The following is a 57,671-nucleotide window of genomic DNA, read 5'->3' on the forward strand; positions in this document are numbered from 1 at the left end:
CTTGACTGCCTTTAAATATGCTTGTTCTGGAAATGCTTACGTATTACAAGCAAATAATTTTTCATGCGATGGTAATAGTGAATGGTAAGCGAAGTACTTAACATGACCAGAATGGTACCCAGTGCAATGCTCAATACAATTTGCCAACCTTCTGTTATAAATAAGTTTTTGTATTGAACGATAGCAACAACCACAGGGATAAAAAACAGTAATAACTCACCTAAAATAAATGCTGCTCCTGTTGCCACTTGATCAATGTTGATGAATTTTAAAAACAGGCTGAAGAGCAACAAGAACATACCTAAAATTCCCGCAGAGATTGGTATACCTAACTTTTGATGCAGGACATAACCTGCACTCCAAAATCCAGCCAGAATTAAAATTTGTTTAAACAATTGCAAAAATGAGTTTTGTGTGGATATTCCAGAAACAGCTTCGGTACGCATTTTATGAAATCAAATGGTGAACTACATAATTATTATCTTATCCAGCCAGAAGCGTGCTGATATGAATTATTCATGTTAAAATTATTCCTAAATGGAATAATAAAAAATTTGTTATGCTTTCCTTCAAATCATTACAATGCTTTGTCACCTTAGTAAAAACAAAAAGCTTTACTCGGACGGCAGAAGTGTTATGCCTCACTCAGCCAACCATTAGCAAAATTTTGCAACAGCTTGAACAACAGCTACAAGTACAACTGCTTGTAAAACCCGAGCATGGCCGTAAAAGACAACTTGAACTGACTGAAATTGGCAAACGTATCTATCAACACGCTGTAGAACTGCTGCAAGCTGAGCAAAATATTTTTCTAGAAATTGAAAATTATCAACAATTAAAAACGGGTACGCTCAAACTTGGTGTTCCGCCATTAGGTGCTCAACTCCTTACCACCGCCCTTTTTGATTATCACCAACAATGGCCTAAAATTGAACTCTCTTTTCTTGAAGTCGGCTCTAGAGCGATTGAACTCGCTTTGCATAACAATGAATTGGATGTAGGTGTATTGTTACAACCTTTCGATCCACAGATTTTTGATAGCATAGAGTTATGTAATTACCCTTTAATGGTTGTGTTACGACGAGACGCAATTTGGGCATCACGGAAAAAAATCACTTTAGAAGAGTTACGACACCAATCCTTCTTGATGTTTCCTGAAAATTTTTCCTTAAACCGTATTATTCTGGATGCATGCCAGCAGCATGGCTTTTATCCAAGTATTGCCTGCCGTACCAGCCAGTGGAATCTTCTGGCGGATATGGTGTTACAACGTATGGGAATAGCCCTACTGCCAAAATATTATACCGATATGTTGGATTCCAAGTTATTTGCAGCCATTCCGCTTGAAAAACCAAATATTCAGTGGCATTTAGCGATGGCATGGAAAAAAAGCCTTCCCATCTCACCCGCTGTTCAGGCTTGGCTTGACATCATTCGTCAGCACTTTCAAAATATTAGGCCTGAAATGAATAAAATACAGGAATAATATACGTAGAAAAAAGATAAAGCACTGCCACAAAAAAGCTACCCAATTTTGGATCAGCTCGCCTAGACTGGATAGATCTCACGATCAACTGGCACATAATAATGAATGATTCAAACTATATCCCACCCCGAATTTGGCAATGGACTGGAGAAAAAACAGATTTAAATCAGCCGACAGCAGGCAGCCGTTATCAGCATACTTTACCCATTGGGAAACATCCCCTTCAGCTCTATTCCTTGGCAACGCCTAATGGAAAAAAAGTCACGATTTTACTGGAAGAACTGCTCGCATTAGGGCATCAAGATGCCGAATACGATGCTTGGCTCATTAAGATTGGCGAAGGACAACAATTCAGCAGTGGCTTTGTCGATATCAATCCAAACTCTAAAATTCCCGCGTTGGTCGATCATAGCCAAACTCCACCTTTAAGGATTTTTGAGTCAGGTTCAATTTTGCTCTATTTGGCTGAAAAGTTTAAAGCCTTTATTCCGAACGAGATTGCAGCACGTACCGAATGTTTAAACTGGTTGTTTTGGCAAATGGGTAGCGCACCTTACATCGGTGGAGGTTTGGGGCATTTTTATGCTTATGCGCCTGTGAAAATTGAATATGCAATCAACCGCTTTGCCATGGAAACCAAACGCCTACTGGATGTTTTGGATCAACATTTAGCACAACATGAATATTTGGCTGGAAGCGAATATTCGATTGCCGATATTGCAGCTTTCCCTTGGTATGGCAGTATTGTCAAAGGCTGGGTTTATAATGCCAATGAATTCTTAGGTGTAGATCAATATCAACATGTACAACGTTGGGCAGATGCTATTCTGGCACGCCCTGCGGTACAGCGTGGACGCATGGTCAATCGCACCTTCGGCGACTTAGCAACCCAATTGCATGAACGTCATGATGCAAGTGATTTCGAGACACGGACTGAAGACAAATTAGGTTAAATCAGCATACTTAGATTTATGAGATTATTATTTGCATGATATCGAATTCAACATGCATCAGAACGGTAGCCCCAAAAAAGCCCTTGGATAACAAGGGCCTTTTAATTCTTATTGAGCAGCATTCACTCCAACAATAAACTGGCTACAATTCGAAGCTTCAGATGCATTGTCCAATTGATTATCAGCAAACTTAAATTTAGATGTAACTGAGCTATAATCTTTCTTAAGGCTTTGCCCAGTTAACTCACCTAATTGTTTGACCTGTTCTGGTTTCAAGATGTCATGTTCAACCGCTTGATTGACCATAACACAAGCTGTCGTGATCGCATCGTAACGTGCTGCTGTCTTCGAATAGCCGAGAGAACCTAGGACGCCACCAACAATTAAACCAATAATGACAGATACTGCAACATGCATTTTATTCATTTTAAAAGACCTGAAAACATAGCTAAATTTCAAAACAAAACAATTCAGTAAAGATAAAATCTATTTAGCAATTAAAACTAATATCAAAAAAGCAAACCAAACAGAAAATACGATATAAGCATGAATATTTGAAATAAATCACATTTTCATATTTGGTTTTGTGCAGAATAATCAAATTGATTTGATAGAAAAAGAAAGGACCCTTCAATTTTTCTGACAGATACCAAATCAGGAAATTCAGAAGGGTTCAACAAGGTATTCAGCTAACTCAATGACAAGCAACTGTAATTTTAAAAATTTACTTCGCTTTACGCTCTTTATTGACAAGATATTCGACCACTTTAACTACCTTATCATCTCCCCCTTGCACAATATATTTTCCATTTACAACAACAGCAGGAACACCAGTCAATTGATATTTTTGTGCCAACTGGTTTGATTCTGAAATTTTTGCGGTGATTGCAAAAGAATCATACATACTATTAAATTTTGCTTCAGGAACACCATACTTCACAAAGAATTTAGCAAAGGCATCCTTCTGCAGAACTTTTTGATTTCCTACATTATTAATATGAAATAGCGGTAAATGAGTACGCTTACGTACACCCAAAGCTTCACTCACGTAGTAGGCACGCGCTCCCTGCTCCCACATCGGATTCATTGCTGCCGGAGTACGAAGGAAATACACATCACTTGGAATTTTCTTTAGCCAGGCCTGCATATAAGGCTCTAATTTAAAACAATAAGTACACCCGTACCAAAAGAATTCCCGTACTTCAATTTGATTGGCCGGTGCTGAGGTTTTTACTGGATTTGAGACAACTTTATAATCTTTGCCTTCGACAAAATCGTTGGCCATCGTTTGTGTTGAAAATACCGCCGCTACTGCAAACACACTAGTTAAAATTAAATTCTTCATTCGTTCTCTTATCCTCACCATCATTTTGTCTCATTAAAATGATTTTTAAATATTAAAGCTGCTCCAAAGCATCTTTCCTTTGGAAAGGCAGATGCGATTTTGCTATCAATCTACAATTGGAGAAAGCTATCATTAACCAATAACCTTGCATATTCTTCATACACACACGAAAAATTCAACAATGCATCACAAAAACAAACATATATGTATAACAAATCGGCATGCTAAACAGAGGTGAATAACCAAGAAAATACTGATTTACTTCACTGAATGTAAATTGCCCATCAAAGCCGCTTCAATCTATCAAATCGCTTGAAAAGCAATATTTCTATAGGAACTGGGTGTATATTATTAGCCAGAATCAATCATTTATTTAATTTCGATATGAGCAAGACATTTTCTGACAGTGATCAAATTAAAGTAGTTTCTAGTTTTTCTGAACTGGTAAATACTCGTTTTCAAGGAGAAATGAATGCCATTTGCTGGTCTAGAAATTTGATGGGTGATTTTAAAGAAATTGTGACTAAACTTGAATTAAAAGAGAAGATTACCGAAGTTTTCATTGAGGATCTTATGGCACTGAAACTTTCCGAAAAAGGCAATCTGGCAAGAGAAATAATCTTAAGCGATATGCAACTTCTCTCTGATTTCGGGGCGTCACCTTCTCTGAATCTTCTTGAAAGTTACCAACGTGACCAAGAATTCGATTTCATCTCAACAGATGTCTATTCGTACCATATTGATCGTTCTCCTATCGCAACGGATACTTTTTTATGCACCTATTACGGAGTAGCAAGTGATATTTTGCCGAATAATCAGGTTGAACAAAAAATTCTGATTCCCGACATTAGAAACAAACTCAAAAACCTGTATGACGGGCCAGAAGCAGAGTTTGAACATTTCTTGGAAGATTATTTCTTTGATTTACATTATCAACCCAAACCTGATGCCCAACCTGTGAATTTAGGCTCAGGATATCTTTGGCGTTTGGCTGTAGACCATCCCACACAACAAGCCTTGCCCTGCGTGCATAGGGCACCTGCTGAAAAAGAGGGTGAGTATAGACTGCTGCTGATCTGCTAAATATTTACTTGGCCTATACAACGAACTTGATTGTTATAAAATTTGAGTATGAGATCTATCCCTTGATGAAATAGACGAGAGTCATGCATTCGAAATTTTAAATCATTTTCAATACTTAGTCTCATGTGTAAAATCCTCTATGCGCATAAAACACAATTTTGCTCTCATTAGCATCGTCTTTTTTTAAAGCTTATATTGATATAACTTTTTATATTCAACTGGGCTTATTCCCAAATTTCTGACAAATAATTGCCTTAACACTTGTTCATTGCTCAAACCACACTCCATGACGACTTGTTTGGTTGCCAATTGATCTTCTCTCAGTAGCTTTTTAGCATGTTCCAAACGAATATTCTCTAGCCATTTCGCGGGTGAAACCCCAAATTCCTTAGAAAAAATACGAGAGAGGTGACGTGTTGTTATTCCTAATTTTTCTGCCAATATATTCGTGTTAATCGGCTGTTTCAAATTCGCTTTAGCCCAGATACTTAAATCATTTAGCACAACTTTCCCATGTGAAGTGGGGCCATCACTATCGCTGAACTGCTGTTGAGTGCCCTGTCTTTTAAATAGGGTCACTAAATGCATTGCCGTTTTTCTAGCGAGCTCGGCACCGAGGTCTTGCTCAATCAGTGTCAATGCTAAATCCAAACCTGAAGTCACACCCGCTGAAGTAAACATATTCTTATCTTGTACGCAGAATGCCTGATGATTGACATTAAGATCAGGATACCTGACTTTTAGTTGTTCAAGAAACGCCCAATGTGTTGTTACTTCTCTCCCCGCTAATAAATTGGTTTTTGCTAATAAAAAAGTCCCAGTACAAATCGATCCAAACCGCCTCGAACTGCTACATACCTCCGTTAAACGTTTTATGAGCATTTGATTCGTTTGTATACCGACCATAAATGGAGAACCAGCAATCAAGAACGTATCTATGCGAGGTAAGTTACTGTGAATGGTGTAATCAGGCAACAATCTCAAGCCACAGCATGTTTGCAGTGGTTCATCTGTCGATGTAATTAAAATTGTTTTATAGACATCTTTGCCGATTTGGCGATTCGCCTCAGAAAAAACATCCATCGGCCCTGCAATATCAAGTAGTTGGACCTCAGGTAATGCAAAAATTGCAATCGTTTTCTGATTCATTCTAGATTCACAATTCACCGAAAATGTCTTAATTATACTCTTTTTATTTATTAAAGACATTGATGTTTTTTATTATGCTAAATACTCACCAACATAATAGAGAATTGCTATGTCAAGCCTACATCAGCTTCATATTCCAGATAGTCAAGTCACGAAAGAAGTTCAGGAACTGATACGTGATACCGAATCGGAACTGCTATTTCATCACTCAAGTCGGGTTTATCACTGGGGAGCTTTAGCTGCCAAACAACGGAAAATTCAAGTTGATCATGAATTACTTTATATTGCCTGTATGTTCCATGACATAGGACTAACTGAACAATACTGCAGTTGTGATAAACGATTTGAAGTAGATGGAGCCAATGCAGCTGTCGACTTTATGAAAAATCATGGCTTTTCACAAGCAGATATGGATAAGGTATGGACTGGTATAGCGTTACATACTACACCAGGCATTCCCGAGTTTATGGCACCTGAGATTGCACTTGTCAGCGCTGGGGTCGAAATGGATGTTTTAGGTCTAAACTATAATTCTTATTCTGAGGAAGAACGTGATGCAATTATTGCTTCACACCCTCGTGAAAATGGATTCAAAGAGAAAATCATTCAAGCTTTTTACAATGGGATAAAAAATAAGCCTAACTCCACTTTTGGAAATGTAAAAGCAGAGGTGATCGCGGATAAAGAATCTAACTTCCAAGCAATTAATTTCTGCTCAATGATCAGAAATTCTAAATGGCCATCATAACGCCCGCAACACAGCTCTCGAGTCTAGCTGCTGCCTTGTTCTTCTGAATAAGGCAGTCTTAACACCGAATATCAGATGCTGTCATAGGCTGCTGTGATGCATCCCTAAAATTTAAATTGGCTGGATTGAAAAGTTTTTTGACTCAAACAAGCAAGTTAATTGCACTAAGGTCGATATAATAAGAAGAATCATTATCATTTATGGTCAATCTCATGTACATCAAGAACATTGAAACATTTCCGATTATTACCCTTAGCTATAAAAGTAAGGATCAACAATCTCTAGATGAACTGTTTGAGTCATTTACGGCCCTGCTGGCTAAAAATGAAAAGTTTGTTTTCATTAGCGAAGGTGCATTTGATGAGGCAGAACAAAACAATGACCATGAATCTCGAAAACGCATTGCTGCGTGGGTAAAAGCTAAACGAGAAACATTGTCTCGCTTTGTTTTAGGCTTAGTCCATATTGAACCCGATCTTGAACAAAGAACCAAAGCCGAACAGTTTGCAAAAGTATATTTACAGTTTTCAGGTTATCCAATGTATGTCGTATCAAGTAAAGAAGAATCAGATCAACTTGTCTATCAACTTTTGCATCCATAATGGAGATCAATAAGCTACAGGACATTCATGCTTTGAACCGTACCGGGTTTGTCGGAGAGTCAATATTCTGAGAGACTATCCCGATGACAAAACCAAACTATACCCCCGAAATTAGAGAAAGAGCGGTTCAATTACTAATTGAATCTGAAAAAGATTATCCTTCTACTTGGGCAGCAATCACAGCTATTGCTCCTAAAATCGGTTGTACTCCTGAAACATTGCGTGTTTGGTATTTAAAGCATCTGGATCAACTAAATCCTGCCAAAGTACAACAGATATCTGACCAAGAAAAAATGAAGCAAATGGAACGTGAAATTAAAGAATTAAAACGTGCCAATGAAATTCTACGTAAAGCAGCCGCTTTTTTCGCCCAGGCGGAGCTCGACCGCCCACACAAATAATGGTGGATTTTATCCATAACAATAAAGATCGATATGGTGTTGAAGCGATTTGTAGAATTTTACCGATTGCACCTTCAACCTATTACCGAACTTTAGATCTCACTGACAATCCAGAACATCGAGCGAAACGAGATCTACATGATGAGTATCATGCTGAACAAATTAAACGAATTTGGAAAGAAAGTTCAGGTCGATATGGTGTACGTAAAGTTTGGCAAAAATTGAAACGTGAGGGTTATGTTATTGCACGTTGTACAGTTGCTCGATTGATGCAAAAGCTAGGTATACAAGGTGTTTGGCGTGGTAAGAATAAACAAACCACCCGTAACCGAGATGACCAAAAACGGGCAGATGATTTAGTGAAACGTAATTTTAATGCTGATCATCCAAACCAACTATGGGTGGGTGACTTTACGTATATTCAAACTCATTCAGGCTGGGTATATACCGCATTTGTTATTGATGTGTTCTCACGAGCAATTGTTGGATGGAAAGTATCTACACGGATGAATACAGATATGGTGCTTGATGCATTAGAGCAAGCATTGCATGATCGAGGCATGCCAAAGAATGTGATTCATCATTCCGACAGAGGTGTGCAATATCTTTCCATTCGCTATACCAATCGTTTAGAAGCAGCAAATTTACGAGCATCAGTCGGTACAACGGGTGATTCATACGATAATGCTCTGGCTGAAACGGTGAATGGCTTATACAAAACAGAGGTGATTGAATATTTAAAAGCAGATTGGCAAGGTTTAGCAGATGTACAACTTGCGACACTAAACTGGGTAGATTGGTTCAATAAAAAGCGTGTACACAGTGCACTGGGTTATGTATCGCCTTTTGAGTTTGAAGCAATGTACTATGATAAGATTAACCCGTTAGGTCAGGTGGCTTAACTTAAATAAAAAAGTCTCCGACAAACCCGGTACGGTTCACTTCCACTCTGATGAATGATCCAGTCACCGTACTCAAAGTTACTGCTGATGTACCAGATTGGGAATTAGGCTTACATCAGCACGACTATGGCCAATTGATGGCAACTCAATCAGGCTTAATTACGATCTCTACAGTTACAGGGATATGGGTGGTGCCTCCCAAAACAGCCATCTGGATTCCGCCCAATATTTCTCATTCATCAACGGGTATTGGTCTTTCAAGCTGTTTTATGGTGTTTACTCAAAAGAACCTTTTCGATCATAGCGAATGCCACGTTATTCAAGTCAGTGATTTTTTAAATAGCCTCTTTCTAAGAACCGAGGAAATTAAACCTAACTTCACTTCCCATAGTGCCGAAGCACGACTAATGCAGGTTTTAGTAGACGAAATTATCAGTGCACCTCAGCAATCGCAATATTTACCACTTCCGTCGGATAAGCGACTGAAGATGATTACAGACTCACTCCTCCACCAACCCGAACAAAAAACCAGCTTGGCTCAATGGGCAAAACAATGTGGTATGAGTGAAAGAAGTCTCACGCGTACTTTTAAGAGAGAAATGAAACTTTCTTTAAATCATTGGCGTAGACGACTGCATATTACTTTAGCTCTTCAGAAGTTAAATGATGGGCGAAGCATTACTTATATTGCCAATGAGTTAGGTTATGTTTCGGATAGTTCATTCATCACCATGTTTAAAAAAGCAATGAAATCCTCTCCTAAAAAATTTTATTCCGAGCGACAAATCAAACTGGACGATCCGACATGAAACCATCAAACCATGATCCTCAAGAAATGGAAAAGTTTGAAGCGATATCCAATCGCTGGTGGGATTTAAAGGGTGAATTTGCACCTCTACACACCATTAATCCTTTACGTTTGGGATGGATAAAGTCGATTGCAAACGGTATTCAAGATAAAAAGATTCTTGATGTTGGTTGTGGTGGCGGAATTCTAGCTGAAAGTATGGCCCGGCATGGTGCAGATGTGCTTGGAATCGACCTCGGGGAGCAAAGTATTCAGGTTGCCCGTAATCACGCGATTATGGAGAATATTCATAACCTTGAGTATCGCACTGTTGCTGTAGAGGAATTGGCAAAAATAAGCCCACAACAATACGATATTATTACCTGTATGGAACTTCTAGAACATGTTCCTAACCCTGCTGCAATTATCCAGTCTTGTGCACAATTATTAAAACCTCATGGATTAGTATTTTTTTCAACGATCAACAGAAACCCAAAATCTTTTTTATACACAATTGTTGGTGGTGAATATCTTTTTAAATTAATGCCCAAAGGCACGCATAACTTTAATAAATATATTAAACCGAATGAGCTTAGAAGCCTTTCAGAACTTGCAGGTTTAACGCAGATGAATACGATTGGTTTACATTATAGTCCAATCGGCAAATATTTCTGGTTAGCGCCAGACATCACCGTAAACTATATGACCAGTTGTATAAAAACTAGTACATCTTAACAGCTAAGTGTTGTTGGCTTGATATTTTTAATATGCACCCAATGATGAATTCTGTTTCGAAGAATACTACCTACTACCTTCTGTATCCTTTTTGGCACGCTGGAGATGGTTTTCTAGCCTTCTCTCATCTCCTTTGAAATCATGGATATTCGTTCGCAACAGCATATGGCTAAAATCATCAAAGTAGAATTTTTTCCATAAAAAAAGCCACATCTGGAGAATGTGGCTAAAAGTATTGCTTTGCTTGCTACGGTTATTACCGTATTGTTAGGTTAAGACTAATTTCTTAATTCAAACTGAATTTTGGTCATCTTTTTTAGAGCTTATTCCAACCGAATATCCCCCACCCAATTCAAATTTTTATCTGAAAAAACACAGACAAGAAAAAAGCCCTTGTTTTCACAAGGGCTTTTTGAATTTGGCGGAAGCGGTGTCCGTCTAACACCAATCCTAAGAAGTCCAATCCAATATTATAAATTAATATTTTTCAATTAATTACAATTACACCCATCCAACTCAGTCTTGTCTAATCCGACTATTTCCAGTATTTTATGAGGGGTAATTTGAGGGGTAGACAATAACATGCCAAAGAAAGCTAAAGAGCTATCTGCGCTTAGTGTAGCAAAAATTAAAGAGACTGGTCGATATCACGTAGGTGGTGTTGATGGTCTTTGTTTAAACGTCGAAGGAACTTCCCGTGTCTGGATTTTACGTGCGGTGGTGGGAAAACATCTGGATAAAGATGGAAAATTAAAACCTCATCGACGTGATATTGGTATTGGTCCATACCCTGAAGTTTCTTTAGCTGAAGCTCGTGCTAAAGCCACTGAATTAAAATTACAAATACGAAGTGGTATTGATCCAATTGTCCATCAACAGGAACAGCTTGCAAAGCTTCATGTTCAGCAACTACGGAACAAAACATTCATGGAATGTGCAAAAGTTGTTATTGCCAATAAAACCCGTGAACTCAAAAATGAAAAACATATTGGACAATGGTCATCAACACTAGAAACTTATATTTACCCAACTTTGGGCAATCTTACTATTAGTAACATTACCAAAGCCGATATTGCTGAAGTTTTAAGACCTATTTGGGTTGAGAAAAACGAAACAGCCAAACGTATCCGTGGTCGTATAGAAACCATTTTTGATTATGCCAAAGCAATGGGATATTTTGAGGGTGACAACCCTGCCGAATGGAAAGGCAATCTTGAACCTATATTAGGTAATTTAAAGCAGGAATCACGCCCTCACCCATCCCTGCCCTATGAACAGGTTGCTGAGTTTATCCAACACTTAAGACAGAAAAAAGGAATTTCACCAAAAGCTCTGGAATTTGCAATTTTAACCGCCTGTCGCTCTGGTGAGATTTTTGGGGCGAAATGGCAGGAAATTGATTTTAAGAATAAAGTCTGGATTATTCCTAAAGAACGTATGAAAGCAGAAAAGGAACATCATGTGCCTTTGTCGAAAGAAGCGATAAGTTTGCTTGAATCAATTCAAAATCATACTCTAATTCAAGATTTCATCTTCCCTGCGCCACGGAGTGGTGAGATGCTTTCTGATATGTCTTTGACGACCCTAATCAAACGACTGCATGAGCAAAAGCTTAAAGAAAATGGCTTAGGCTATATTGATCCCAAACAAAACCGAGTCATTACAACGCATGGCTTTCGGTCTACTTTCCGTGATTGGTCGGCAGACAAAACAGATTACCGTAGAGAAGTGTGTGAACATGTTCTCGCACACAAACTTCCAGATAAGGTTGAAGCTTCTTATTTACGTGGAGGCTATTTAGAAAAACGTAAAGGCTTAATGGCTGATTGGGCAACATATATCATGCACAAATAGCCTGAAGCCATGTGGTACAGCTCAAAAAAGTACAATCCCAATTACAAAAACACTTAATATAAAAATAAGAGATAAAGGAATTTTATCTCTTATAAATCTGAATTTTAATTGCTCATCCATCCAACTAATTTGATGTTCCCAAAAGAATTTGTAATGAGCATACCAATTACTAAAAAGGATCTGCTTACTTATCCCACACTCGCTTTAAGTAAGCGAATCCGAAATAGAGAAACGCTGGCGTAACACTATAAGTAGCTAAATAAAAAAACAATATAGAAAATCTAACTCCACCCATGAGAGGTGGAGTTAGCTTGATTTATTTCAGTGAATGTATTGATTATTCTTGATTGTCTAAATACTTTTCAGCATCCAATGCTGCCATACAACCCGAACCAGCCGAGGTAATCGCTTGACGATAAATACTGTCTGCCACATCACCCGCAGCAAATACACCCTCGATAGATGTAGCTGTTGCATTACCCGTAGTTCCACTTTGGACTTGGATATAGCCATCACGTAGGTTCAATTGACTTTCAAACATTCCTGTATTGGGTTTATGTCCAATCGCAACAAACAAGCCTTGCACTTGAACATCTTGGATACTTGCATCTTGAGTGGATTTAATACGTACCGCCGTTACACCTGTGTTGTCACCTAAAACCTCATCAACTTGATGGTTCCAAATAATGCTGATTTTGCCCTCTTTTTCTTTGGCAAAAAGATGGTCTTGCAAAATCTTTTCAGAACGCAGACTGTCACGACGGTGTACCAGTGTCACATGTGCAGCGATATTTGACAGATATAAAGCTTCCTCAACCGCAGTGTTACCACCACCAACCACCATGACATTTTGGTTTTTATAGAAGAAACCATCACAGGTTGCACAGGCACTCACACCCTGCCCCATGAAAGCTGCCTCTGACTCAAGACCTAGATATTGAGCCGTTGCACCTGTTGCAATAATCAGTGCATCACAAGTATATTCACCCATGTCACCTTTGAGTACGAATGGGCGAGTTTTGAGATCCACCTCATTGATGTGATCATAGACCATTTCTGTACCAAAGCGTTCTGCATGCGCCTGCATACGCTCCATGAGTACAGGACCAGTTAAGCCCTCAGCATCGCCAACCCAATTATCAACTTCAGTCGTTGTTGTTAATTGCCCGCCTAATTGTAGTCCAGCAATCAATGTTGGTTTGAGGTTGGCACGAGCTGCATATACGGCTGCACTATAACCCGCAGGTCCCGAACCTAAAATAATTAAACGAGAATGTTGATTTTGCATTTAATTTTCTCCAGCATTCTACAAACTTCGCTGATTAACACGTTTTGATAATTCTTCAGCAGATTCTTTACGCTCAGAATAACGATCAGTTAAATACTGACTTTGCCCCCGTGTCAGCAAGGTGAATTTATACAGCTCTTCCATCACATCCACGATACGGTCGTAATACGATGATGCTTTCATTCGCCCATCTTCTTCAAACTCTAAAAATGCTTTTGGAATTGAAGACTGATTCGGAATCGTGATCATCCGCATCCAACGCCCTAAAATACGCATTTGATTGACACTATTGAAAGATTGCGAACCACCACTGACTTGCATTAGTGCCAGTGTTTTTCCTTGAGTGGCACGAATCGCACCACCTGCCAATGGAATCCAATCTATCTGTGACTTAAAGATCGAACTCATTGAACCGTGACGTTCAGGCGAACACCACACCATGCCCTCTGACCATGCCAAAAGCTCATGTAGTTCTTTTGCTTTTGGGTGTTCCATATCCGCATCTTCTGGCAAAGGTAGCCCTTTCGGATGAAAAATTTTAACCTCAGCACCAAACTGTTCCAAGATTCGACCTGCTTCCATCACGGCTAAACGACTATACGAACGCTCACGGTTAGAACCATATAACAACAAAATACGTGGCGCATGATCTAACGATTTAGCTTGAACTTTTTCCAAAGTTGGCTGTTCAAGTAGCTCCATATCAACATTAGGAAGATTCATTACAATTACACCGATTTAAAATACTTTTTTCTGAGCCATAGAGACACACTCACTAAAGCGATCAATACAGGTACTTCAACTAAAGGACCAATCACGGTGGTAAATGCCACAGGTGAAGCCAAACCAAAGGTTGCAATCGCTACAGCCAAAGCCAACTCAAAGTTATTACCAGCAGCCGTGAAAGAAATTGCTGTGGTTTTAGGATAGTCATTGCCCATCCATTTACTCATAAAGAAGCTGATGAAAAACATCACAATAAAATAAATCGTGAGTGGGATTGCGATACGCAGAACATCCAATGGTAAGCTCACTACATCACCACCTTTTAGGCTAAACATTGCCACGATGGTAAAAAGAAGTGCCAATAAACTGAGTGGGCTGATCTTGGGTAAAAAGACATTTTGATACCAATCTAAGCCTTTGGCTTTGACCAAAACCAAACGAGTCAAGAAACCAAGAAGAAATGGAATCCCCAAGTAAACCAACACCGCATGGGTAATCGTCCAGAAATCAACATTGATCACTTGCCCTGCAATACAGAAATAGGGTGGCAAGAATGTGAGGAACAGCCAAGCATAGGTACTAAAAAACAGAATCTGGAAAATACTATTGAATGCCACCAACGCTGCTACATATTGGTTATCACCACAGGCTAAACCATTCCACACCAAGACCATTGCAATACAGCGAGCCAAACCGATCAGGATCAAGCCTGTCATGTACTCTGGATAGCTATGTAAAAAAATAATTGCTAATGCAAACATTAATACAGGCGCAATCACCCAGTTCTGCACCAAAGACAAAGTTAAGGTTTTCTTGTCTTTAAACACTTGTGGCAAAGTAGCATAGTCCACTTTGGCTAAAGGTGGATACATCATCAGAATCAAACCAATCGCAATTGGAATATTGACGGAATCCACACTCATTTTGTCTAAAGTAACGGAAGCTTGCGGAAAGAACACACCTATCGCAATCCCCAATGCCATGGCGATAAAAATCCATAGAGTGAGGTTACGATCTAGAAAAGATAATCTTTGTTGAGCCATGATGTTCTCATTCAATATGCGAAATTTGATTGATTGCTGCAATCAAATCTGGGCGAGACATATGAGTTGTATCTAGTGCCAATAAAGCGTCTAAGCGGCGGTTGATATGATCAACAGTAACTTGGAATGCTTTTAATTTTTCTTCTTTCGGCAAATCTAAATGTGAAGGATCAGCCAAGCCCCAATGTGCCTTAATCGCTCCACCTAAATAAAGTGGACACGCTTCTTGAGCTGCTGAATCGCAAACAGTAATCACGACGTCAGGTTGATATTGTTCGCAGTCATCAATGGTTTTACTCCACAAACCATCTGTTGAGAGACCAAGATTTTCTAAAGTTTCTATAGTCAATGGATGTACTTGCCCTGATGGCTTACTACCTGCACTGTATGCTTTCCATCCTTCAGGCGCACGACTGTTAAAAAGGACTTCTGAGAGGATGCTACGGCAACTATTTCCAGTACACAAAAAAAGAAATTTCATATTCTATTACTCACAATAGCTATTTATTTGGATATTTTGGGAATCTTTATTTACTATGGTTTGACTGCTTACCAAAAGATTCAGAACGTCATGGCACCACATTGGTAATTGCGGATTAATGCTGTAATACACCCATTGGCTTTGTCTCCTGTCCTGTAAGAGACCAGAAGAACGCAATAACGCTAAATGCCTAGAAATCTTTGGCTGACTCAGTTGCAACTTTTCAGTCAAATCACAAACACATAATTCTTTATTCTCAGCGACTAAAGTCACGATATTTAGTCGAGTTTCATCTGATAAGCATTTAAAAAAATTAACTTGGTCCATTCTTAACTCCCATTCACTTATTTGGATATGCGGATAATCACATACAAAAAGTAAAATTTTTAATTCACTCGTTGACCATTTTCATCAATCACTTTTTCACCATCCTCTTTCGTAAAGGCACCCTTCTGAGGTAATGGTAGAATATCTAAGACAACTTCAGAAGGACGGCTTAAGCGAGTGCCTAATTCAGTAACAACAAATGGTCGATTAATCAATATTGGATGATCAAGCATAAAACTAAGTAACTGCTCATCACTCAAATCACTACGATCAAGGTCTAAATCCCGATAAGGATCTACATTCTGGCGAATGGCCTCTCTTACTGTTAATTTTGCATCCTGAATCAATTTAACTAATTCGTCATGACTAGGTGGTGTAATGAGATATTCAATCACAGTTGGCTCAATCCCTGTATTACGGATCAAAGCCAAAGTGTTGCGAGATGTCCCACAAGCTGGGTTGTGATAAATCGTCACAGTTGATGAAGTTGTCATCGAATTGAGCTCTTTTGATAATTTATAATATCTTTATATTCGAATTACCATATATATGCAATACCATATGTTTTGTTTTTTATTAGAGAATAAGGCTCTTTTGAAAAGAACCTCATTACTATCAAAATTCTATCTACTAAATCATCCTATTTTTTTAACTTAGCAGCTACGACTATGTATGTTTCTCCCTCAGCCTTTAATTCAAAATCAACTTTTTGCCCTACTGCAAGCCCATTCAATAATGCAGGATCAGCAACTTTAAAGCCCATGGTCATCGCAGGCCATTTAATCGCAGGAATTGCCTCATGATCGAGTGTCAAAATATTTTCTTTCGTATCAATAGCCGTAATCACTCCAACTGCTTGAGTTGTCGTTGCTGTAGATGATTCTTTACTCATCTGCTCCATAGGCGCTTCCGCTTTCTTTTGCTCTGACGCCTCATTTTTACTACATGCACTTAACGCAGTAACAGTGGCAACAAGAGCGACAATTTTAATAAATTTAAACATAATAAAACCTCTTTGAACGAAATAAGAAAACTATCAAGATTTTGATAGTTTTCTTTTGATTAAAAGCTGATATGCAGCGGGAATAACAAACATTGATAAAAGTGGAGCTGAAATCATGCCCCCAACCATAGGTAAAGCAATACGACTCATCAATTCAGAGCCCGTTCCAGTTCCTAAAAGGATAGGAATCAAACCCGCCAGAATGACAGCTACAGTCATCGCTTTAGGGCGAACCCGTAGTACTGCCCCTGTACGAAGGGCATCATTGAGTTGCTGCTCAGTTAAAGATGATAAATTTTGTTGAGCATGTTCTATCGCCTGCTTTAAATAAAACAACATGACCACTCCAAACTCTGCGGCAACACCGGCAAGTGCAATAAAGCCTACTGCAATGGCAATTGAGAAATTATAACCACTGAAATACATTGCCCAAATACCACCAATTAAAGCGAATGGTAGAGTCAGCATAATCAGAGCAGCATCTTGTACTTGTCTAAAAATCAGATACAGCAATAGAAAAATGATCATCAAAGTGATTGGTATTACTACCTTTAGGCGAGCATTTGCTCTTTCCATAAATTCAAATTGACCTGAATAACTAATACTCATACCCGCAGAGCGTTTCACTTGTTGGTCAATAGACTGTTTCAAATCCCGAACAACGGAGGCTAAATCACGTCCTTGTACATCAACATAGACCCAACCACTTGGACGAGCATTCTCACTTTTTAACATCGGAGGACCATCTGTGATTTGAATGTTGGCAACACTACTCAAAACAATTTGCTGACCTGATTCAGTCAGAATTGGTAAATTTCTTAATGCCTCAAGTGAATCTCGAATTTCTCGCGGATAACGTACATTAATAGGATACCTTGCTAACCCTTCAACAGTTTCACCAATATTTTCCCCACCAATTGCTGATGACACAATTTGCTGTACATCGGTGATATTGAGACCATAGCGTGCAGCTTCCATTCGATTAATATCGATATCAACATATCGCCCACCAGTGAGTCGTTCAGCTAAAGCTGAGCTAACACCGGGCACTTTTTTGGCAACCTGTTCAATTTGTTGTGCTACCCGATCAATATCTTGCAAATCATTTGCTGAAATCTTGATCCCGATTGGGCTTTTAACCCCGGTCGCCAACATATCAATTCTGTTACGAATAGGCGGCACCCAGATATTTGTTAAACCCGGTACTTGAACAGCTTTATCCAGTTCTTTTATCAACTTATCTGGTGTCATACCTGAACGCCATTCAGATCGTGGTTTAAACTGAATCGTGGTTTCAAACATTTCTAAAGGTGCAGGATCTGTAGCCGACTCTGCTCGCCCAGCTTTACCAAATACAGTGGCAACCTCTGGAACAGTTTTAATCATTCGATCAGTCTGTTGAAGTAATTCAGAAGCTTTTGCTGCGGACAATCCCGGTAAAGCTGAAGGCATATACAGTAAATCACCTTCATCCATATTAGGCAGGAACTCTCCACCTAATTGCGTTAAAGGAAAAAGACTGATAAGAAAAATGAGTAACGCACCTAATAACGTTGTCTTTGGATAAGCTAAGACTTTATCTAACATAGGACGGTATATTTTGATGAGAAAACGGTTTAATGGATTCCGTTGTTCAGATGGTAACTTCCCGCGAATCCAGTATCCCATCAAAACTGGAATCAATGTAATAGATAGCCCCGCAGCAGCAGCCATGGCATAAGTTTTAGTAAATGCCAATGGAGAGAACAATCGTCCTTCTTGTGCTTGCAAAGTAAAAATGGGAATAAAGGATAAAGTAATGATGAGTAAACAGAAAAATAAAGCAGGCCCAACCTCACTGGCAGAACGTGTAATGATGTCCCAACGCTCTTGTATTTCTAAAACTCGATCAGGATGTTCATGTTGCCAAGCTTCGATATGCTTATGTGCATTTTCGACCATAACCACAGATGCATCAACCATAGCACCAATCGCGATTGCAATCCCACCCAATGACATGATATTGGCATTTAGTCCCTGATAATACATCAATAAAAAGGCTGACAAGATTCCCAAAGGCAAAGAAACAATCGCAACCATTGCTGAACGTAAATGCCAGAGGAATAGCCCACAAACCAAAGCCACTACAATAAACTCTTCAATTAATTTATGGCTGAGATTCTCTACCGCCCGATCAATCAATTGACTGCGGTCATACACAGAAACAACTTGTACACCTTTCGGTAGACTTTGTTGTAATTCAGCAAGTTTTTCTTTTACAGCAGTAATGGTTTCACGTGCATTTTTACCAGCACGTAAAATCACAACACCTCCAACAGTTTCCCCTTGTCCATTGAGTTCAGTAATTCCACGACGCATTTCAGGACCGAGTTGAATCATTGCAACATCTCCAAGAGTGATTGGAACACCTAAATCGTTTGTACGTAACGGAATCTGCCGAAAATCTTCTAATGTTTTTAAATAACCTGAAGCTCTCACCATATATTCAGTTTCAGCCATTTCTAGGACTGAACCGCCAGTTTCCTGATTTGCCTTTTGAATTGCTTCAATTATGCTTCGCTGAGTTATACCGAATGCTGCCATTTTGGTTGGGTCTAAAACAACTTGATATTGTTTAACCATCCCCCCAATTGTGGCGACCTCAGCCACATTTGGTACTGTCTTCAGTTCATACTTCAAAAACCAATCTTGTATGCTTCGCAGTTGTGAGAGATCATGTTGCCCTGTTGGATCAACCAAAGCATATTCGTAGATCCAACCAACACCTGTAGCATCTGGTCCTAATGAAGATTTTGCATTTGCAGGCATTCTTTCTTGTATTTGATTGAGATATTCCAATACACGAGAACGTGCCCAATAAAGATCAGTATGTTCATCAAAAATGACATAAACAAACGAATCACCAAAAAAAGAATAGCCCCGAACAGCTTTAACACCGGGTACTGATAACATGGTCGTTGTTAAAGGATAAGTCACCTGATTTTCAACAATTTGTGGTGCTTGACCGGGAAAATTAGTTCGCACAATCACTTGTACATCAGACAGATCTGGCAAAGCATCAACCGGAGTATTCTTGACAGCCCAAGTTCCCCAAACGGCAAGAACTACAGCAGCTAATAAGACAAATACTCGATTTGTAATTGAAAAACGAATAATACGGGCGATCATAATGGTTCTCCCGTTTAGTTCTGCATAGATGTCATAGACATCTTGGAAATGTCAGAAATAACATAAGCATCCCCAACACGTGTAAAACGAAAACTGACCTGCTCGCCTTGCTGAATTTGGGTAAATGGTTGTACTGGTTGTTTAAAGCTCATGGTCATAGCCCCCCACCCCAATTCAGCAATTGCATGATGTGAAATGGTAATGTCTTGAGCTGTAACTTTTTCCACTTTACCAATGCCTTGGTATATTGATGCCTTAGTCACTTGAGATGATGTAATCGATTGTCCAGTGTTCAGCTTATCCAGTACACCCTGTAAATTGGCCTCAGAATCAATTAGGAATTGTCCCGAAATCACGATTTTCTGACCAGCGTTCAAACCCTGTAGAATTGCTATTTTATTTCCGTCACTCTGTCCTAACTGTACAACAACAGGTTCGAAACGCCCTTTTTCATGTGCGACAATAATAATATTACGAGTACCTGTACGTATAACAGCTTGCTCTGGCACAACTAAACTGCTTTGAGGATTGTTGGAAAATTTGACAGAAGCAAACATTCCGGGCTTGAGTTGCCCCTCTCTATTGGGTAACTCAATACGAACTTTTATGGTTCTGCTTGTAGTATCTAATGTCGGTAAAATATCAATGACTTTGCCAGACACTTTTTGAGGGTACGCAGCAAAAGTTGCTTCGATTTTATCTCCTCGCTTTATCCCAGCAATTTGCGTTTCAGGCACTGCTGCTTCTAACCAAATTGGATTCACGCCTTTAATGGTGGCAAGTGTTTGCCCCATAGCTAAAGCCATTCCACTACGAACTTCTAGTGAGTCAATGAATCCACTCAAAGGAGCACTCAAAGTCATATTAGACTGTACTTGATGTGTCCGTTCGACTTGATGGATCACATTTGGTGGGATTCCCAGAAGCTGTAGGCGTTGTCGACTTGCTTGAATAAGAGAACGGTCTCCTATTTTAAGTACTGCCAAAAACTCAGTCTGTTCCCCAGTCCACTCAGGGATTGAAATATCAGCAATCGGACTCCCTTGAGTCACTATATCCCCGACTGCATGGCCATAAACACGCTGAACAAAACCACTTGCTCGTGTTTGCAGAATTGCTACCTGTCGTTCATTCGCTTGTAATATGCCATTGGTTAACAAGGTATTGCCCATTACAGCCTGTTCGACTGTGGCATAACGAATGGCTAGATTTTGTTGAAGAGCTGGATCAATCTTTACTCCTGCACTTTCAGTTATTCCAGAAGTACTTTCATCCGCATACTTAGGGACTAACTGCATATCCATAAAAGGGGATTTCCCTGGCTTATCAAAATGCTGTTCTGGTTTCATTGGATCGTACCAGTACAACACTTTAGCAGTTGCCTGATCACTTACAGTTTGCTTTTCATCATTTTGATGCGCATACCAATATCCAATCCCACTACCGACTCCCAAGCTGCCCACAATCAAGCCAGCAATTACAAATGCCAATTTATTTTTTAACATTATCTTGACTCCTCAGCATGGTTTAAGGTGGGTTCTACAAAAGAAAAATAGAGCTGGGCTTTGATCATTGCTTGCTGTTGTTGTAAATCGATGAGACGTAATCGCTGATTTAGTAATGCTTGTCGTGTCTCAATGACATCTGACAAATTGGCTTTACCAGCCTGATAACTTGCTAACTGTAAAGTTACTTTTTCTTTAGCCAAAGGAAGTGTACTTTGAACGGTACGTTGGATTTGTCTTTCAAGAGCTTTTAAATCCGATAGCCCCTCATCTAACATGGTGAGATGGTCGCGGTATTTTATCTCCTGATCTGCTGTAATCCGATTTTGTTCAGCTAATGCTGCCTGAATGAGCGGACCACTACGTTTTTTTGAAAATATTGGTAGTTCTGTTGTCAGTTGTACACCAATCATATCTCCAAATTCAGGAGCACGATGCTGATAGGCAAGCTCAATACCCCAATCTGGTTTTTGAAGGGCTTGGGCTTGCTTAAGCTTTGCTTCAACAGTTTGCTTTTCTGCTTGGAATGCTTTTAGTTCAGGGTGTTGATGCAGATGATGATATAAACGTGATGTATCAAAATTAATTATAGGTTCTTGGGTAGGCAAACTTTCTATTTCAGTTGTACCACTAGAATCCTCACTGATTAATCGGTGTAATTCTAGTTTTGCCTTATTTATATCTCGAAGCAAATCATCTTTTTGATCAAGCAAAATAGTTTTGTCCAGCCTAGGGGAAATTGTATTAGCAACCATGGTTCGACCAGACGCAACCTGTGTTTGTGTAATCTGGGATAGCAATCCATTTTCTGAAAGAAGGTCATCATATAACGCCAGTTTACGCTCAAGATAAAAACGTTTAAGCCATGCCGATGCTACTTTTTGACGTAACTCAATTCGCAGAATTTCTGTTTGAGCATTTGCTGAACCCAATTCAGCTTTTGCTAATTCAACTTCAGCTAATCTTTTGGCACGATTTGGAAAATCTTGCATGATGCCAATCTTTTGCATCGTCATCCCCTCTTGTGTGACAGACCATGCAGCATCACCTGATACAGGGTAATTATCGAGACCCACAAATAGTTTAGGATTGGGCAAAATACCTGAAGCTGAAACTATATTCTCAGCACCTTCAATCTGAGCACTATTAGCTCTTAGAGCAGGCGCATATCGCTCAGCAAGCTTCAATGCTGTATCCAAAGTCAGTGGCTGGGCATAAGCATGTCCATAACTCAAGAAAAAACAGATCGTCGCAATCGAGCATCCACCCCATTTTAGGGACAGCTTTCCTTTATTAAAGTTCATATTTTTAGCTCTAAAATGATGTACACGCGCACGTGCAGAACACCCATAGAAAACTCTATGAATGATGAAGAATCATCAAATTAGTTAAAGCGTGGGGGTTTCCATAAATTGGAAAGATCAGATGAGATGAAATTTTGATTTAATGGAGAAAAAGTAGACTGTTCCGCAGGTAAAAAAATCATCGACTGCAAAACATCCAGCGCTGTAGATGTATATGCAATTTTAGAAAATGACATAATACAATCTTGCTTAGACATACATGATGGATCATGTAATTGCTTCTTAATCTTTACCTCAGCTTTCATACAATCCATGTGCATAGCACTTGCTTTTTCATGATCTTCAGAATTCATCATTTGCATGGATTGTGTATCTTGAGATGACATTAAACATGGGCTATGTACAGATGCAGCAGCTGCTGCCGATCCTACAATTAGGATAGCAAAAGATAAAAACAGCGATAAGCATGTCCTTAACAAGTGCATAACATCAAGACCAAAATTTAACCTTTTTAGTTTTACAGATTATCCTGTAAATAACAATCCTATAATTAATTAAACTAATTCATTAAACAGCGGTTGTTGGTTTATATCAACAACCGCCTTCTAAATTAAAACCGACTTATAACTTGATAAGTTATAAAGGAAAATAAATAAGCCAATGAAAAGAGATATACAGCCATTACGACTGGTTGTTTCCAACTCCCTGTTTCTCTTCGAATGGTCGCTAGTGTTGCTAAACAATGCGGGGCAAAGATAAACCAAACTAACAATGACATACCTGTCGCTAGCCCCCATCCATCCGGACCAGATATTTGAGATAATAAAGTCTGGGTAACTGCATCTTCATCACCAGACATTGCATAGATCACCCCTAACGCAGCAATAATCACTTCACGAGCTGCCATTGCAGGAATCAAAGCAATACAAATTTCCCAAGTAAATCCAATCGGAGCAAATATTGGATGGATTAGATGCCCTAACTGTCCAGCAATACTATAATTGATTGGTGGCATTGTTGGATTATCAGGTGGTAAAGGGAACGTTACCAAGAACCATAATAAAATAGAAAGTGCGACAATAATTCCACCAACTCTTTTTAAGAATATAGTTGCTCTATCATAAAGCCCCAAAGCTACATTTCGAACATCTGGAATACGGTATGTAGGTAATTCAAAAATGAAAATACTTTCAGTTTTATCTTTTCTGACTAATTTCAGGAATAAAGAAACCAATAAAGCGGATACGATTCCTGACATGTAAAGCCCGAACAGAACTAGACCTTGTAAACTGAGCCAACCATAAACCAACTTGTTTGGAATGAATGCAGCGATCAGCAAAGCATATACAGGTAGTCGTGCAGAACACGTCATTAAAGGTGCAATCATAATCGTTGCTAAACGATCTCTTTCAGAGCTAATACTTCTAGTCGCCATGACTCCGGGAATTGCACAAGCAAAGCTCGAAAGTAGTGGAATAAATGAACGCCCACTTAAACCAGCTTTAGACATCAGCTTATCTAACAAAAAAGCAGCTCTAGGTAAGTATCCCGATTCTTCTAAAATTAAAATAAAGAAAAATAAGATCAGAATTTGAGGCATGTACGCGAGTACACTACCAGCACCTGCAATTACACCATCAACGACCAAACTTCTTAAAAGTGGATGAGTAATCAGAGGTCCTATCGCCCCACCAAACCATGAAATCGAATCCTCAACAAAGGAAATTAACGGTTGAGCCCAAATAAAGACAGCCTGAAACATTACAAACATGGTAAAGGTCAATATTAATAATCCAAAAACTGGATGTAAGAATATTTTGTCCAAGAAAGCCGTTCGTTTATCACCATTATCATTTTTCAAGATGACTTGTTTTGTAATATATTTGATTTGGTCAAAGTGACTCAGATCAGAATGATAAGGGGCAACAAACAAATTCTTTTGATCCAATTGGGTCAATAGCCCCTGAATGCCTTTTGTTTTTACAGCTACTGACTCAACAACAGGAATACCTAAAAGCTGAGATAGCTTCGTTGTATCAATTGAAATCCCACGCTTTCTAACCTCATCCATCATGTTAAGAACAAGTAACATTGGTCTGTTTAAAGCCCTGACTTCAAGTACAAGACTTAAATGAAGATGAAGATTCGTAGCATCGACAACACATACAAAAATATCAGGTATAACTTCGCCTTTTAATTCACCAAAGCATACTGCTCTAGTTACCTCCTCATCTAAACTGCTCGGTTTTAAACTATAAGTCCCAGGCAAATCCAATACTCGAACGGTATCACCAGATGGCAGTTTAAAAAATCCCTCTTTCCGTTCTACCGTTACCCCAGCATAATTTGCAACTTTTTGACGAGTCCCTGTGAGGGTGTTAAAAAGTGATGTTTTACCGCAATTAGGATTACCAACAAGTGCAATATTTTTAGTGTCCATTGGTAATCTCTACAAAAATTCGTTCTGCTTCATTTTTTCTTAAGGCGAAACGTGAGGTTTCGATTTGAACCAACACAGGATCACCACCAAAAAGCCCTTTCGCAAGCACTTGTAAGGATTCACCTACTCTAAAGCCCAGCAGTTCTAAACGCTCCAGAACAGGATCATTTTTATCTTGATACTGTTCACCCTTTTTAAGATCAATGATTTTTACAGTCTGGTCTTGCTTTACTTGAAATAAATTCATTGTCAGCACTCTACTTCAACGCCAAAATTTTTCGAGCGCCATTCAGTACAAACAGTGAAACAAGAATACCAATAATCAAATCTGGGTAAGCTGAACCAGTCCATGCAACAAGTACACCTGCTAAAATAACCCCCATATTTACTATTACGTCATTAGCTGAAAAGATCCAACTCGCTTTCATATGGGCTCCGCCATCTCTATGCCCAGAAATGAGATACAAGCACGTCACATTGGCAATAAGTGCTAAGAAGCCAATAATGATCATCAAATCTGACTCTGGTTCACTACCGAACATGAAACGTCTGACAACATCAATAATAACGATCAAAGCTAATAAAAGTTGAATCCATCCTGCAAAATGAGCTGCTTTTAATTGGTATTTAGCCGCTTTCCCTACCGCGTAAAGTGCTATACCGTAAACGGCCGCATCAGCAAACATATCAAGAGAGTCCGCAATGAGCCCCGTCGATGCGGCAATAATTCCACTTATGAACTCAATAAAAAAAAGAACACCATTAATCGCTAGTAATAATTTAAGGACTTTCGCCTGCTTAGTCGGATCTGGTGTTTCAGGCAATTCCCCAGTGGCTTTTACTGTTTCCACGAGCTTTGCACCAAAACCTAGGGCTTCAAGTTTTGTGGTAATTTCATTAATCCCATTGGTATGGAAAACAACTAACTGTCTTTGCGACAAATCAAAAGATAAACCTTTAACTTCATGCAAGGGAGAAAGTGCCATTCTTACCATTTGCTCTTCTGCCGAACAATCCATCTTCGGAATCAGAAAAGTACTAGCTTCTTGTGCTTGTTCTTTATTTTCATAAGCTTCAGTTTTATTTAATTTTGCCCCAAATCCAAGAGCTTCAAGTTTTGCATTGATTTCATTACTTTCACCATTATGCAGAACTTTTAGGTTTCGGTTCGGCAAATCAAAAACCAAGCTCTTAACATCTACCAATGAAGATAAAGTCATCCGAACCATTTGTTCCTCTGCGGAACAATCCATTTTCGGGATGCTATAGTCACTGATGAAAGTCGCTGTATCTTCACTCCCCCTAATCTTTTCAGGTGAAGTTATCGAATCCGAACCACAGCATGAATTCGACTGCTTACTACCGCATGAATCTTTTTCATCAGGGTTAGGTTCTTGCTGTACCTCATTATCGCAACAAGAACTTTCACTTTCTTCTGTAGCTAAATCTTTAATTTTACAAGAATCTGTTTTTGATTCATTTTGTTTTTGCTTAGTGTCTTCACAAGAACTTTCTTGATTACAACCGCAACCACTCATTGATGTGCCTATAGTCATATCTTCACGTATTGCATATTAAAATCCCTATAGCTACTATAGAGTCAATAGATCAGGTGACTTGAAATGAACTTAAAAATTGGTGAATTATCTCAGCTATCCGGTTGCCCTGTTGTTACAATACGGTTTTATGAAAAAGAAGCTTTATTACTAGCCCCTAATCGTTCGGAAGCTAATTATCGACTTTATAACAAAGACCACTTAGAGCGACTTCTATTTATTCTTAATTGCCGAACTTTGAATATGGGCTTGGACGAAATAAAAATTTTATTAGCATACAAAGACAAACCTTGTGGAAACTGTAGTTCTATTAACATCTTAGTTGATAAACATATTCATCAATTAGAGCAGAATATCCAAAAACAGATTCAGCTTAAGCAACAACTTTCTGATTTAAGAAGCAAATGCTCTGGTTTTTTGGAAATTAACTCTTGTAAAGTACTTGAAGGGTTATCCGTAAGTTTAAAATAATTAAGAATGAATAATGGAATATCACCATTATTCATTCTTAATAAAATATTTAGAAAACTAATTCAATACCTGCCCCGTATAACCACCCCTTTTCAGAATTTGTAGCTTCTTGAAAAGTTGTTAATTTCTGTCCTTTTTCATATTGATAAGCGACATCAACAAATGGTCTTATACGCTTATTAATCTCGTAACGAGTTTTTAGACCTGTCTTTAACTCAGACAAACCTGACTTTGTAGCAAAATCAGAATTATCATTAAACACAATATCTGCTGCAATATATGGCTGAGTAATTAGCTTTTGAGTGAGTAATAGATCTCGATCAAACTCAAAACTGGCTCCCCAAAAATTATTTTCACCACCATAAAGGTAGGCTTTTGTCTCAAAGAAATAAGGTGCAAGGCCTAATAATCCAATAACGCCATCAATGCGATTACTATTACGGTTATTTTTGTCCTCACTATACCTTACCCCAGCTTGTACATCCCAAAATGGTGCAACATTTCTACTGTAAAGAGCTGATACATCATATTTGGGATCATTACTCTCCGCTTTATTCATATTAGCTTCAACAAACATTCGATTTTCATCTGTTCCAATCAATGCCTCGAAACTCGAACCTAAGCTGCCCTTTCCATCTTTATCAACTATCCACTCATTGGAAAATTTAGTTGTCTGATAAATTTGCCCACCATGCTCGTTCATATGATTTTGGCTAAAAGCTAAAGTTTCAGACCCTTTGCTGTTTGAAGACTTTTGATCAGTATTACGTTCAACATAGCCTAATCCGCCTGATTCGCGTAAAAGCACACTCATACTTGACGTACTCTTATTTAGATTTTCAGTCGAATTATCATTCGCAAATGCCATACCCGCTAAGCCAATTAAAGCAACAGATAAAATTGTTTTTGAATATAACTGTTTAGTGATGTGCATGTTGATTCACTCCCTCATGGCTAGTTTGAGGTTGGGCAACGATACTTTTCGTATCATCATCATTGCTATCTACATTTGCCACAATGAGTTTGTTCATCATTCCAGCTGCCATGTGATATAACAAATGGCAGTGGATAGCCCATTCACCCAATTCATCAGCAGTAAGTAAAGTTGTAACTGTTTTCCCCGGTGGCACAATGATCGTGTGTTTATTTGGCATATTACTTGGATCTTGACCATTTTCAAGCTGCATAAACATACCGTGCAAGTGCATTGGGTGAGCCATCATACTGTCATTCACAAATTTCAAGCGTATACGTTCCCCGTATTTCACTTTGAATGGTTCTGTTTCATTAAACTTCTTACCATTAATTGTCCAAATATAGCGCTCCATGTTCCCACCAAGACGGATTTCCATTTCACGTTCAGGGGCACGAGTATCTGGTTGAGGCTTTAAAGATTGTAAGTCACTATATTGAAGTGCTTTTTGACCAACAGGTGTTGAAGCATTTGCCCAGCCATATACAACATCACCATTCTTTTCTTGTGTAGGTGCATTAGATGTAGTCATTTGCATGCCATGGTTCATACCTGACATAGATTGATCTTTTGAGCTGTCTGTCATAGACGACATATCGTGATCCATGCCTTTCATTGAAGACATGTCATGGTTCATTCCAGACATTGACTGATCTTTTGAGCTGTCTGTCATAGGCGACATATCATGATCCATGCCTTTCATTGAAGACATGTCGTGATTCATGCCCGCCATAGAAGACATATCATGCCCCATCCCCATATCTTCCATAGTTAATAAAGAACGAGGACGTGACTTCGGCATTTTGATTTGATTTATTGGAGGAGTATTCTCATCATGTAAGGAACCAACTGAAAAACCACTCCTATCAATTGATTCTGCTTCAATTTGATAATTTGATTGTTTGGGTTCTACAATAACATCATACGTTTCAGCCGTCCCTATTCTGAATTCATCAACCGGAACAGGTTTCACTGGTTGCCCATCTGCACTGACTACCGTCATTTTCAAGTTAGGGATTCTGACGTCAAAGAATGACATTGCTGAGGCATTAATAAACCGAAGACGTACTTTTTCACCCGTCTTAAAATTACCAGTCCAATTTTGTTCTGGAGTCTTACCATTCATCAAAAAAGTATATTTTGTCACATCAGACATATCTGTCTTGAGCATTCGCATCTGGTTCCACATCGAACGGTCTTGCCATGTTGCTTTTAAACCATCTTTTTTAATTTGTTTAAAAACATCAAAAACAGTTTCACGACGGTTCTGATAATAGTCAGCTTCTTTCTTTAGATTATTCATGATTTTATCACTAGTTGAATCATGAAAATCTGAAAGTAATACGACATAATCCTTATCTGTTTTCTCAGCTACAGTTAAAGGTGTCCTATTTTTGGGGTAAATGACTAACGGACCATACAAGCCCTCTTGTTCTTGACCTTTACTATGCGAATGATACCAATAGGTACCATTTTGGCGTACCTTAAACTTATATTCGTAGGTCTTATTAGGGGCAATACCGTCAAACTGATTAAATCCGGGTACGCCATCCATGATGCCCGGTAGAATTAACCCGTGCCAATGAATAGAAGAATCTTGTTTTTTTAGCTTGTTATGGACACGAATAATAGCATCATCACCTTCCTCAAACTCAAGAAGAGGTGCAACAAATTTCCCATTAACCGTAATTCGTTTTAAAGGCTTACCTGTGATATTCACCGTTTGCTCAGCGATTGTTAAATCATATTCTTTAACTGCTGCCACAACCCAAGTTGATGAAAATAAACCGACTCCTATTAAAAGGACATGCGTTAATTTTGTAGACATTTATTTCACCTATCTAATATAAGGATGGGAGAATCAAGCAAACCTATTATTCGCTTTAATTTCCCCCGATCTTTCATTTATCGTATTTGTTATTTATTTGATGTATTTGACATGTTCATCTTTGAGTGGTCCATGTTCATCATACTGGAATTATCCATATTACTCATTTTAGATTGCCCCATATTCATCATCTTAGAATGATCCATCTGAGACATATCCGTCATGTTACCATGCTCATGCTGACTATGATCCTGTTGGGTTTTATCATCATTCTTCATATTACAAGGTTTTTGACATTTCTCTTGCGTCTTTGAATCGGCTTTAATTTCAGACACAACTGTAGTTCCTTGTTTCACATCTGCTGCCCAAGACTGAGTTCCTACAATTAAAGTACCAACACACATAAGAGTGGTTAAGCTACGGCTGAATAGAGTTTTCATGTTTTGCTCCAAAAATTAACTTTATGTAAATACCTTAAAGGCCTTCACTAAACATCTATGTGACATGAAAATGACATTTTTGTAATCTACAACGAATCACGTATTTATAACGTTATTATGTTCTTAATGAGTGATATGGGATTTTTATCAATGAGAATCTTACTAGTTGAAGATGAACAAAAAACCGGTGACTACCTTAAACAAGGTCTATCTGAAGCTGGGTATATAACGGATTGGGTAACGGATGGATTATCTGGTAAACATCAAGCGCTTTCCGAAGAATATGACCTCATCATTTTAGATGTGATGCTTCCAAAGCTAGATGGTTGGGATATCATTTATGATATCCGAAAAAGTGGCAAAACTATGCCTATTCTTTTTCTTTCAGCACGTGATCAAATTGAAGATCGTGTGAAAGGCTTGGATTTAGGTGCTGATGATTATCTAGTCAAGCCTTTTGCTTTTGCTGAGTTATTAGCACGAATTAAAAGCTTACTCCGACGGGGACAACAAAAAGAAGATAGTAACCTTATTACAATTGCTGATCTTGAACTTGATCTTCGTAAACGCCGCGTCACTCGCGCTGGGCAACGTATTGACTTAACAGCTAAAGAATTCGCGCTGATGGAATTATTTATGCGTAGACGTGGTGAGATATTACCTCGTACGCTCATTGCCTCTCAAATATGGGACATGAATTTTGATAGTGATACCAACGTTGTAGAAGTCGCTATCAAACGTTTGCGCAGTAAAATTGACAGTAATTTTAGCCCAAAGCTGATACAGAACATACGTGGAATGGGGTATGTTTTAGAGGTAGAAGATGACTCGTAAATTGTTTAATGCAATCAGCTTTCGTATAGCAATCATCTTTTCTCTTTCTACTGTTATCATCTTAATGATTATGGGGTTGGTTATTCACAAGCTCGTAATGCATCATTTTGAAGCTCAAGACCGAACTCAATTAGAAGGCAAAATTCAACTTATAGAGAATCTACTTGAACAGAACCCATCTAACTCTCAAGAACTAAATTTATATTTAAAAGATGCCTTAATTGGACATCACGATCTGATTGTTCAGATTGAACGTCCAACAGGTCAAGTTATTTTTAGCTCAGCACCATCAGTAATTCATCCCCAAGCACTCAACAAATCAAAACAAGATCCATGGCTTGAATGGAAAATTAAAAATAAGACTTATCGTGGCTTAATTTATAAAAAGACTTTTGATCATAATGACTCGTTTATATCAGCTCAGATTATTGTTGGAATCGATACCTCTGAGCATCTACATTTCTTAAATGACTTTAGACGTCAACTTTTATACATTGGATTTGTGGGTACAATTTGTTTAATGTTCTTAGGGTGGTTCGCAGCATGGCGAGGGCTACGTCCAGTACAACAAATGGCAAAAGTAGCAGAGGGTATCTCAGCCCAACATCTTTCTGAACGTTTAGAAGTCGAAAATACTCCAACCGAACTTAAATCACTGGCTGTCGCTTTTAATGATATGTTAGATCGGCTAGAAGCCGCAGTAGAAAAACTTTCAGATTTTTCATCTGATCTTGCTCATGAAATAAGAACACCTATTAACAATTTGATGACTCAAACTCAAGTATGTTTATCTCGTAGTCGAAATATTAATACTTATCAGGAAGTTCTATTTTCAAATTTAGAAGAGTTTGAGCATTTAGCTCGCATGGTCTCTGATATGCTATTTTTGGCAAAAGCAGAACATGGTCTACATTTACCTAACCTACAACAGGTTAATTTAGTTAAAGAAGTTTCAGCATTATTTGATTTTTATGATGCTATCGCTGCTGAAAAGGGAATGTCACTCGAACAGAGTGGTTCAGGTAGTATAAAAGGTGATCCTTTAATGCTACGCCGCGCTTTAAGTAATTTGTTATCGAATGCAATTAAATATGGCAAATCAGATTCGGTCATCAAAATCACATGCCAACAAAACTTTGATACAACAACATTCATCATTGAAAATGAAAGCTCCCCACTATCATCAGAACAACTTAATCGGTTATTCGATCGTTTTTATCGAACAGATGTATCTAGACAGAGAGTTGAAGAAGGTACTGGCCTTGGTTTAGCAATTACCAAATCTATTCTTGATGTGCATGGAGCTTCCATTCAAGCGACTTATAACGAGGGACATATTTCTTTTAAAATTATCTTTAAAAATTAGTGATATCTCGGTTATTAAGCACTCATTCTAATGATGCTTACCACTCATTAACTTACGCTAATGAGTGGTAAGTCGTGATTATTTTTGATGACGTAATCGTAAGGCATTACCAATTACCGATGCTGAGCTTAGGCTCATTGCTAATGCAGCAATCATAGGCGAGAGTAACCAGCCAGTAAATGGATACAGTACACCAGCAGCCAAAGGGATACCTAATCCATTATAGAGGAAAGCAAACATCAAGTTTTGTTTCATATTTTTAACAGTTGCCTCTGATAAAGAACGAGCAATTTCAATACCACGTAAGTCACCTTTTACTAATGTAACTTGGGCACTATTCATTGCTACATCAGTACCCGTGCCCATTGCGATTCCAATATCAGCTTGAGCCAAGGCTGGTGCATCATTAATTCCATCACCAGCCATAGCAACAATTCTCCCTTCTTTTTGCAATTTTGTGACCAAATCTAATTTATCAGCAGGTTTAACCTCACCATAAACCTCACTAATTCCTAACTTAGCCCCAACTGATTTTGCTGTAGTTAGCCCATCACCTGTTGCCATGATGATTCTTAAACCTGAGTCTTCCAACGATAAAAGGGCCTCTGGAGTGCTTGCTTTGATTGGATCTGAAACTGCCAGAAGACCTAGCAGTTTTCCATCGGCTGCCAAATACATAACACTGGCACCTTCAGCTCTTAATACCTCTGCTTGTGGAATAAGAGTGTTAACAGATATCCCTAATTGCTTCATCAGTGCCGTATTGCCTAGCGCTAATTTTTGTCCGTTTATCTCTCCATTAACACCAATACCTGAACCTGATTCAAATGAAGTAGGTTTACTTAAAGTAAGATTTCGCTCACGGGCGGCACGTACAATTGCATTTGCTAAAGGATGCTCACTGCCCTGATCTAAACTCGCAGCTAAACGGAGGACTTCATTCTTTTCATATCCTGAAGTGGCTACTACTTTATTGAATGATGGTTGTCCTTCTGTCAAAGTTCCTGTTTTATCAATAATCAATGTATCAATTTTACGTAGATTCTCTATTGCGGCAGCGTCTCGAAAAAGTACTCCATTTGATGCACCTCGCCCTGTTGCTACCATAATTGACATTGGCGTAGCTAATCCCAAAGCACATGGGCATGCGATGATTAAAACAGCTACTGCATTGATTAATCCATAAACCCAACTAGGTTCAGGTCCGAATAGCCCCCACCCCAAAAAAGTTAGAACAGCAATACCTATAACCCCCATAACAAATCGTCCTGCAACATGATCCGCCATCCGCTGCATAGGTGCTTTTGAACGTTGAGCCTGAGCAACCATTTGCACGATTTGAGAAAGTACGGTTGATGATCCAACTTTTTCTGATCGCATCACCAATGAACCATTCATGTTCATTGTTGCACCAATGACTTGATCACCCACACGTTTTGTAACTGGCACAGGTTCACCAGTTAACATCGATTCATCTACAGAGCTTGAACCTTCTGTAATGACTCCATCAACAGGAACTTTTTCACCGGGGCGTATCCGTAATAAATCGCCTACGTGTACATGAGATAGTGGAATATCTTCTTCTATACCATCAACACTGATTTTTCTTGCTGTTTTAGGTGCTAGCCCAAGTAGGGATTTAATTGCCGCTGAAGTTTGGGAACGTGCTTTTAACTCTAGCACTTGACCTAACAATGTGAGAGAAATAATCGCTGCGGTCGCCTCAAAATACACAGCAACACGCCCCATAGATACAAATGAGTCTGGAAATACTTGAGGTACTATTGTTCCAACAAGGCTGTATATAAAAGCAGCTCCTGTACCTATTCCAATCAAGGTCCACATATTTGGACTCCGATTCCAGATTGACTGCCAACATCTCACAAAAAATGGCATTCCTGCCCACAAAACAATTGGTAAAGTCAGTACCAGTTCCATCCAGCTTTGCACCTGCATTTCGAACCAGTTCAATTGATGACCAAACATTGCTAAGAAAACTACAATAATGGTTAGCGGTAAGGTCCACCAAAATCTATGCTTAAAATTCTTGAGTTCTGGGTTTTCATCAGCGTCATCTAAGTCAGGAAGTAAAGGCTCTAACGACATACCACAGATCGGACAATTTCCCGCATGGTTCTGTCTAATTTCAGGATGCATTGGACAAGTGTATATCGTGAAGGTATTAACATGAGCAGGCTGATTAACTTCATTTGAATCCTCACCATCCCTCTTTTGTGGTTCTTTTAACGTAACTACATTCTCAACTTTAGTAATATAAAAATGAGGATCACTTTTAAACTTTATGTGGCATTTCTCACTACAAAAGTAAAAAGTTCTATTTTTAACTTCTTCATAAAACTTGGATGCTTCTGTAACTGTCATACCACAGACAGGGTCAGTAAGTCTGTTATTGAGTACTTTGTTTTCATGATGATGGTCCATAAAAGCCTCCTTCATATTTAATTTTTTAAATTAATAATTTCATTAAGATGGAAATAGACTCCCTCTTATTAGTTTGTTTAGTGATCATTGTTTTCTTTAAAGCCAGTGTACCACTTGTGGTTTTTTAATTTTTAAAATGACAAAAATGTAATTTTGAAGTCATCGGGATGTTTCTCTCATCCTTTAATAATAAGCATGAGAAAGGTGATGACCAAGCAACCAATTGATGCATTTCATTCGGTCATTACTGAGCCCAAGATTAGTTTAAAGAGGATGAAGAAATGAAAATTTTCAAAAATAAAATGTCAGCTCTACGTAACACTCTCGTAGGTGCAACACTGATTGTTACTGCTTCAAGTGCATTTGCACACGTGAAACTTGAAAGTGCAATTCCTGCGATCAATGCTTCTGTAGCAAGTCAACCAAAAAACATAACACTCAATTTTGGTGAAGAAGTCATGCTAATGAACGTTAAGTTACTTGATGCCCAACGTAAGGATATCCCTTTGAACTACCAAATAACTCATGATATGAAAAAATCATTTGACGTAGCGGTTCCAAAACTAAAAAAAGGAAAATATACGGTGGTTTGGACCACAATGGGTACCGATGGCCATAACATGAATGGTGAATATAATTTCACTATTAAATCGGCAAAATAACAATGAGTGAAAATAGTCAACATGCCAGCAGCTTGCTGGCATGTTGCTATAATAAAGGGAGAAAAATATGATTCCTGAGACTTGGATATATGCAACATGGTTGGTTAAAGTCATTTTATATTTAGGGATTGCATTTGTTATTGGCGGTGCTTTCTGCTATTTCTTACTTGGACGTTATGTTGAAATCAAGGAGACTATTCTAAAATACATGACTATTGGTACAGGTTTAGGCCTTTTTTCAAGTGTTCTCGGCTTCTTCATTCTTATAGGAAGTTTTGCCAACACTGGCCTTTCAGGTATGTGGGATAGCAACTATATAAATATACTAGTCAATACTCCTACTGGACATGTCTCTATCATTCGATCAATCAGTTTTGCACTTTTACTCATATTTATGATAGTCAAACTTAGTAAAGGGACGATTGATATTTCCAAAACTGAAGGAGCAATCTTTACCATACTGCTCACACCAATCGTTTTAAGTTTTTCACAACTCGGACACGTCACGAATTTACCCTTATTCGCTCAAGCTTTGTTATCAATACATGTACTTGTAATGTCCTTATGGATGGGGTCGCTTTATCCATTATGGAAAACAAGCAAAAAAATTAATGGCTTACCACTTAAAGAACGTATGCATCTATTTGGGCAAATAGCAGCCTTTATTGTAGGAATACTCATCGCTTGTGGTCTTAGTATTGCTTTATTACTCTTTAAAGATTTTAATACTCTAATCAATACACCTTATGGGCATGGATTTATTATTAAAATATTATTTGTCCTAAGTATTTTATTGTTAGCAGCCTTTAACAAATGGTATTTCACACCTCGCTTACAAGACCCGAAATTTGCGAAACAATTGGGCTATGCCATTTTATTTGAGATGTCATTAGGTCTATCAATTCTTTTAGCCACTGGTTATATCACCACTGTAGTCGGTATTGAGTAAAAAAGGATCACGCTATGACTTCATGGATGAAGTACAATTTATTATTTTTCATTTTTTTGAATACGACATCATGGGCTGAACCTAGCACTTCAAAAACGATTCGCTCCTTAGATGATACCGAATTACGTAATATCACTGATCATAATCATGGCGACACCAAAGTCGAAGAGAATAAAGACCATCATTCTAAAGATAAACAACTACGTAATGAAGATAGTAGACAACAAAAAGTTATAAATGGATTAATGTTACAAAAGCCTAACGTACTACCGCCCTCCAAATAAACGATACTTAAGTAATGTTTATTGATTCAATAAGTAGTTCAAATTTTTTAATAAAAAATAGTAGCAATATTACTGTTGGGGGCTTCTTAGCCCCCAACAGTATTTAATTCAGAGCTTGAACCGACTGCTGTAAGCCTTTCTGAATATCTTGAACATGAGTGAGATCATGCGTTTGCTGATGCTCTGTTTGAGATTCAACGCTGTAAAACTCCTCCACTATATCCAAACCCTCTTCACCTCCCACCTCAAAGCAGGCATTACCATAACCCTGCCGTGCCACATGATCCAAAGCCTCCTGATAGAACCCTGCTGTCTTACTTTGTTCATCCATCTGTTTGGCTGAACTAATCGCATCTTTCAGGTTTGTGCCATCACGTAAAGTCAGATCCACGTAGTAGATCGGGGTACGGTAACTTTGTGTGGTGCTTTTACCTCGCAAGGTCAATTGCAATGGCAAACAAGAAAGTAAGTCACCCGATGCTGCGTGATAGTAACGAAGTCGAGCTGCCAAAGTGCGGATGCTGTTAAAGCCTGTGGTTCTAAAGATGAAAGTACCAAACTCATCTGATTCATCTAAGTTGACGTAGAGTCTGCCATAGGGCTTGCATAATCCACCCTGTGCCAATGGACATAAATCAGGGGATGGACAAGGATGTTGTTCAATGCCATTTTGACCGAGTCGCTGACAGCTTTCGCCATTGCCTGAACAGATTAAACGTCCAGTTTGGCGGTCAAATAGGCTGTACTCTGCTCTTAAGTTGAGATCGGGATCATTGAAGATCATGCGGACTGGAATGCTTCTCAGCTTTTGGTTCTGATTGGGCGCTTTGGCACGTAGTTGCTCATCCAGTGGATGTTTGACCCACCCATCTTTATTTTGGATTTGGCTGGTAATGGTAAATTGATCATCTTTTTCAGGCAGACGTTTTCCATTCTTTTCGACAATTTTGCCGATACTGATACGCCCCAACACAGGTGGGGTAATAGCTAAACCTTTAATCATGATGATGTACTCTATATAGATGTTGAAATGGCGTTTAAATTTGGATAAATAAATTTTGGGCATAAAAAATCCCATACTTGTTTGGGGTATGGGATCAGTTGGTTGGGGTGTTAGTTAAATTGAAATGGGTTACTTGGGTATCAGCCCTATCCACCATTCGGATAAATCTGAAAGCGTCGTGTTCCTGCTTTGGTTTGGGGAAATTGCTGTAGGTATTCAGGATGCTGTTTAAGCAATGATTTACTGTCTAGGCTGATTGAGTCTTGTGATTTCTTCCATGTGACTGAACCACCTGTAAATACCGCTCGCTCTGCTTCTTTCATCATCATTTGTAGTTGATGTTTCAGTTCATCAAAATACTGCTGGTGTTGTTCAACTTTATGTCGCTCCTCTAGTAACTGATTAAACAAATAATTAGCTTGTTCATTTTGGGTCAGGTCTTCTACTGTTAATGGAATCTGTTCAGGATAAAGTTGTTGCAAGGCTTTAGCTGCTGAATCCGAAGCATCTACACTGGGTGGAATACCTGTTTCGACACATTGCCAGAAATGACGTTCCGCATTAATGATGTGCTGAATCACAGTTTCATTACGAGTCACTTTATAGATTTTGGTTTCATGCCCACAGATCAAGGCACAAATATGCGCTGCCTGTTTACCTGTCACTGCCAATTGATGCTGTACCTGACACAGCACATATAAAGGCACGCCATCTCGCCATAGTTTTGCGCCATATTCCCCCACGGTTTTACATTCCAAAATTTGCACTTCTTCATTACCGACTACAGCATAATCCAAGTTCGCCAACATAAACTGTTTGTCTTCATCAGGGTGTTGCAATACTGCATTAACTCGACGGACTTTATGATTGGTGTGCATGCTGTAGTATTCAGCCACCAAAGGTTCTAGCTTTTTTCCCCAGTACAAGGGTGCGTAACCTGCACTTTCATCCTCGATGTTTTGTTGCATCCGCCCTGTCTTGATCATCCACAGTTCCAGCATCGACATATAGGGATTCAGTCCACAGGCCGTTGCTGCATCACTGCTGCCAATACCCTGTTTTCTGACTTCTAACCATTGTTGATAGTTCATCTGTTTGGTGTTGGCAAGTCTTTTTGCTGTAAGGGCTTTGGTCTTTCGTGGTTGCGTATTCGGTCGATCTCGTTTGGTTCGGGTTCCCACCTCAATCTGCTGAATGGATTGATTTAGATTCGGTAAATAGGGTTGTAGTGGTGGGTTATTTAGCGTGTTTTGAATTTGAGTATGACTATTCATTGCAATTATTCCTGTATCGATAAAATCGTAAAAGCTGAATTTTGGGCATAAAAAAGCCGCATGAGGGTGCGGCTAAAGGTGTTGCTGTGCTTGTACGGTGTTACTGTATGCTTAGGCTAATGGAGCTGGCTTAATTGAAACTGAATTTAGGCAATCATTCTCAATGCCTGTTCCAGACCACGCTGTTTAATGGCAGCCCCTGCACCAAACCATGCTGAATCGAGTCGATGATCGGTACTCATCGCTCGACGTTCATGGTCACAGAACTCGGTGATGCTGCACAATAATCCATAAGCGGTATCCTTGGCTGAACTCAGTTCTGCACCACGTCCATGTCCGTTAAACATGGTCATGACTTTCGACATGGCACGTCCATTTGGCTCGGTTTTATTGTCCGCTTTGGTTGGGGTGTTGATGCCTTGGTTTGGCATAGCAGCATTTCGATAGAACTGAATGATGCTTTCATCTTGTTCAGCCATAGTTAGGTTGGTATTGTTAAACACCGCATCAAAGAAGGCTGCTGCTTCCTGCTGAGTTACCTTACGCTGGCTCAGTTGTTTCATTTCATACATGTGTTCATCCCATGCACGGACTGAAATACCCAACTGTTGTTTAACTTTCTCAGCATCGAAACGAGTGCTGTGTGGGACTTTAACCACACCTGCACTGGTATTTTGTCCTTTGAGAGCAATTGCCAAAGTATTGTTACATACCACCCGGATACTGGTGAACTGTGCAGTGGTTGCTAGAGTGCCATCACAAGCCGTCGCTAGTAGAATATAGCCATTACTCACATCCTTACCCTTGAGTGCTGAAGTCTGTCCAGTCTTGGCTAATGCCCAGAATTTCTTGCCACCTTTCAGTACCCCTGCGGTTTCCAGTTCAAAGCCTGATTGCTCCGTCAGGTCTTTGTAGAAGTGTAGGATTTCCATCGGTTGGACTTCTTGAAAGCGTTGGCTGACCACGGATAAAGGTGCATGCGTATCTGAACGGTAAAGCACTCGTTGTTCTTCAAAAGGCATGATGATGCTTTGTCCACGTTCATTCTGTGCCATGTAATTGACATCCGAGGATTCTATCCGCCAGTCCATGCCTGCTTGTTGTGCCCAAACCTCGATGGGTTGGTTTGGTGTGAGTTCATTGCCTAACCCATGCCAAGGGGTTTGTCCAGTGAATGCCATAGTTTCAACTAAATGTGCCATAAGAATAATTCCTGTATCGATTTTGAATGGGTAAAAGGGTTCGATTTAAATTTTGCTAAATACTTAATTGCGTAAATTCGGGCTAAAGCTGCGGTCACAGTTGTTGCAGTAATACTGTTTGCGATAAGTTGGGTGAAGCGGTTGTTGCTGTTCATCTTCAGTGATCAACATCCAGATACCGCCAATCAGTACCCCAACGATTGCACCTGCAATTGGAGGAATATTCAGGCTTTTGGAAACACTCACTCCTAATGTGGCAAGTGCCATCGGTGACATCACACTATTGGAAATGGGGTTATTGGTTGAGGTACTGGGTAAATGTTGGGTTGATTCAAGCAGTACCGTCTCTCGGGACTGGCAATAAGGACATGGCAAACTCATTGTGGTATTTCCTGTAAATGAATAAAAAAACCTGCTGGGGAAGCAGGCAAAATGATTGCAATGTAGCTGAAGCATGTATTGGTGCTATCTCAAATGGAGAAACACTGTTCTCAATTAGATGCTATGTATTTGTATTTTTTTAGAATGCGTTTTTTTTCATCAGTTTTAGGCAATTTTTGAATGATGATTAAACAGATCAATTGACCTGTTTTTTAGCAGCGATTATGATGCAAGGGCTGACCTACATTGTCAGTCGGTTTTGACAGACCGCTCATCTAGCGCATCGGAGTTTATTCATCTGAGTATTCTTTGTATGTGTAAAAACCTTCTCGTCCCCCTTTGCGGTAGAACGGGAGGGGGACGCGTTCGCGCGTGCTGGTTCTAGATGTCCAGTCTGTCAACCCCTTTTCGTTCTGCCACCATAATCAATTGACAGTGATTCGGTAGAACTTCTAATTCATCTAGGAGTCAACCATGACGCAATTTACTGTGCTTTATTATTCCCCTGCACTTTCTCTGCCTCTCAGGCATTTTATTCCAATTCATTTATCACACGCTTTCACTGTGTCCTGATTGACTCAAGGCATCAATTAACTGCTGCATCCATTTTGGTCAGTGGTGTTTTGTGCTGGATAAAAATCATGAAATTCATCGCACAGCTTATTTTGGTTGTCCTTATTGTGCTCAGTAACAGCATCGCTAGAGCCTATGACAGCCAAGCAAAATGTATTTGAAATTACAGGCAATTTCATAATTCATTTTTAAAAACTTAAAAAATATTGGATGGGGAAAATAATAGGATGAAATACATTTCAATTGCGCTGCTCACCAGCCTTGCGTTGGTCGGCTGCTCAAAACCACAACAAGATGATGTAGAGAATAAAGAACTATCTCAAAAGATTGAAAACATGTCATTGAATGATGCTGTCCCTGCACAGGCTGTTTCTTCTCCTTTGATTATCGCTCGCAATAAAATTACACCTCCGCTAACAAAGACTGGAGAAGACTTTCAGGAACTCATCAAAGATGAGGGGTATTTTTCCTTTTATCCACCGTATAAAACCATCTATGGATTGCAGATGTTTGCTGAAAATGACGATGTTGCAGATTATTGTGCAAACTGCGTGTATTTCCAGTCCATTCTCAATGATTTAAGAAATGTGCTGGCTTTAAAAAACAATCAAGTTTTAGTGATCGGACATACTGATCAACAGTTTCCTGCATTCACTTTTGCTTTAGGTGATGACTATTCTTTGCGTGCAGCGCATGATACGGCAATCAATTATATAAGATCGACAATGCAGGTGACTCCACCACAAAAAGATCAATTTGAGAGTACAGAACAATATCAACAACGTATTCAGACACTTCAAAATGAGTTGGATACTAAAAATGCCCATCTAAATTATGACTTGAAGCTTTTAGAACTCAGTTTAAATGCTACGTCTGGTCAAAGTCTGTTTATGCCAAGCAGCTATACACCGAATGATCGACCAAATGGTCCGATTGATAATTTTGTTTATTACGATGCTGATTCGAAACAATTACATTTTGAGAATATGAATTTCGCATCTGATCTTATTGTGAATTTCACAGCCCCATCCACGCCAGAGTTAGCACAAAATATTATTACGGCTGGTGGACAGAAGTATGTCGGTTACATTTTTAACTTCAATAATCATAAATTGGAATTAGAGAGCTTAGTCATTTATCAGGCCAACAACACTCAAGCTGATTCTGCGAATGAACCGATTGCCATCCTTGAACCGAGCACCATGTCCTTTCAACGCAAACATTTCAACGGCATAGAAAATGCTCGATTAAAGCAATTTGATGTGACACTGAAAAAGCCAATTCCTTTTGATTTTAGCTTGGAAAACTACACGCCGATCGAAAAGGTATTTAAAAAGATCGATGAGTAATTCCCACTTTTATAAAAAGTAAAAAATTGATTGACCAAACAATTAAATACACAGAGTTGGGCTTTCACCCAACCCTGTAGATCACAATATTCGATTAAATATAGGCATGTGTAATGAATTTTATTCCATCGATTGTTTTATCCAGTGTGTTGCTACTGACTTTAACTGCGTGTAATTCAGGTAACGATGCACCAAAACCAAAGGATACCCCAACTCAAACAAGTGAGCATAGCACTGCTGATGCGACTGAAACTCCGCCTCAATCTGAAGATGATTTTCCAGCCGTTGATAAATCCTTTCTGGAAGATGAGTCATATAATGCTGAGGAAGGGACTGAACCCACTGTACAAGAACAATTTGAAGTCCGTGTCCGTCGTGAAGAATCACAATACTCCATGACAGGCTATACCGATTTGTTAAACATCATGTCCTTGAACGATGCGCCAACCACCATCACAGGGGTTTTAATCAACCGTGGTAATTGCAGAAGCAAAGGCACTTACGATTACCAAAATATGCGCTATGGCTCAGTGGCAAAAGTCTACTTGGGCTGTTCCGCTGAATATGTCCGTGAAGTGACCATCACCACCAACAGTGGTTTGACCTATACCTATAATTTTTAGAGATTTAATCACAGCGATTTATACAAGCATAAAAAAGGCGTTCTAATCAGAGCGCCTTATATTTGAAAAGTTTACTTAGCAGGGATATTCCCTGTATAGCTTTGCCATAAATAGGAAATATGCTGACTCATATACCGATAAAGTTTGAGGGGGCCATTTAGAAACTCAAGCTGTTTACTCCAGTAGCTACGCATATCACTGTCCGCAAAGTAACAGTGTTTTTCCCAAACCAAATAAGGTGATCCTTGCACAAGCTCATGTCCCTTGTGTAAACAAGCCCCTCTCCATACCCGTAAGATAAAATCAGAATATTTACACTCATCACCAATCACATAAATGATGGCATGGACTGAATAAAATCCATTCAGTGATTTCACAATACGCCATTGCACATCATACAGCTTGCCAGCTAATTCTTCGGATTGATGTAATCTTTCCAGCCATTTACTAGCAAGTTTTGGTAATTTAACTTCGGCATCAAATTGTAAGGGAATAGTAAACATACAAGGTAAATCATAGATCATACAATTGATCTGCTTATGTTTGTCTAGACAACGTTTAAACAATGCCTTTTGGAATTTAATACTTTCATTAATTGGTTCAATAAATTTTGTATATTCCAGTGCAATCCGTCGTTTCAGAAACTTATGTTTAAATTGATCATGAATAAGCTCTGCATTCTCTACAAGGTAATTCATATTACCGTAATGAGAAAAGCCTACTGTATCAAAGATTGCAGCCCAATAAGGATTTAGTTGAAATCCATGTAATACCAAACGGTGATAATGCAGCCAAGGTAGAGAATTTAAAAATATACGATAATTCTTATCCAAACATTTGGGTGATCGTTTATCCATAACCGCTAGTTTCCCATTTTCAATTTGAGCTGCATTTTGAATACTCTGTCCTAAGAACAAATGAGTATTAACATCCAGCATGAATGGGATAATTGGTGTCTGCGGTATATAGTGTGCTTGAGGAGTCGCTGAATAATGAGTCATTTCATGCCTCCTTTTGACCAGTATTTTTAAGAGATTTACCCATTTTTATCGCAACATCCTTAGCAATATTTTTACCAAATACACGTATGAAGTAGGCTTTATCATTTCTAAGGTTTTGCTCATTCTCTTCATCCTGCTTAATCCTTTTATGCACAATGAATTGGTCTCTTTTGGTTATATAACGGATGGCTTTAATCAAATACTCGTATTTTTGTTTATCACTGCGATGTAAGGTGCCAATACCGACATCTTTGTATTTGCCATTGTGAGCATCAATATTGCAATTATAGTAAGTCCCCTCATCACCAATCACTCTTTTCCAGACCTCACCAATCTGTTGTGCTAACTTAATGTCCTGTGAGTGTTTACGACCATCGAGAAAGAAAAAACAGTGGTAGTGATAGCCCGTTTTTTCGGCAAATTCCAATTTCCATAGATAGCCCAATATACGTAAATTTGAAGTACGCTTTAAATAACGAAGGCATGTGATTAAATCTGCTTTGACTTGGGCAAGTTCAGGGTTTTGTGTTTTTCCATAACGAAAATCGACACGAGCAATGACAATTCTCGAATGTTTAGCCAGTATCGTATCTACACATTCTGTAGCGACCTTTTGCTGATATTGGGAACGTTCCCTTCGTTTTTTCTGTTGGTATTTGAATTCCTTTTCTTGAGTTAGCAAATACAAACGTTCAATGAATAGATTAATTAATTCTGCATAACAAATTGAAGTTATTGTTCCATCAGTATTTCTTAGCTGAATAATATCATTGGGGTAATGTAGATAAAAATCAGCATGAAAATAACCCTTTAGAATTTCGTTATACGCTTGCATAACAATCTTATGATGCTCACAATCATAATGCTCTAGAGGATCAAACCCTTGGATGAGTATTTGCTTTAATAATTCAATGAATTTTTTATCAATAGGCTCATACCATCCATGATACAGAGTGCCTTTGATCTTACGATAAGCCTGCACATAGTTGTGTTTTAAGATTTGTTTTACTAATTCAATTTCTGAGAATATTTTCTCAGCTTCAGGATTTGATCGAATTTCATATTGGTTATATTCAGTGTTGAAATCTAATAAGTAATCCAATGCCAATGAGCTTGAATGCTGATCGTCTGCTGCATTGAAGCATTCTTCATACATTGAATTGAGTAAAGACTGTTGCTCTTCCAATGGTGCTGTAATCTGAATGGGCTGATTAGATGAATCAGTATCAGTTATTTCAGTCTGCTGATTTAGAAAGTGTTCAGGTACTTGTGTTAAGTATTCATGTGCTAAAGCAGGTGTTTGATTATTACTCATAAGATAGGATGATTGATTCATAATAATGAACTTCTCTGTACGTAATTACACCTAACAATTTGTTAATTAAGTCAATTTATATAATAATTAATATTATTAGATATACTGATCATATAAGTAACACAAATGGTCAGGCGTAAAAATCACTGTAATCCCATGACCTCGAAATCAAGGAATTACAGTGTTATAAGGGTTAATAGGGTATGTGAGAGTTGTAAAGATATCTTGCTAATCTGGTTAGCTTTTTTTTGAATTGATCCAATCAATTATGTCCTGCTCTAACCAACCAACGGCTGATAGTCCCAATCTAATCGGACGAGGAAAAGACGAATCATATCTCTTGGATTTCGGGTTCATTTTGTCATACAGACTTGATTTACTTAAACAGACTAATTCTGTTACTCCTTTCATTCTAAGAATCTGATTTTTTTTGGTTTCTGAGGTTTGCATTGTTTACTCCGATTTAAACCTGATGTGGATGTCTTCGGATATAAATATGCTCTAGAATCCTCAGAAACATCAGCAAAACAAGATTCACAATTGTTAAGTAGCGTATTTAAATGAGTAATCCCGTCTTCGATCATGAAATTTACAGAATAGCTCACCCTGTAATGCAAAAATTAGTAAAGCAAGCTGTAAAAGCAAGAGAGTTTCAAGCAACTTTCCCAAATCTGTATAACGAGTTAATACGTATTAGGGATGTAATATTGAGGCAACTGGTCAACCTGCTAACTGAAAAATATAAAGAAAGAAAGTCACTACCTATTGAGCAAATCAAGATTGAAGTAGAGATAATTGTCTTTGGCAGACAGTTACTCAACCATGTAATGGGATATTGTCAAACAAGGCAATTAGTGGATGAAGATATATTTTTGTTAAACCATTTACTTCAACCAGATGAACTAACATCAATATTTGAAGAACTTTATTGCATATTTTGGGAAAACATCAAAAGTTATGAAGAATGGACACAATTCCCCAATTTTTCGACAAACCTCAAACGTATTTTGAACGAAAAGTATTTCTTACCTGACTTGTTACCATTCTGGGATATTAAATCTCTATTTTTGGATTATCTTAAAATTTATATTGAATATCATAATTTTAAGAATAGCAAAGATATAAAAGGCACAAATATAACTCAAGTCCCTTCATATCACGAAGTTAGGAATGCAATTAAAGGATTGAAAATTTATGGTACACCACTACAGAAGTCCACAAAATCATTTATTGGATGCTCTCCGTTAGATGCCAATTTGCCACCTTCAAAGTTCATAAATCTTCATCTAAATCTAGAAGAGGATGTTAGCAATCTGCCTGTGCTTTTAAGTAAATTTATACATGAATTTATGGCTACAAGATTAGATAATCAGAGAAATGGGACAGATGCCCAGCCTATTATTGACAATAAGGTTTCTGAAAAAATTCATAGCTTGAGCATCATTTTAGATGATTGTGCAAATTCACTTGAAGTACTCAAAAGAGCTGATGCAATTCTTACTGCGCTAATCAGCCTGATTTACTACGATAAAATTTTTGAAACAAAGATCAACAAGGGTAACATCCAGCAGTTTGAATCAGCGAATTATTCTAAATTTATGCTAAGTGAAATTCACGGCTCTGCAAACCAAACTATAATTGAGAATGCTATCAATCAAGATCGTCGCAACTCAATCAATCATACAGGCATGGATTATTTTTCCGATTTGTTCCAAACGCTTTATGAATTACTTGAAAATGATAAAGATATAAAAACCATAAAGCCTAAAAAAGCAACAATATTTATCACTTGTGGTATGAGGGACATACTTTATGAACATACATTTAGTAAAGCAAGTCTAAGTAAAGGTCTAAATGATATGGTGAAAAATTTATCACCAGAAAATTTATATGAGATCATCAATCTGTAAGGATGCAGACAACTTAACAGTCCGTATGATATACCAGTATCATCAAATTTATGGGTTTAACATCACTTACAAGCATCTAAAGAATATGGGTAGATTTATTTTTTTACAGTCTGCCCATAATTATGAATCGATAAAATCTCATAAACAGAATGTATAAGATCAAGAAAACTCATCCAAGATGAAAGTAAAGATAAGCAACAGTAAAAAACCAAATACAACAGACCATTCAAGCATAAGACCAAAGTGGATATTTGCAAAATTCCCCACCTTAAAATCAGTTTGGAATTCTACTAGAAATTTTCTTTCAACTAATATGATGTCCAAATAAGTAAAAAGATGTCTCTTTAGATATCACCTAATCCAATGTTTGATGAGGGGTAGGTTGAGGGGTAAAATCATAGATAAAAAACAAGCCCTTGTAAAAACAAGGGCTTATTTAAATATTTGGCGGAAGCGGTGAGATTCGAACTCACGGAGGACTCACACCCTCGTCGGTTTTCAAGTTATTGGGACTTACACTTTACTAGGCTTTATTAACATTTAGTAAGCCATACATTCCTTTACAAAACAATGCCTTGAAGCTATATTTTGTTTTATGTAGCTTGTTTATGCTTTCCCTGTATCGCTTACAAATTGCTTACGAGTTACAGTGCAAAAAAGGCAAGCGACTACGCCAATAGCCCTTGCCTGTGGTTATATCCCTACTAGGAAACAACAAATGAATCATACTACATTTATCACCAACTACAATGTCGGTGAGGAGTTCTATCATGCCTAAGTTGACTAAGAGCTTCATCGACAAATACCCTGCACCAATCAGCAAAGATAAATTTGAATGGGATACTGAATTAAAAGGTTTCGGTATTCGAGTTACCCCTAAAGGTCGTGTTAGCTTTATTGTGCAAAATCGTGTTAATGGTCGCTCGGAACGTATTACTATCGGGCAGTATGGTGTCTTTGCCCCTGACCAAGCACGTGACATTGCACGCGAGCATTTACGCACAATGCGCATGGGTACAAGCCCAACAGCACAGGCAAAAGCACATGCATTAATGTCTATTACATTGCGTGAAGTTTGCGACTCTTACATTAAAGACAGATCGCTTAAAGAAAGTTCACAAAGTGAAATTCGCAGACATGTGACCACAAGTTTTGAAGCATGGCAGGATACTCCTATTGCAGCAATTAACCGTGAGGATGTGAATAAACGCTACAACCAACTTAAAGAACATGGTTTACGTGGTAATGCCCCTGCACCTGCCCAAGCTAATCAAGCATTCAGCGTATTACGAGCATTAATTAATTACGCAATGGATGAATATAGAAAGGAAGATGGCACACCATTAATTCAGGAAAACCCTGTAAATATTCTTAAAAAGAAAATGGTGAAATTAAAACCTCGTACCAGTCGTATTCCTGATTCTAAGGTAAATGATGTTTGGAATTACCTGTGGTCAACAAGGGAAACCGCTTTTAACCGTGAAACTCTAGCAAGCATTGATTTAATCATTTTCTTAATGCTCACAGGCGCACGATTAGGCGAAGCTCGTTCTTTAACTTGGGATAGGGTCAATTTGGAGGAAGCATGGTGGCATATACCCGACCCTAAAAACCACAACCCTGTTTATTTACCCTTATCAACTCAAGCAATAGAGCTGCTCAAAGCTAGACCTAGAACAGAGGGTTCACCTTTTGTTTTTGCTTCATGGTCAAAGTCAGGGCACATTATTGACCCTAGAGATTCATTGAAACGTATGAGTGAAGTTGCTGGAACACCAATTACAGCACATGACCTTAGACGGACGTTTACCACAATAGGAGTGGCGCATTGTGGTATTGATTTAAACAAGGTTGAATTGCTGACAAACCATGTGCCTAAAGGGGTTACAGCAATTCATTATTTAGAAACTACGCACTTGCAATATTTACGTCCCGAAGTTCAGCAAGTGGCTGATTGGATTGATAAAAGTAAATCATAAAAAATCATTTGTGTATTAACATAAAACATAATATAGTTGTTTTTAACTGCAAACACCTCGCTTAATATTCACGTAACATGGGTTACATTATTAAGCTTGTATCTATCATGGGATAGAGGCTTCAAGGTTAATTTAAACTTGAGCTCTCTGTCCCTTTTTTATTGCATGTCAGATAGCTCATTACTAAAGGAACTTTTGACATGACTATTTCAGCAAACAATCATAAAGATTTACTGACAACTAAAGAAGCCGCTTCATTACTTGGCTTTAAAAAGAATACCCTTGAAATATGGCGTACTAAAGGTAAAGGACCACAATTTATTAAAGTGGGATCAGATACCCAGTCACGTGTCCGCTATTTACGTTCAACCTTAATGGCATGGCTTGAAGCACAAGCACATTCAAGTATGAACCGTACCGGGTTTGTCGGAGACTTTTTTATTTAAGTTAGGCCACCTGACCTAACGGGTTAATCTTATCATAGTACATTGCTTCAAACTCAAAAGGCGATACATAACCCAGTGCACTGTGTACACGCTTTTTATTGAACCAATCTACCCAGTTTAGTGTCGCAAGTTGTACATCTGCTAAACCTTGCCAATCTGCTTTTAAATATTCAATCACCTCTGTTTTGTATAAGCCATTCACCGTTTCAGCCAGAGCATTATCGTATGAATCACCTGTCGTACCGACTGATGCTCGTAAATTTGCAGCATCTAAACGATTGGTATAGCGAATAGAAAGATATTGAACACCTCTATCGGAATGATGAATCACATTCTTTGGCATGCCTCGATCGTGCAATGCTTGCTCCAATGCATCGAGCACCATATCTGTATTCATCCGTGTAGATACTTTCCATCCAACAATTGCTCGTGAGAACACATCAATAATAAAGGCGGTATAGACCCAGCCTGAATGTGTTTGAATATACGTAAAGTCACTGACCCATAATTGGTCAGGTCGATCAGCACTAAAATTCCGTTTCACTAAATCATCTGCTCGTTTTTGATCATCTCGGCTACGGGTGGTTTGTTTATTCTTACCACGCCAAACACCTTGTATACCTAGCTTTTGCATCAATCGAGCAACTGTACAACGTGCAATAACATAACCCTCACGTTTCAATTTTTGCCAAACTTTACGTACACCATATCGACCTGAACTTTCTTTCCAAATACGTTTGATTTGCTCTGCATGATGTAAATCATGCAGAGCACGTTTCGCTCGATGTTCTGGGTTATCAACGAAATCTAAAGCCCGATAATAGGTCGAAGCTGCAATCGGTAAAATTCTACAAATCGCTTCAACACCATATAACGCCTTATTGTTATGGATAAAATCCACCATTATTTGTGTGGGCGGTCGAGCTCCGCCTGGGCGAAAAAAGCGGCTGCTTTACGTAGAATTTCATTGGCACGTTTTAATTCTTTAATTTCACGTTCCATTTGCTTCATTTTTTCTTGGTCAGATACCTGTTGTACTTTGGCGGGATTTTGTTGATCTAAGTATTTTTGATACCAAACACGAAGTGTTTCAGGAGTACAGCCAATTTTAGGAGCAATTGCGGAAACTGCTGCCCAATTCGATGGATAATCTTTTTCAGATTCAATTAGTAATTGAACCGCTCTTTCTCTAATTTCGGGGGTATAGTTTGGTTTTTTCATCGGAATAGTCTCTCAGAATATTGAGTCTCCGACAAACCCGGTACGGTTCAGTACGTCTTCGTATTCAATTCAAACCTCCGACAAATAATTAATTTTCTGTTCTAAACCTTAAACGTATTGCGCTTATTGAAACCTGTGTCCAACACCTCTCCCGACCTAAGCCTATCGTAAACATACAATCAAAAAAAAGACTGCCGTAGCAGTCTTTTTGATAGGAATAAACTGGCATGAATAGCTTAAACCATACCCCCATTTTACCACAGCAAACTACACAAGGCAGCCAAGCCCAACAGCAATCCTCTGCCATTATTAATAATTCAAATCAATGGGTTAACCTTCCCGACGAGCTAAAAGAGCGTGCTCAATGGGTTGTAGCAGACAAGAATAAAACTCCATATCAATGTAATGAACGTAAAGCAAGCCCAACAGACCCATCTACATGGACAGATTTCCATACTGCCTGCACATACGCAAAACAGCATGACTTTAATATTGGGTATGTCTTATCCGCACATGACCCATTCACATGTATTGACCTAGATATTAAAGCAGATACCCCGCAAGAACAGCTTGATCGTGCAAGCAGTATTATAAAAACTTTTAATAGCTATACTGAGTATTCTCAAAGTGGAAAAGGCTTCCATATATGGGTTTATGGTAATATTGGAAAAGGACGCAGACGTGATAATGTAGAAATATATTCTCAAGAACGATTTATTATTTGTACTGGTAATACTTTAAAAAGTGAACCCATTAAGTATAAGAAAGACATATTAGATAATATCGTTTCACAGCTACATGATGACAAAGGACAGTTCGAACCATTGCCTGACCAACCTCAAATTGAATCGGATGAATCAATTATAGAAAGAGCTTGGAATGCGGGAAATAAAGAAAAATTTCAAGCATTATGGAATGCTGAATTAGATACAGATTTACAAGTTATTGGTCGTGACCACAGTCAAGACGATTTATCTTTGATCCAAATGCTTGCATTCTATACCAACAATAACGCACAACTTATTCGCCTGTGGCATCTGTCAAATCTTGGGCAACGCGAAAAAGCAAAGATTAATTCTTATATTGAATCAACAATTAGAAAAGCACGACAATTTCAAGCGCATGATGAGTATGAGGCACAGATTGGTAAAAAAATAGCTGACAACCTACTCGCAAGATATAACTCTCAAAAGCCTATCCGTACAAATAAATTTGTCCCAACTAATCTGTCAGATGTAATGAAACGACCTCCTATGGAATGGTTCGTTCATGGGGTATTACCTAAAAAGGGTCTAGCCACAATATATGGCTTACCTGCTACTGGAAAATCATTTCTAATGCTTGATTTACTTTTTGCAATTTGCAAAGGTGAAGAATGGTTTGGAATGAAAACAAAGCAGTCTAAAGTTGCCTATATTAATCTTGAAGATATACATGGTATGGGAAATCGCTTACATGCTTATCAGGAAAGAAAAGGTTTAATCCCTGATAATGACTTTTTAAACTATGAAATTTCTTTAAACTTTAAAGAGAAAGACCATGTAGAAGAATTAATTAATTCTATTAAAGAATATGCACCAAATTGTGGTTTAGTTTGTATAGATACCCTAGCTCAATCAGCAAATGGAATAGATGAAAATTCATCTACTGACATGGGTATGGTTATCGGTAAACTTAAGAAATTATCATCTGAATTAAATTGTTTAGTCCTTATCGTACACCATTCAGGCAAAATCCAAGGAAGTGGAATGCGTGGTCATTCCAGTTTACTTGGTGCTGTAGACTGTGCAATTGAAATATCATCTAACGGTTCTACAAAAAAATGGAATATTGCAAAATCCAAGAATGGTGCAAATGATATTGAACGACAATTTCATTTAGAGCCTGTTCCTTTGGGTATGGATGAAGATGGAAACCCCATTTCTTCGGCAGTTGTCACGCCAGTAATTAATATTCAAGCAATGAATAACCACAATAAAGATTCAAAAGGTGATGCAAATAAGGACAAGCGTATTTTGCAAGTGATACATGATAATCCTGCTAGTCCTCAAAAACACTGGGCGGAATTATTAGGTTTTAATCCTGATACAATGACAAAGCAGAAAAATAGACTTATTAAAAATGGCTTTTTAACTGAAAACGGTAAAACAGTTACTTTGACACTAAAAGGACTGGATTTACTTAAAATATAATTATAAAACAATGAGTTGCAGAGTTGCATTATATCTGCAACTTTCCCCTTAAAAGTTGCACATGAAAGCAACCGAGTTGCACATGCAACTCGTACTTGCAACTTTACCATTAACCCATTGTTTTTAAATAAATTGCATATGCAACTTAATGTGCAATTTAAACAACAAAAGTTGCACAGTTGCACATATACCCCCCCCCTTTAGGGGGGTTATGCTAATGCAACTCACGCTAACCACAGCAACAGCTCTTTATATTCACATTCTTCTTTTTATATAACTTCGTTCATTTATAACTATTTCTTAATTCAATAGATTACATGCTTAAAAGCAATAATTATTAATACTGTGGTTAAAAATACGATTACTTGCTGCTAATTAAATTTATTAAAACCCTTTACCCCAAATACAGGTTTAAACATAGCGAAATTAGCACGACTTTCAGGGGTAAATAACCTCTTTGCGCACTCGGTTGGTACAAGGGTACTGGCTACCCTAAAAACTCGCTTAAAACGGCTATTTTTCGCACTATAAAAATGCTTGTTTGTACCCCCATATAATTTGTTATTTGCTGTAAATAATTTGTATCTATTTGATTTCGTCGCCATTTTAATTTGTTTTTCGTATGTTGTAAGCAATAAGTAATTATGCAACCAATATGCGAGTTCAAAATGTCTATATATCCTCTAATTACTCCATCACTACATCCTGACAATATCAAGCACCTTCAAGGCTATGATGAAGAAACTGCTTCTTATGTTCACATTGCTGCACAAGCATTGAGTGAAGCCTACGAAGGTATCAATGATATTCATAAAGCACGTGAAGCAAGTAAGCGAAATCCTGTTTGGAATGAAGCAGCTCAATTAATCCAAACTGATGATTTTGCAAATAAGAAACTTCTTAAAATTACTAAATCTATTGATTCTGCAAATGCAAATCTAAGTAAAAGCATTGCACATATTGAAAAGGAGCTAACCACACCTTTGACAGCAGGTGCTAATGACCCTGTGGCTAATGAAATACGTTCGCATGTTAAAAATATGAATAACAGCAAGCGTCGCAAATTTATTGAAGAAGCACAGCAGAAAAAAGACTTGCAAACACTTCAAGCCCTTTTAGGTGCTCCATCATACCTTTCAGGCTTAACTGATATTGAAGTTCAACATTACACACGTCAGCTCCATGAAATTCAAAATCCTGCTTTAGCTAAGCGTTTAAAAGTTATGAAGAATGCAGCAACGTTACTGGGTGAACGTGGTGGCTTGGTATTTAGAGAAGTAGAAAAAGCAGTGGGTAAACCATCACATGTTATTCAAAAACTTCGTAAAGCAAAAAATGAAGCAGAACAAGCGTTCATTTTAAAAGACCAACGTGTCGATCTTTGAAATTGATAATTAATAGTTTAGATCAAGGAATTGTAATGACCACAAATTCAAAGACTAAAACAGCAGGAAATCCAAATTGGCGTAAGGGGATGAACTCCCCTAACCCACAAGGTCGTCCAAAAGGGATTATTGATAAACGAATGAAAGTAAATCAATCCCTACTAGCTGATGCTGATGATATTGCCAAAGTAGTGATTCAATCTGCTCTTTCAGGCGATATGCAAGCGGCTAGCTTAGTCCTTTCCCGTATTGCACCAACACTTAAAGCTCAGACTGAAACAGTCCAGTTTGAATTAGATGCCACAGCAAGTGTTACCGAACAAGCCCAGTCTGTTTTACAAGCTATTGCTGACGGCAATGTTGCGCCTGATGTGGGTAAACAAATCATTGAAGCGATTAATGCTTTAAATGGTATTCGTCAGATTGACGAGTTAGAACAACGTATTAATGCATTGGAGAAACACTAATGAACCTGCCAACACGAGAAGAATATGAATTTTTACGTTTTAAATTTACACAGGATATTGCACATGGTTCACCAAGTGAACGTTTGGTTGCAATGCATAATCTAATACACATCATGGGCTTATATGCTTCTAGCGATGAACTTGAAGAAGTATTTATTAAACCGCTATTTGCAAAGCTTGAAGAAAAGCTAAATAGCCCATTACACCCATTTAGCGACTATGTACCCCCTACAGTACCAGTAACAGTTAAAACCATGCTACAGGGGCAACCGTGGGCGCAATACCCTAACTGTGGTCATACCGATAATGGCTAAGGTATTAAAAGACTTTCAAAAGCGTTTAGCTAAAGTCGAAACCCATAGAAAGAACAAAGCGACTACTATTCGGTTAGTAGCCGCTTTTCCACCTATTTTGTCTTATGATGAATGGGAAGCTATTGCTGTACCACATCAACAACAATTAGTTGACGATACTAGAACTTAGTCACCAATATCAGGAATAAAAACCTGCTTTAAAGGGATTAAGGCTCTATATTGTGGTTTAAAATCTTCATAATAACGATAAATTAACTCTACAATCTCTTTACCATCAATAAGTCTTAATCGTGATTTATTCGTAGCTTTACTCTTTGCTTGGTTACTATAACTTCCAAGATTAACAAATAAAGCATATTCTCCATCTTCAAGAGTACCTAAAAGTTGGTTTATTTCAGGTAAGCCATTAGATGTTAAAGTTTTTTTACATTGAACCTTAATAATAGGGGGTTCGAAGCCAAGTGTATCCTTGTGAGCAATCACATCAACACCACCATCACCTGACCGCTGAGTAACCCTAGCAACATACCCCATGCATTCAAGCAAATGAGCGACAAATTCTTCAAACTGATAACCGTTTAAATGTTGATGTAATCTACGAATAATAAAATCTTCAGTTGAATATTTTGCTGTTTCATTAATTACTTTAGTTACTGTTTCATCATCGGGTATTTCTTCTTGTTCTAATTCTTGCTCTTGTAACTCAACTATTGGGTCTTTATTTATTGTAGCTTGGTATTCAATACCTACAGCATTTAAAAAATCTCCTGCTGTTTTTTTAATTTCAAACAACGTAATGTAAGCACCAATTTCATATAACGCTACTTGAGAAAAATTGTTACGTGGAACTCCATTAGGTGTTAGCCATGTTACAGGACGACGATTTAAATAAGCATCTTCGTCTTCAGAATTAGCCCTCTCATAATCACCACTAATAATACCAATATAGACCAATCTATCCGATTTGCATGGGTATACTACATAATCTCCAGTTTTTACCACATGCATAAATCTGTAAATTGTGGCTACCTGAGTTCGGATAGAAGGCATTGAAGAATCAGGTTGCTTTGCTTGCAAAGCAAATTTAAAAGCTTCCCTATCAGCATCAATCTGACTTAAATCACCTAGCTCTGACCAACCAATTCCAATAGACTTCCGTCATAAATCAAAAAACGTACAATTTATTTGATCTTAAATTAATCAGCAAAATTATTTAATTCAAGAGATAATCCTTGGATGAAATTCAAAGATATTCAAAAATTATCAAACGTTAAGTTTCGTAGGCTTACCGGTGTTAGTTGGGCTACATTTAACCTCATGTTGGCCGAGCTAAATAAGCATTTACCTCGTCATATTGGTAAAGGACGACCGCATAAATTACCGTTGGAAGATCGTTTGCTCTTATGTATAGAATATTGGAGAGAATATCGAACATTTTTCCATCTTGGTATGAGTTACGGTGTATCTGAAACGAGTGCAATTCGTATCACACGTGTTATTGAAGATACCTTAATCCGTTCTGGAAAATTCAACTTGCCAAAACAACTTCCTAATCGAGATGAAGTGGATTGGGAAGTTGTTGTGATTGATGCCACTGAAATATTAGTTCAACGTCCAAAAAAAACAGAAGAAATGGTATAGCGGTAAAAAAAAGCGACATACCTTTAAATTTCAGCTATCTATGCACTATATAACAGGTGAAATACTGAGTGTATGTGGAAGTCATGGAAGCATGCATGATTTTAAAATATTTAAAAAAAGCATGAGGAAATTAAAATTTAAGCCCTTTTTTATCGTTGATAAGGGTTATTTAGGGATAAAGAAATTGGGTTTTGGATGCCTCATGCCATCTAAAGCAAAGAAAACTGAAAAACTAGATTCTGAATTAAAAAAGTTAAATA

General features: G+C 38.3%; 58 protein-coding genes, 1 pseudogene and 2 other annotated features (1 of these 61 only partly in view). Of the genes and pseudogenes, 27 read left to right on the plus strand and 32 right to left on the minus strand.

The features are described from left to right. Nucleotides 1–11: 11 nt before the first annotated feature. On the minus strand, nt 12–446 hold the full coding sequence (locus F895_RS05275; RefSeq protein WP_005242916.1) for a CidA/LrgA family protein: 435 nt from the start codon (nt 444–446) through the stop codon (nt 12–14). Between the two features lie 113 nt (nt 447–559). Between F895_RS05275 and F895_RS05270 the strand changes: the two genes are divergently transcribed. Next, on the plus strand, nt 560–1,486 hold the full coding sequence (locus F895_RS05270) for a LysR family transcriptional regulator (RefSeq protein WP_005242917.1): 927 nt from the start codon (nt 560–562) through the stop codon (nt 1,484–1,486). Nucleotides 1,487–1,587: 101 nt separating this feature from the next. After that, on the plus strand, nt 1,588–2,439 hold the full coding sequence (gene yghU / locus F895_RS05265) for a glutathione-dependent disulfide-bond oxidoreductase (protein ID WP_005242919.1): 852 nt from the start codon (nt 1,588–1,590) through the stop codon (nt 2,437–2,439). A gap of 108 nt (nt 2,440–2,547) precedes the next feature. Here the strand turns inward: yghU and F895_RS05260 are convergent, their stop codons facing one another. Further along, nucleotides 2,548–2,865, minus strand: coding sequence for a hypothetical protein (locus F895_RS05260; RefSeq protein ID WP_005242922.1), 318 nt, complete (start codon nt 2,863–2,865; stop codon nt 2,548–2,550). 298 nt (nt 2,866–3,163) lie between these two features. Continuing rightward, nucleotides 3,164–3,784 carry a thiol:disulfide interchange protein DsbA/DsbL gene (locus F895_RS05255; protein WP_005242924.1) on the minus strand — a complete coding sequence of 207 codons (621 nt, stop codon included), beginning with the start codon at nt 3,782–3,784 and terminating at the stop codon, nt 3,164–3,166. A gap of 384 nt (nt 3,785–4,168) precedes the next feature. Here F895_RS05255 and F895_RS05250 point away from each other — a divergent pair, with 384 nt between their 5' ends. Continuing rightward, the gene (locus tag F895_RS05250; protein WP_005242926.1) at nt 4,169–4,867 is read left to right on the plus strand and encodes a hypothetical protein; all 699 of its coding nucleotides are present in this window, start codon (nt 4,169–4,171) and stop codon (nt 4,865–4,867) included. Between the two features lie 183 nt (nt 4,868–5,050). Here the strand turns inward: F895_RS05250 and F895_RS05245 are convergent, their stop codons facing one another. Continuing rightward, nucleotides 5,051–6,016, minus strand: coding sequence for a GlxA family transcriptional regulator (locus F895_RS05245; protein WP_005242931.1), 966 nt, complete (start codon nt 6,014–6,016; stop codon nt 5,051–5,053). 109 nt (nt 6,017–6,125) lie between these two features. Here F895_RS05245 and F895_RS05240 point away from each other — a divergent pair, with 109 nt between their 5' ends. From F895_RS05240 to F895_RS05210, 6 genes are all read left to right on the plus strand, one after another. After that, complete coding sequence (locus tag F895_RS05240) at nt 6,126–6,764, plus strand: HD domain-containing protein (protein WP_005242932.1); 639 nt, start codon at nt 6,126–6,128, stop codon at nt 6,762–6,764. A 212-nt stretch (nt 6,765–6,976) separates the two neighbouring features. Continuing rightward, complete coding sequence (locus F895_RS05235; RefSeq protein WP_026040233.1) at nt 6,977–7,366, plus strand: hypothetical protein; 390 nt, start codon at nt 6,977–6,979, stop codon at nt 7,364–7,366. Nucleotides 7,367–7,449: 83 nt separating this feature from the next. Then, nucleotides 7,450–8,669 (plus strand): IS3-like element ISAba19 family transposase gene (locus F895_RS05225; RefSeq protein WP_087486619.1). Its coding sequence is split into 2 segments (ribosomal slippage): nt 7,450–7,726 and nt 7,726–8,669, totalling 1,221 coding nucleotides; the frame shifts between segments, so codons are not numbered across the junction. Next, nucleotides 7,725–7,841 (plus strand) — a sequence feature (AL1L pseudoknot). It overlaps the preceding gene by 117 nt. A 50-nt stretch (nt 8,670–8,719) precedes the next feature. After that, entirely contained in the window at nt 8,720–9,478 is a 759-nt protein-coding gene (locus F895_RS05220) for an AraC family transcriptional regulator (protein ID WP_005242936.1), read from the plus strand. Further along, nucleotides 9,475–10,191, plus strand: a complete 717-nt coding sequence (ubiG, locus tag F895_RS05215; protein ID WP_005242939.1) for a bifunctional 2-polyprenyl-6-hydroxyphenol methylase/3-demethylubiquinol 3-O-methyltransferase UbiG — start codon at nt 9,475–9,477, stop codon at nt 10,189–10,191. The genes F895_RS05220 and ubiG overlap by 4 nt, the downstream gene beginning before the upstream one ends. A gap of 582 nt (nt 10,192–10,773) precedes the next feature. Next, a complete protein-coding gene (locus F895_RS05210) occupies nt 10,774–12,045 on the plus strand; it encodes a tyrosine-type recombinase/integrase (RefSeq protein ID WP_004699746.1) in 1,272 nt (423 codons plus the stop codon). Nucleotides 12,046–12,066: 21 nt separating this feature from the next. Here the strand turns inward: F895_RS05210 and F895_RS20490 are convergent, their stop codons facing one another. The 15 genes from F895_RS20490 to F895_RS05140 form a co-directional block, all read right to left on the minus strand. After that, the gene (locus F895_RS20490; protein ID WP_323807942.1) at nt 12,067–12,237 is read right to left on the minus strand and encodes a hypothetical protein; all 171 of its coding nucleotides are present in this window, start codon (nt 12,235–12,237) and stop codon (nt 12,067–12,069) included. A gap of 145 nt (nt 12,238–12,382) precedes the next feature. Beyond that, nucleotides 12,383–13,333, minus strand: a complete 951-nt coding sequence (gene trxB, locus F895_RS05205) for a thioredoxin-disulfide reductase (RefSeq protein WP_004699744.1) — start codon at nt 13,331–13,333, stop codon at nt 12,383–12,385. Nucleotides 13,334–13,351: 18 nt separating this feature from the next. Continuing rightward, nucleotides 13,352–14,056: an arsenical resistance protein ArsH gene (gene arsH, locus F895_RS05200; protein WP_004699742.1), complete on the minus strand. Its 705-nt coding sequence runs from the start codon at nt 14,054–14,056 to the stop codon at nt 13,352–13,354. Nucleotides 14,057–14,061: 5 nt separating this feature from the next. Further along, a complete protein-coding gene (arsB, locus tag F895_RS05195) occupies nt 14,062–15,102 on the minus strand; it encodes an ACR3 family arsenite efflux transporter (RefSeq protein WP_005144801.1) in 1,041 nt (346 codons plus the stop codon). Between the two features lie 7 nt (nt 15,103–15,109). Then, entirely contained in the window at nt 15,110–15,583 is a 474-nt protein-coding gene (locus tag F895_RS05190) for an arsenate reductase ArsC (RefSeq protein ID WP_004699737.1), read from the minus strand. 6 nt (nt 15,584–15,589) lie between these two features. Then, the gene (locus tag F895_RS05185; RefSeq protein ID WP_004699734.1) at nt 15,590–15,910 is read right to left on the minus strand and encodes a metalloregulator ArsR/SmtB family transcription factor; all 321 of its coding nucleotides are present in this window, start codon (nt 15,908–15,910) and stop codon (nt 15,590–15,592) included. A 59-nt stretch (nt 15,911–15,969) separates the two neighbouring features. Then, nucleotides 15,970–16,404 (minus strand): arsenate reductase (glutaredoxin), encoded by a 435-nt coding sequence (gene arsC / locus F895_RS05180; protein ID WP_004699732.1) that lies wholly within the window; start codon nt 16,402–16,404, stop codon nt 15,970–15,972. Between the two features lie 146 nt (nt 16,405–16,550). Further along, a complete protein-coding gene (locus F895_RS05175) occupies nt 16,551–16,913 on the minus strand; it encodes a copper-binding protein (protein ID WP_005242942.1) in 363 nt (120 codons plus the stop codon). A 33-nt stretch (nt 16,914–16,946) separates the two neighbouring features. Continuing rightward, a complete protein-coding gene (locus F895_RS05170; protein ID WP_005144795.1) occupies nt 16,947–20,081 on the minus strand; it encodes an efflux RND transporter permease subunit in 3,135 nt (1,044 codons plus the stop codon). A 14-nt stretch (nt 20,082–20,095) separates the two neighbouring features. Next, the gene (locus F895_RS05165; protein WP_004699726.1) at nt 20,096–21,586 is read right to left on the minus strand and encodes an efflux RND transporter periplasmic adaptor subunit; all 1,491 of its coding nucleotides are present in this window, start codon (nt 21,584–21,586) and stop codon (nt 20,096–20,098) included. Continuing rightward, nucleotides 21,586–22,890: a TolC family protein gene (locus tag F895_RS05160; RefSeq protein WP_005144794.1), complete on the minus strand. Its 1,305-nt coding sequence runs from the start codon at nt 22,888–22,890 to the stop codon at nt 21,586–21,588. Before F895_RS05160 ends, F895_RS05165 begins: the two co-directional genes overlap by 1 nt. 80 nt (nt 22,891–22,970) lie before the next feature. After that, nucleotides 22,971–23,375: a hypothetical protein gene (locus F895_RS05155; protein WP_004699723.1), complete on the minus strand. Its 405-nt coding sequence runs from the start codon at nt 23,373–23,375 to the stop codon at nt 22,971–22,973. Between the two features lie 125 nt (nt 23,376–23,500). Further along, nucleotides 23,501–25,330: a ferrous iron transporter B gene (gene feoB / locus F895_RS05150; RefSeq protein WP_004699721.1), complete on the minus strand. Its 1,830-nt coding sequence runs from the start codon at nt 25,328–25,330 to the stop codon at nt 23,501–23,503. Continuing rightward, nucleotides 25,320–25,577, minus strand: a complete 258-nt coding sequence (locus tag F895_RS05145; protein ID WP_004699719.1) for a FeoA family protein — start codon at nt 25,575–25,577, stop codon at nt 25,320–25,322. The genes feoB and F895_RS05145 overlap by 11 nt, the downstream gene beginning before the upstream one ends. 10 nt (nt 25,578–25,587) lie before the next feature. Further along, entirely contained in the window at nt 25,588–26,868 is a 1,281-nt protein-coding gene (locus tag F895_RS05140; protein ID WP_005242945.1) for a cation efflux transmembrane domain-containing protein, read from the minus strand. Between the two features lie 84 nt (nt 26,869–26,952). Between F895_RS05140 and cadR the strand changes: the two genes are divergently transcribed. After that, the gene (gene cadR / locus F895_RS05135) at nt 26,953–27,357 is read left to right on the plus strand and encodes a Cd(II)/Pb(II)-responsive transcriptional regulator (RefSeq protein ID WP_005144789.1); all 405 of its coding nucleotides are present in this window, start codon (nt 26,953–26,955) and stop codon (nt 27,355–27,357) included. 49 nt (nt 27,358–27,406) lie between these two features. Here the strand turns inward: cadR and F895_RS05130 are convergent, their stop codons facing one another. The 3 genes from F895_RS05130 to F895_RS05120 form a co-directional block, all read right to left on the minus strand. Beyond that, nucleotides 27,407–28,291 carry a copper resistance protein B gene (locus tag F895_RS05130; protein ID WP_004801527.1) on the minus strand — a complete coding sequence of 295 codons (885 nt, stop codon included), beginning with the start codon at nt 28,289–28,291 and terminating at the stop codon, nt 27,407–27,409. Further along, nucleotides 28,278–30,158, minus strand: a complete 1,881-nt coding sequence (locus F895_RS05125) for a copper resistance system multicopper oxidase (protein WP_005003194.1) — start codon at nt 30,156–30,158, stop codon at nt 28,278–28,280. Before F895_RS05125 ends, F895_RS05130 begins: the two co-directional genes overlap by 14 nt. An 89-nt stretch (nt 30,159–30,247) precedes the next feature. Further along, nucleotides 30,248–30,598 (minus strand): hypothetical protein, encoded by a 351-nt coding sequence (locus tag F895_RS05120; RefSeq protein WP_004801531.1) that lies wholly within the window; start codon nt 30,596–30,598, stop codon nt 30,248–30,250. Nucleotides 30,599–30,748: 150 nt separating this feature from the next. Between F895_RS05120 and F895_RS05115 the strand changes: the two genes are divergently transcribed. Both F895_RS05115 and F895_RS05110 read left to right on the plus strand, forming a co-directional pair. Next, entirely contained in the window at nt 30,749–31,432 is a 684-nt protein-coding gene (locus tag F895_RS05115) for a heavy metal response regulator transcription factor (protein WP_004722337.1), read from the plus strand. Continuing rightward, complete coding sequence (locus tag F895_RS05110) at nt 31,422–32,798, plus strand: heavy metal sensor histidine kinase (protein ID WP_004801537.1); 1,377 nt, start codon at nt 31,422–31,424, stop codon at nt 32,796–32,798. The genes F895_RS05115 and F895_RS05110 overlap by 11 nt, the downstream gene beginning before the upstream one ends. A 78-nt stretch (nt 32,799–32,876) precedes the next feature. On the opposite strand, the gene F895_RS05105 is transcribed toward F895_RS05110, so the two are convergent. Then, complete coding sequence (locus F895_RS05105; RefSeq protein ID WP_005144782.1) at nt 32,877–35,240, minus strand: heavy metal translocating P-type ATPase; 2,364 nt, start codon at nt 35,238–35,240, stop codon at nt 32,877–32,879. A gap of 281 nt (nt 35,241–35,521) precedes the next feature. Between F895_RS05105 and F895_RS05100 the strand changes: the two genes are divergently transcribed. The 3 genes from F895_RS05100 (at nt 35,522) to F895_RS05090 (ending at nt 37,135) form a co-directional block, all read left to right on the plus strand. After that, entirely contained in the window at nt 35,522–35,902 is a 381-nt protein-coding gene (locus tag F895_RS05100; protein ID WP_004722340.1) for a copper resistance CopC family protein, read from the plus strand. Between the two features lie 67 nt (nt 35,903–35,969). Beyond that, nucleotides 35,970–36,851, plus strand: a complete 882-nt coding sequence (locus tag F895_RS05095; RefSeq protein ID WP_004801541.1) for a copper resistance D family protein — start codon at nt 35,970–35,972, stop codon at nt 36,849–36,851. Nucleotides 36,852–36,865: 14 nt separating this feature from the next. Next, on the plus strand, nt 36,866–37,135 hold the full coding sequence (locus F895_RS05090; protein ID WP_004722342.1) for a hypothetical protein: 270 nt from the start codon (nt 36,866–36,868) through the stop codon (nt 37,133–37,135). 103 nt (nt 37,136–37,238) lie between these two features. Here F895_RS05090 and F895_RS05085 read toward each other — a convergent pair whose 3' ends face one another. From F895_RS05085 to F895_RS05070, 4 genes are all read right to left on the minus strand, one after another. Beyond that, nucleotides 37,239–38,138: a recombination directionality factor gene (locus tag F895_RS05085; RefSeq protein WP_004801544.1), complete on the minus strand. Its 900-nt coding sequence runs from the start codon at nt 38,136–38,138 to the stop codon at nt 37,239–37,241. 146 nt (nt 38,139–38,284) lie between these two features. Continuing rightward, nucleotides 38,285–39,412 (minus strand): YqaJ viral recombinase family nuclease, encoded by a 1,128-nt coding sequence (locus F895_RS05080; protein WP_004801545.1) that lies wholly within the window; start codon nt 39,410–39,412, stop codon nt 38,285–38,287. A 146-nt stretch (nt 39,413–39,558) separates the two neighbouring features. Then, the gene (locus F895_RS05075) at nt 39,559–40,614 is read right to left on the minus strand and encodes a DUF932 domain-containing protein (protein ID WP_004801549.1); all 1,056 of its coding nucleotides are present in this window, start codon (nt 40,612–40,614) and stop codon (nt 39,559–39,561) included. 63 nt (nt 40,615–40,677) lie between these two features. Then, nucleotides 40,678–40,995, minus strand: a complete 318-nt coding sequence (locus F895_RS05070) for a hypothetical protein (RefSeq protein ID WP_004801552.1) — start codon at nt 40,993–40,995, stop codon at nt 40,678–40,680. 800 nt (nt 40,996–41,795) lie between these two features. Between F895_RS05070 and F895_RS05065 the strand changes: the two genes are divergently transcribed. Beyond that, nucleotides 41,796–42,917, plus strand: a complete 1,122-nt coding sequence (locus F895_RS05065; protein ID WP_005003187.1) for a putative periplasmic lipoprotein — start codon at nt 41,796–41,798, stop codon at nt 42,915–42,917. A 113-nt stretch (nt 42,918–43,030) separates the two neighbouring features. Continuing rightward, nucleotides 43,031–43,540: a hypothetical protein gene (locus F895_RS05060; RefSeq protein ID WP_004699703.1), complete on the plus strand. Its 510-nt coding sequence runs from the start codon at nt 43,031–43,033 to the stop codon at nt 43,538–43,540. 71 nt (nt 43,541–43,611) lie between these two features. On the opposite strand, the gene F895_RS05055 is transcribed toward F895_RS05060, so the two are convergent. The 3 genes from F895_RS05055 to F895_RS05045 all read right to left on the minus strand — a co-directional run bounded on the left by F895_RS05055 (nt 43,612) and on the right by F895_RS05045 (nt 46,306). Further along, nucleotides 43,612–44,541 (minus strand): hypothetical protein, encoded by a 930-nt coding sequence (locus F895_RS05055; RefSeq protein WP_004699700.1) that lies wholly within the window; start codon nt 44,539–44,541, stop codon nt 43,612–43,614. Nucleotide 44,542: 1 nt separating this feature from the next. Next, nucleotides 44,543–45,877, minus strand: coding sequence for a YagK/YfjJ domain-containing protein (locus F895_RS05050; RefSeq protein WP_004699698.1), 1,335 nt, complete (start codon nt 45,875–45,877; stop codon nt 44,543–44,545). Nucleotides 45,878–46,093: 216 nt separating this feature from the next. Further along, nucleotides 46,094–46,306 (minus strand): helix-turn-helix transcriptional regulator, encoded by a 213-nt coding sequence (locus F895_RS05045; RefSeq protein WP_004699696.1) that lies wholly within the window; start codon nt 46,304–46,306, stop codon nt 46,094–46,096. A 110-nt stretch (nt 46,307–46,416) separates the two neighbouring features. On the opposite strand from F895_RS05045, the gene F895_RS05040 reads away from it, so the two are divergent. The 3 genes from F895_RS05040 to F895_RS05030 all read left to right on the plus strand — a co-directional run bounded on the left by F895_RS05040 (nt 46,417) and on the right by F895_RS05030 (nt 50,191). After that, entirely contained in the window at nt 46,417–47,766 is a 1,350-nt protein-coding gene (locus tag F895_RS05040; protein WP_004801557.1) for a hypothetical protein, read from the plus strand. Nucleotides 47,767–48,536: 770 nt separating this feature from the next. Next, complete coding sequence (locus F895_RS05035) at nt 48,537–49,745, plus strand: tyrosine-type recombinase/integrase (protein WP_005242948.1); 1,209 nt, start codon at nt 48,537–48,539, stop codon at nt 49,743–49,745. Nucleotides 49,746–49,945: 200 nt separating this feature from the next. After that, nucleotides 49,946–50,191, plus strand: a complete 246-nt coding sequence (locus tag F895_RS05030) for a helix-turn-helix transcriptional regulator (RefSeq protein ID WP_005242949.1) — start codon at nt 49,946–49,948, stop codon at nt 50,189–50,191. Between the two features lies 1 nt (nt 50,192). On the opposite strand, the gene F895_RS05025 is transcribed toward F895_RS05030, so the two are convergent. Next, nucleotides 50,193–51,412 (minus strand): IS3 family transposase gene (locus F895_RS05025; protein ID WP_107114716.1). Its coding sequence is split into 2 segments (ribosomal slippage): nt 50,193–51,136 and nt 51,136–51,412, totalling 1,221 coding nucleotides; the frame shifts between segments, so codons are not numbered across the junction. After that, nucleotides 51,021–51,137 (minus strand) — a sequence feature (AL1L pseudoknot). Its footprint overlaps the gene before it by 117 nt. Before the next feature lie 227 nt (nt 51,413–51,639). Between F895_RS05025 and F895_RS05015 the strand changes: the two genes are divergently transcribed. The 5 genes from F895_RS05015 to F895_RS20100 all read left to right on the plus strand — a co-directional run bounded on the left by F895_RS05015 (nt 51,640) and on the right by F895_RS20100 (nt 55,939). After that, nucleotides 51,640–53,604 (plus strand): AAA family ATPase, encoded by a 1,965-nt coding sequence (locus F895_RS05015; RefSeq protein ID WP_005242950.1) that lies wholly within the window; start codon nt 51,640–51,642, stop codon nt 53,602–53,604. Nucleotides 53,605–54,272: 668 nt separating this feature from the next. Next, nucleotides 54,273–54,989 carry a hypothetical protein gene (locus F895_RS05010; protein WP_004998932.1) on the plus strand — a complete coding sequence of 239 codons (717 nt, stop codon included), beginning with the start codon at nt 54,273–54,275 and terminating at the stop codon, nt 54,987–54,989. Nucleotides 54,990–55,024: 35 nt separating this feature from the next. Beyond that, complete coding sequence (locus tag F895_RS05005; RefSeq protein WP_004998933.1) at nt 55,025–55,456, plus strand: DUF5681 domain-containing protein; 432 nt, start codon at nt 55,025–55,027, stop codon at nt 55,454–55,456. Further along, nucleotides 55,456–55,770, plus strand: coding sequence for a hypothetical protein (locus F895_RS05000; protein WP_005242953.1), 315 nt, complete (start codon nt 55,456–55,458; stop codon nt 55,768–55,770). Before F895_RS05005 ends, F895_RS05000 begins: the two co-directional genes overlap by 1 nt. Then, entirely contained in the window at nt 55,763–55,939 is a 177-nt protein-coding gene (locus F895_RS20100; RefSeq protein ID WP_005242955.1) for a hypothetical protein, read from the plus strand. The genes F895_RS05000 and F895_RS20100 overlap by 8 nt, the downstream gene beginning before the upstream one ends. Here the strand turns inward: F895_RS20100 and F895_RS04995 are convergent. After that, a complete protein-coding gene (locus F895_RS04995) occupies nt 55,936–56,820 on the minus strand; it encodes a restriction endonuclease (RefSeq protein ID WP_228128857.1) in 885 nt (294 codons plus the stop codon). The genes F895_RS20100 and F895_RS04995 overlap by 4 nt on opposite strands. A 186-nt stretch (nt 56,821–57,006) precedes the next feature. On the opposite strand from F895_RS04995, the gene F895_RS04990 reads away from it, so the two are divergent. After that, nucleotides 57,007–57,411, plus strand: coding sequence for a transposase family protein (locus F895_RS04990; protein ID WP_000669095.1), 405 nt, complete (start codon nt 57,007–57,009; stop codon nt 57,409–57,411). Between the two features lie 37 nt (nt 57,412–57,448). After that, a pseudogene (locus F895_RS19595) lies at nt 57,449–57,671 on the plus strand (transposase family protein); its annotated part runs 170 nt beyond the window's last position; the annotation flags it as partial.

The sequence above is a fragment of the Acinetobacter sp. CIP 64.2 genome, from assembly GCF_000369645.1.
Classification (GTDB): domain Bacteria; phylum Pseudomonadota; class Gammaproteobacteria; order Pseudomonadales; family Moraxellaceae; genus Acinetobacter.

Coding starts and splice junctions, on each gene's coding strand:
- F895_RS05075 (WP_004801549.1), bottom strand. CDS start 40,614: ATGGCACATTTAGTTGAAACTATGGCATTCACTGGACAAACCCCTTGG.
- arsH (WP_004699742.1), bottom strand. CDS start 14,056: ATGAATCTTCCTAATGTTGATATGGAGCTACTTGAACAGCCAACTTTG.
- F895_RS05015 (WP_005242950.1), top strand. CDS start 51,640: ATGAATAGCTTAAACCATACCCCCATTTTACCACAGCAAACTACACAA.
- F895_RS05235 (WP_026040233.1), top strand. CDS start 6,977: ATGTACATCAAGAACATTGAAACATTTCCGATTATTACCCTTAGCTAT.
- F895_RS05145 (WP_004699719.1), bottom strand. CDS start 25,577: ATGAATTTATTTCAAGTAAAGCAAGACCAGACTGTAAAAATCATTGAT.
- F895_RS05070 (WP_004801552.1), bottom strand. CDS start 40,995: ATGAGTTTGCCATGTCCTTATTGCCAGTCCCGAGAGACGGTACTGCTT.
- F895_RS05090 (WP_004722342.1), top strand. CDS start 36,866: ATGACTTCATGGATGAAGTACAATTTATTATTTTTCATTTTTTTGAAT.
- F895_RS05170 (WP_005144795.1), bottom strand. CDS start 20,081: ATGATCGCCCGTATTATTCGTTTTTCAATTACAAATCGAGTATTTGTC.
- F895_RS05240 (WP_005242932.1), top strand. CDS start 6,126: ATGTCAAGCCTACATCAGCTTCATATTCCAGATAGTCAAGTCACGAAA.
- arsC (WP_004699732.1), bottom strand. CDS start 16,404: ATGACAACTTCATCAACTGTGACGATTTATCACAACCCAGCTTGTGGG.
- F895_RS05120 (WP_004801531.1), bottom strand. CDS start 30,598: ATGAAAACTCTATTCAGCCGTAGCTTAACCACTCTTATGTGTGTTGGT.
- F895_RS05250 (WP_005242926.1), top strand. CDS start 4,169: ATGAGCAAGACATTTTCTGACAGTGATCAAATTAAAGTAGTTTCTAGT.
- F895_RS05140 (WP_005242945.1), bottom strand. CDS start 26,868: ATGAGTGGTTGCGGTTGTAATCAAGAAAGTTCTTGTGAAGACACTAAG.
- F895_RS05185 (WP_004699734.1), bottom strand. CDS start 15,910: ATGGACCAAGTTAATTTTTTTAAATGCTTATCAGATGAAACTCGACTA.
- F895_RS05040 (WP_004801557.1), top strand. CDS start 46,417: ATGAGTAATCCCGTCTTCGATCATGAAATTTACAGAATAGCTCACCCT.
- feoB (WP_004699721.1), bottom strand. CDS start 25,330: ATGGACACTAAAAATATTGCACTTGTTGGTAATCCTAATTGCGGTAAA.
- F895_RS05060 (WP_004699703.1), top strand. CDS start 43,031: ATGAATTTTATTCCATCGATTGTTTTATCCAGTGTGTTGCTACTGACT.
- F895_RS05065 (WP_005003187.1), top strand. CDS start 41,796: ATGAAATACATTTCAATTGCGCTGCTCACCAGCCTTGCGTTGGTCGGC.
- F895_RS05190 (WP_004699737.1), bottom strand. CDS start 15,583: ATGAAATTTCTTTTTTTGTGTACTGGAAATAGTTGCCGTAGCATCCTC.
- F895_RS05260 (WP_005242922.1), bottom strand. CDS start 2,865: ATGAATAAAATGCATGTTGCAGTATCTGTCATTATTGGTTTAATTGTT.
- F895_RS05035 (WP_005242948.1), top strand. CDS start 48,537: ATGCCTAAGTTGACTAAGAGCTTCATCGACAAATACCCTGCACCAATC.
- F895_RS20100 (WP_005242955.1), top strand. CDS start 55,763: ATGGCTAAGGTATTAAAAGACTTTCAAAAGCGTTTAGCTAAAGTCGAA.
- F895_RS04990 (WP_000669095.1), top strand. CDS start 57,007: ATGAAATTCAAAGATATTCAAAAATTATCAAACGTTAAGTTTCGTAGG.
- yghU (WP_005242919.1), top strand. CDS start 1,588: ATGAATGATTCAAACTATATCCCACCCCGAATTTGGCAATGGACTGGA.
- F895_RS05000 (WP_005242953.1), top strand. CDS start 55,456: ATGAACCTGCCAACACGAGAAGAATATGAATTTTTACGTTTTAAATTT.
- F895_RS05220 (WP_005242936.1), top strand. CDS start 8,720: ATGAATGATCCAGTCACCGTACTCAAAGTTACTGCTGATGTACCAGAT.
- cadR (WP_005144789.1), top strand. CDS start 26,953: ATGAACTTAAAAATTGGTGAATTATCTCAGCTATCCGGTTGCCCTGTT.
- F895_RS05105 (WP_005144782.1), bottom strand. CDS start 35,240: ATGGACCATCATCATGAAAACAAAGTACTCAATAACAGACTTACTGAC.
- F895_RS05115 (WP_004722337.1), top strand. CDS start 30,749: ATGAGAATCTTACTAGTTGAAGATGAACAAAAAACCGGTGACTACCTT.
- F895_RS05160 (WP_005144794.1), bottom strand. CDS start 22,890: ATGAACTTTAATAAAGGAAAGCTGTCCCTAAAATGGGGTGGATGCTCG.
- F895_RS04995 (WP_228128857.1), bottom strand. CDS start 56,820: ATGCCTTCTATCCGAACTCAGGTAGCCACAATTTACAGATTTATGCAT.
- F895_RS05175 (WP_005242942.1), bottom strand. CDS start 16,913: ATGTTTAAATTTATTAAAATTGTCGCTCTTGTTGCCACTGTTACTGCG.
- F895_RS05010 (WP_004998932.1), top strand. CDS start 54,273: ATGTCTATATATCCTCTAATTACTCCATCACTACATCCTGACAATATC.
- F895_RS05125 (WP_005003194.1), bottom strand. CDS start 30,158: ATGTCTACAAAATTAACGCATGTCCTTTTAATAGGAGTCGGTTTATTT.
- F895_RS05210 (WP_004699746.1), top strand. CDS start 10,774: ATGCCAAAGAAAGCTAAAGAGCTATCTGCGCTTAGTGTAGCAAAAATT.
- F895_RS05085 (WP_004801544.1), bottom strand. CDS start 38,138: ATGATTAAAGGTTTAGCTATTACCCCACCTGTGTTGGGGCGTATCAGT.
- F895_RS05130 (WP_004801527.1), bottom strand. CDS start 28,291: ATGCACATCACTAAACAGTTATATTCAAAAACAATTTTATCTGTTGCT.
- F895_RS05110 (WP_004801537.1), top strand. CDS start 31,422: ATGACTCGTAAATTGTTTAATGCAATCAGCTTTCGTATAGCAATCATC.
- trxB (WP_004699744.1), bottom strand. CDS start 13,333: ATGCAAAATCAACATTCTCGTTTAATTATTTTAGGTTCGGGACCTGCG.
- ubiG (WP_005242939.1), top strand. CDS start 9,475: ATGAAACCATCAAACCATGATCCTCAAGAAATGGAAAAGTTTGAAGCG.
- F895_RS05050 (WP_004699698.1), bottom strand. CDS start 45,877: ATGAATCAATCATCCTATCTTATGAGTAATAATCAAACACCTGCTTTA.
- arsB (WP_005144801.1), bottom strand. CDS start 15,102: ATGGCTCAACAAAGATTATCTTTTCTAGATCGTAACCTCACTCTATGG.
- F895_RS05275 (WP_005242916.1), bottom strand. CDS start 446: ATGCGTACCGAAGCTGTTTCTGGAATATCCACACAAAACTCATTTTTG.
- F895_RS05045 (WP_004699696.1), bottom strand. CDS start 46,306: ATGCAAACCTCAGAAACCAAAAAAAATCAGATTCTTAGAATGAAAGGA.
- F895_RS05155 (WP_004699723.1), bottom strand. CDS start 23,375: ATGCACTTGTTAAGGACATGCTTATCGCTGTTTTTATCTTTTGCTATC.
- F895_RS05080 (WP_004801545.1), bottom strand. CDS start 39,412: ATGAATAGTCATACTCAAATTCAAAACACGCTAAATAACCCACCACTA.
- F895_RS05055 (WP_004699700.1), bottom strand. CDS start 44,541: ATGACTCATTATTCAGCGACTCCTCAAGCACACTATATACCGCAGACA.
- F895_RS05005 (WP_004998933.1), top strand. CDS start 55,025: ATGACCACAAATTCAAAGACTAAAACAGCAGGAAATCCAAATTGGCGT.
- F895_RS05255 (WP_005242924.1), bottom strand. CDS start 3,784: ATGAAGAATTTAATTTTAACTAGTGTGTTTGCAGTAGCGGCGGTATTT.
- F895_RS05165 (WP_004699726.1), bottom strand. CDS start 21,586: ATGTTAAAAAATAAATTGGCATTTGTAATTGCTGGCTTGATTGTGGGC.
- F895_RS05030 (WP_005242949.1), top strand. CDS start 49,946: ATGACTATTTCAGCAAACAATCATAAAGATTTACTGACAACTAAAGAA.
- F895_RS05270 (WP_005242917.1), top strand. CDS start 560: ATGCTTTCCTTCAAATCATTACAATGCTTTGTCACCTTAGTAAAAACA.
- F895_RS05095 (WP_004801541.1), top strand. CDS start 35,970: ATGATTCCTGAGACTTGGATATATGCAACATGGTTGGTTAAAGTCATT.
- F895_RS05245 (WP_005242931.1), bottom strand. CDS start 6,016: ATGAATCAGAAAACGATTGCAATTTTTGCATTACCTGAGGTCCAACTA.
- F895_RS05100 (WP_004722340.1), top strand. CDS start 35,522: ATGAAAATTTTCAAAAATAAAATGTCAGCTCTACGTAACACTCTCGTA.